Source organism: Sphingomonas soli NBRC 100801 (genome assembly GCF_001591025.1).
GTDB lineage: Bacteria > Pseudomonadota > Alphaproteobacteria > Sphingomonadales > Sphingomonadaceae > Sphingomonas > Sphingomonas soli.
On the sequence record NZ_BCTZ01000012.1, the window covers coordinates 164646 to 219947 of the forward strand.

Annotated in this window: 54 protein-coding genes and 1 tRNA gene (2 of these 55 running past the window's edge); 24 read left to right on the forward strand and 31 right to left on the reverse strand. The window is 66.1% G+C overall.

The window, feature by feature from the left end:
* From SSO01S_RS08760 to SSO01S_RS08770, 3 genes are all read right to left on the reverse strand, one after another.
* A protein-coding gene (locus tag SSO01S_RS08760; RefSeq protein WP_066798198.1) for an exodeoxyribonuclease III crosses the window boundary here: on the reverse strand, positions 1 to 140 show its beginning. The gene continues 643 nt to the left of window position 1, outside the view; the window shows 140 of its 783 coding nt (coding positions 1-140); it begins with the start codon at positions 138 to 140; the stop codon falls past the left edge of the window.
* 245 nt (positions 141 to 385) lie between these two features.
* Positions 386 to 997: a LolA family protein gene (locus tag SSO01S_RS08765; protein ID WP_439646557.1), complete on the reverse strand. Its 612-nt coding sequence runs from the start codon at positions 995 to 997 to the stop codon at positions 386 to 388.
* 84 nt (positions 998 to 1081) lie between these two features.
* Entirely contained in the window at positions 1082 to 3382 is a 2301-nt protein-coding gene (locus tag SSO01S_RS08770; RefSeq protein ID WP_066798202.1) for an FtsK/SpoIIIE family DNA translocase, read from the reverse strand.
* Between the two features lie 147 nt (positions 3383 to 3529).
* On the opposite strand from SSO01S_RS08770, the gene SSO01S_RS08775 reads away from it, so the two are divergent.
* Complete coding sequence (locus tag SSO01S_RS08775; protein ID WP_066798203.1) at positions 3530 to 4759, forward strand: UbiH/UbiF/VisC/COQ6 family ubiquinone biosynthesis hydroxylase; 1230 nt, start codon at positions 3530 to 3532, stop codon at positions 4757 to 4759.
* A 23-nt stretch (positions 4760 to 4782) separates the two neighbouring features.
* Here SSO01S_RS08775 and SSO01S_RS08780 read toward each other — a convergent pair whose 3' ends face one another.
* Both SSO01S_RS08780 and SSO01S_RS08785 read right to left on the reverse strand, forming a co-directional pair.
* Positions 4783 to 5391 carry an LON peptidase substrate-binding domain-containing protein gene (locus SSO01S_RS08780; RefSeq protein ID WP_083942924.1) on the reverse strand — a complete coding sequence of 203 codons (609 nt, stop codon included), beginning with the start codon at positions 5389 to 5391 and terminating at the stop codon, positions 4783 to 4785.
* Positions 5388 to 6293 (reverse strand): tetratricopeptide repeat protein, encoded by a 906-nt coding sequence (locus SSO01S_RS08785; protein WP_439646558.1) that lies wholly within the window; start codon positions 6291 to 6293, stop codon positions 5388 to 5390. The genes SSO01S_RS08780 and SSO01S_RS08785 overlap by 4 nt, the downstream gene beginning before the upstream one ends.
* Positions 6294 to 6449: 156 nt before the next feature.
* Here SSO01S_RS08785 and SSO01S_RS08790 point away from each other — a divergent pair.
* Positions 6450 to 6524 (forward strand) — tRNA-Gly (locus tag SSO01S_RS08790).
* Between the two features lie 179 nt (positions 6525 to 6703).
* Here the strand turns inward: SSO01S_RS08790 and SSO01S_RS08795 are convergent.
* Positions 6704 to 7882, reverse strand: a complete 1179-nt coding sequence (locus SSO01S_RS08795) for a GNAT family N-acetyltransferase (protein ID WP_066798205.1) — start codon at positions 7880 to 7882, stop codon at positions 6704 to 6706.
* A 114-nt stretch (positions 7883 to 7996) separates the two neighbouring features.
* Here SSO01S_RS08795 and SSO01S_RS08800 point away from each other — a divergent pair, with 114 nt between their 5' ends.
* The 3 genes from SSO01S_RS08800 to SSO01S_RS08810 are packed head-to-tail and all read left to right on the forward strand — an operon-like array spanning position 7997 to position 10541.
* Positions 7997 to 8797, forward strand: a complete 801-nt coding sequence (locus tag SSO01S_RS08800) for a DUF72 domain-containing protein (RefSeq protein ID WP_066798206.1) — start codon at positions 7997 to 7999, stop codon at positions 8795 to 8797.
* 5 nt (positions 8798 to 8802) lie between these two features.
* Entirely contained in the window at positions 8803 to 10068 is a 1266-nt protein-coding gene (locus SSO01S_RS08805; protein ID WP_083942925.1) for an SDR family oxidoreductase, read from the forward strand.
* Positions 10068 to 10541, forward strand: a complete 474-nt coding sequence (locus SSO01S_RS08810; RefSeq protein ID WP_066798210.1) for a DUF2269 family protein — start codon at positions 10068 to 10070, stop codon at positions 10539 to 10541. The genes SSO01S_RS08805 and SSO01S_RS08810 overlap by 1 nt, the downstream gene beginning before the upstream one ends.
* A 4-nt stretch (positions 10542 to 10545) precedes the next feature.
* Here the strand turns inward: SSO01S_RS08810 and SSO01S_RS08815 are convergent, their stop codons facing one another.
* From SSO01S_RS08815 to hemC, 6 genes are read right to left on the reverse strand one after another with little or no spacing between them, the layout of a single operon-like run.
* A complete protein-coding gene (locus SSO01S_RS08815; RefSeq protein WP_066798212.1) occupies positions 10546 to 11652 on the reverse strand; it encodes a CaiB/BaiF CoA transferase family protein in 1107 nt (368 codons plus the stop codon).
* The gene (locus tag SSO01S_RS08820) at positions 11649 to 12176 is read right to left on the reverse strand and encodes a GNAT family N-acetyltransferase (protein ID WP_066798214.1); all 528 of its coding nucleotides are present in this window, start codon (positions 12174 to 12176) and stop codon (positions 11649 to 11651) included. Before SSO01S_RS08820 ends, SSO01S_RS08815 begins: the two co-directional genes overlap by 4 nt.
* Complete coding sequence (locus SSO01S_RS08825; protein ID WP_066798215.1) at positions 12176 to 13360, reverse strand: acyl-CoA dehydrogenase; 1185 nt, start codon at positions 13358 to 13360, stop codon at positions 12176 to 12178. The genes SSO01S_RS08820 and SSO01S_RS08825 overlap by 1 nt, the downstream gene beginning before the upstream one ends.
* 39 nt (positions 13361 to 13399) lie before the next feature.
* The gene (locus SSO01S_RS08830; RefSeq protein WP_157073695.1) at positions 13400 to 14227 is read right to left on the reverse strand and encodes a hypothetical protein; all 828 of its coding nucleotides are present in this window, start codon (positions 14225 to 14227) and stop codon (positions 13400 to 13402) included.
* 31 nt (positions 14228 to 14258) lie between these two features.
* Complete coding sequence (locus tag SSO01S_RS08835; RefSeq protein ID WP_066798219.1) at positions 14259 to 14921, reverse strand: uroporphyrinogen-III synthase; 663 nt, start codon at positions 14919 to 14921, stop codon at positions 14259 to 14261.
* Positions 14918 to 15823: a hydroxymethylbilane synthase gene (gene hemC / locus SSO01S_RS08840; protein ID WP_066798221.1), complete on the reverse strand. Its 906-nt coding sequence runs from the start codon at positions 15821 to 15823 to the stop codon at positions 14918 to 14920. Before hemC ends, SSO01S_RS08835 begins: the two co-directional genes overlap by 4 nt.
* A gap of 36 nt (positions 15824 to 15859) precedes the next feature.
* Between hemC and tsaD the strand changes: the two genes are divergently transcribed.
* Genes tsaD through SSO01S_RS08855 form a run of 3 tightly spaced genes read left to right on the forward strand, consistent with a single transcriptional unit; the run spans position 15860 to position 18380 of the window.
* Positions 15860 to 16882: a tRNA (adenosine(37)-N6)-threonylcarbamoyltransferase complex transferase subunit TsaD gene (gene tsaD / locus SSO01S_RS08845; protein WP_083942937.1), complete on the forward strand. Its 1023-nt coding sequence runs from the start codon at positions 15860 to 15862 to the stop codon at positions 16880 to 16882.
* Positions 16879 to 17853, forward strand: a complete 975-nt coding sequence (locus SSO01S_RS08850; RefSeq protein WP_066798225.1) for an NAD(P)H-dependent glycerol-3-phosphate dehydrogenase — start codon at positions 16879 to 16881, stop codon at positions 17851 to 17853. The genes tsaD and SSO01S_RS08850 overlap by 4 nt, the downstream gene beginning before the upstream one ends.
* On the forward strand, positions 17850 to 18380 hold the full coding sequence (locus SSO01S_RS08855) for a DUF1697 domain-containing protein (RefSeq protein ID WP_066798227.1): 531 nt from the start codon (positions 17850 to 17852) through the stop codon (positions 18378 to 18380). Before SSO01S_RS08850 ends, SSO01S_RS08855 begins: the two co-directional genes overlap by 4 nt.
* Positions 18381 to 18390: 10 nt before the next feature.
* Here SSO01S_RS08855 and SSO01S_RS17215 read toward each other — a convergent pair whose 3' ends face one another.
* Positions 18391 to 18543 carry a DUF1674 domain-containing protein gene (locus SSO01S_RS17215; protein ID WP_083942926.1) on the reverse strand — a complete coding sequence of 51 codons (153 nt, stop codon included), beginning with the start codon at positions 18541 to 18543 and terminating at the stop codon, positions 18391 to 18393.
* Positions 18544 to 18585: 42 nt separating this feature from the next.
* Here SSO01S_RS17215 and SSO01S_RS08860 point away from each other — a divergent pair, with 42 nt between their 5' ends.
* From SSO01S_RS08860 to purH, 4 genes are read left to right on the forward strand one after another with little or no spacing between them, the layout of a single operon-like run.
* Positions 18586 to 19854 (forward strand): RsmB/NOP family class I SAM-dependent RNA methyltransferase, encoded by a 1269-nt coding sequence (locus SSO01S_RS08860; protein WP_066798229.1) that lies wholly within the window; start codon positions 18586 to 18588, stop codon positions 19852 to 19854.
* Positions 19855 to 19890: 36 nt separating this feature from the next.
* A complete protein-coding gene (gene rpe / locus SSO01S_RS08865) occupies positions 19891 to 20547 on the forward strand; it encodes a ribulose-phosphate 3-epimerase (protein ID WP_066798416.1) in 657 nt (218 codons plus the stop codon).
* The gene (locus SSO01S_RS08870) at positions 20544 to 22277 is read left to right on the forward strand and encodes a heparinase II/III family protein (protein ID WP_066798231.1); all 1734 of its coding nucleotides are present in this window, start codon (positions 20544 to 20546) and stop codon (positions 22275 to 22277) included. The genes rpe and SSO01S_RS08870 overlap by 4 nt, the downstream gene beginning before the upstream one ends.
* Positions 22278 to 22314: 37 nt before the next feature.
* Positions 22315 to 23877: a bifunctional phosphoribosylaminoimidazolecarboxamide formyltransferase/IMP cyclohydrolase gene (gene purH / locus SSO01S_RS08875; RefSeq protein WP_066798233.1), complete on the forward strand. Its 1563-nt coding sequence runs from the start codon at positions 22315 to 22317 to the stop codon at positions 23875 to 23877.
* A gap of 11 nt (positions 23878 to 23888) precedes the next feature.
* Here purH and SSO01S_RS08880 read toward each other — a convergent pair whose 3' ends face one another.
* The 5 genes from SSO01S_RS08880 to nadB form a co-directional block, all read right to left on the reverse strand.
* Positions 23889 to 24644, reverse strand: coding sequence for a hypothetical protein (locus SSO01S_RS08880; protein ID WP_066798235.1), 756 nt, complete (start codon positions 24642 to 24644; stop codon positions 23889 to 23891).
* 33 nt (positions 24645 to 24677) lie between these two features.
* Positions 24678 to 26195 carry a lipopolysaccharide biosynthesis protein gene (locus tag SSO01S_RS08885; RefSeq protein WP_066798237.1) on the reverse strand — a complete coding sequence of 506 codons (1518 nt, stop codon included), beginning with the start codon at positions 26193 to 26195 and terminating at the stop codon, positions 24678 to 24680.
* Positions 26192 to 28975, reverse strand: coding sequence for a DNA polymerase I (gene polA / locus SSO01S_RS08890; RefSeq protein WP_066798241.1), 2784 nt, complete (start codon positions 28973 to 28975; stop codon positions 26192 to 26194). Before polA ends, SSO01S_RS08885 begins: the two co-directional genes overlap by 4 nt.
* Before the next feature lie 51 nt (positions 28976 to 29026).
* A complete protein-coding gene (locus SSO01S_RS08895) occupies positions 29027 to 30190 on the reverse strand; it encodes a serine hydrolase (protein ID WP_245646678.1) in 1164 nt (387 codons plus the stop codon).
* 114 nt (positions 30191 to 30304) lie between these two features.
* Positions 30305 to 31885, reverse strand: coding sequence for an L-aspartate oxidase (gene nadB / locus SSO01S_RS08900; protein WP_066798242.1), 1581 nt, complete (start codon positions 31883 to 31885; stop codon positions 30305 to 30307).
* A 66-nt stretch (positions 31886 to 31951) separates the two neighbouring features.
* On the opposite strand from nadB, the gene SSO01S_RS08905 reads away from it, so the two are divergent.
* Both SSO01S_RS08905 and SSO01S_RS08910 read left to right on the forward strand, forming a co-directional pair.
* Complete coding sequence (locus SSO01S_RS08905) at positions 31952 to 32857, forward strand: CE1 family esterase (protein WP_066798244.1); 906 nt, start codon at positions 31952 to 31954, stop codon at positions 32855 to 32857.
* A 2-nt stretch (positions 32858 to 32859) separates the two neighbouring features.
* Complete coding sequence (locus SSO01S_RS08910; RefSeq protein ID WP_218000355.1) at positions 32860 to 33381, forward strand: hypothetical protein; 522 nt, start codon at positions 32860 to 32862, stop codon at positions 33379 to 33381.
* Here SSO01S_RS08910 and SSO01S_RS08915 read toward each other — a convergent pair.
* The gene (locus SSO01S_RS08915; protein ID WP_066798246.1) at positions 33378 to 34295 is read right to left on the reverse strand and encodes an ABC transporter ATP-binding protein; all 918 of its coding nucleotides are present in this window, start codon (positions 34293 to 34295) and stop codon (positions 33378 to 33380) included. The genes SSO01S_RS08910 and SSO01S_RS08915 overlap by 4 nt on opposite strands.
* A gap of 64 nt (positions 34296 to 34359) precedes the next feature.
* On the opposite strand from SSO01S_RS08915, the gene SSO01S_RS08920 reads away from it, so the two are divergent.
* From SSO01S_RS08920 to SSO01S_RS08945, 6 genes are all read left to right on the forward strand, one after another.
* Complete coding sequence (locus SSO01S_RS08920) at positions 34360 to 34590, forward strand: zinc-finger domain-containing protein (protein ID WP_066798247.1); 231 nt, start codon at positions 34360 to 34362, stop codon at positions 34588 to 34590.
* Between the two features lie 18 nt (positions 34591 to 34608).
* Complete coding sequence (gene tldD / locus SSO01S_RS08925) at positions 34609 to 36036, forward strand: metalloprotease TldD (protein WP_066798248.1); 1428 nt, start codon at positions 34609 to 34611, stop codon at positions 36034 to 36036.
* On the forward strand, positions 36033 to 36965 hold the full coding sequence (locus SSO01S_RS08930; protein ID WP_066798250.1) for a DUF5996 family protein: 933 nt from the start codon (positions 36033 to 36035) through the stop codon (positions 36963 to 36965). The genes tldD and SSO01S_RS08930 overlap by 4 nt, the downstream gene beginning before the upstream one ends.
* Positions 36965 to 37174, forward strand: coding sequence for a putative signal transducing protein (locus SSO01S_RS08935; RefSeq protein ID WP_066798252.1), 210 nt, complete (start codon positions 36965 to 36967; stop codon positions 37172 to 37174). Before SSO01S_RS08930 ends, SSO01S_RS08935 begins: the two co-directional genes overlap by 1 nt.
* A gap of 154 nt (positions 37175 to 37328) precedes the next feature.
* Positions 37329 to 37667 (forward strand): P-II family nitrogen regulator, encoded by a 339-nt coding sequence (locus SSO01S_RS08940; RefSeq protein WP_066798253.1) that lies wholly within the window; start codon positions 37329 to 37331, stop codon positions 37665 to 37667.
* Positions 37668 to 37678: 11 nt separating this feature from the next.
* The gene (locus SSO01S_RS08945) at positions 37679 to 39022 is read left to right on the forward strand and encodes an ammonium transporter (RefSeq protein WP_066798255.1); all 1344 of its coding nucleotides are present in this window, start codon (positions 37679 to 37681) and stop codon (positions 39020 to 39022) included.
* Between the two features lie 261 nt (positions 39023 to 39283).
* Here the strand turns inward: SSO01S_RS08945 and SSO01S_RS08950 are convergent, their stop codons facing one another.
* The 6 genes from SSO01S_RS08950 to recQ all read right to left on the reverse strand — a co-directional run bounded on the left by SSO01S_RS08950 (position 39284) and on the right by recQ (position 44886).
* Entirely contained in the window at positions 39284 to 40864 is a 1581-nt protein-coding gene (locus SSO01S_RS08950; protein ID WP_066798257.1) for a GMC family oxidoreductase, read from the reverse strand.
* On the reverse strand, positions 40798 to 41760 hold the full coding sequence (locus SSO01S_RS08955) for a sterol desaturase family protein (protein WP_066798259.1): 963 nt from the start codon (positions 41758 to 41760) through the stop codon (positions 40798 to 40800). Before SSO01S_RS08955 ends, SSO01S_RS08950 begins: the two co-directional genes overlap by 67 nt.
* A gap of 63 nt (positions 41761 to 41823) precedes the next feature.
* Complete coding sequence (locus SSO01S_RS08960; RefSeq protein WP_066798260.1) at positions 41824 to 42165, reverse strand: FXYD domain-containing ion transport regulator; 342 nt, start codon at positions 42163 to 42165, stop codon at positions 41824 to 41826.
* Positions 42162 to 42596 carry a protein tyrosine phosphatase family protein gene (locus SSO01S_RS08965; RefSeq protein WP_066798261.1) on the reverse strand — a complete coding sequence of 145 codons (435 nt, stop codon included), beginning with the start codon at positions 42594 to 42596 and terminating at the stop codon, positions 42162 to 42164. The genes SSO01S_RS08960 and SSO01S_RS08965 overlap by 4 nt, the downstream gene beginning before the upstream one ends.
* Positions 42593 to 43117, reverse strand: coding sequence for a hypothetical protein (locus tag SSO01S_RS08970; protein ID WP_066798262.1), 525 nt, complete (start codon positions 43115 to 43117; stop codon positions 42593 to 42595). Before SSO01S_RS08970 ends, SSO01S_RS08965 begins: the two co-directional genes overlap by 4 nt.
* Positions 43114 to 44886 carry a DNA helicase RecQ gene (gene recQ / locus SSO01S_RS08975; protein WP_066798263.1) on the reverse strand — a complete coding sequence of 591 codons (1773 nt, stop codon included), beginning with the start codon at positions 44884 to 44886 and terminating at the stop codon, positions 43114 to 43116. The genes SSO01S_RS08970 and recQ overlap by 4 nt, the downstream gene beginning before the upstream one ends.
* A 46-nt stretch (positions 44887 to 44932) precedes the next feature.
* On the opposite strand from recQ, the gene SSO01S_RS08980 reads away from it, so the two are divergent.
* The 3 genes from SSO01S_RS08980 to SSO01S_RS08990 all read left to right on the forward strand — a co-directional run bounded on the left by SSO01S_RS08980 (position 44933) and on the right by SSO01S_RS08990 (position 48117).
* The gene (locus SSO01S_RS08980; RefSeq protein ID WP_066798264.1) at positions 44933 to 45205 is read left to right on the forward strand and encodes a GNAT family N-acetyltransferase; all 273 of its coding nucleotides are present in this window, start codon (positions 44933 to 44935) and stop codon (positions 45203 to 45205) included.
* Positions 45202 to 46572, forward strand: a complete 1371-nt coding sequence (locus SSO01S_RS08985) for a glycoside hydrolase family 47 protein (protein WP_066798265.1) — start codon at positions 45202 to 45204, stop codon at positions 46570 to 46572. Before SSO01S_RS08980 ends, SSO01S_RS08985 begins: the two co-directional genes overlap by 4 nt.
* A gap of 96 nt (positions 46573 to 46668) precedes the next feature.
* On the forward strand, positions 46669 to 48117 hold the full coding sequence (locus SSO01S_RS08990) for a helicase HerA domain-containing protein (protein WP_066798418.1): 1449 nt from the start codon (positions 46669 to 46671) through the stop codon (positions 48115 to 48117).
* On the opposite strand, the gene SSO01S_RS08995 is transcribed toward SSO01S_RS08990, so the two are convergent.
* The gene (locus tag SSO01S_RS08995; RefSeq protein WP_066798266.1) at positions 48103 to 49017 is read right to left on the reverse strand and encodes an alpha/beta fold hydrolase; all 915 of its coding nucleotides are present in this window, start codon (positions 49015 to 49017) and stop codon (positions 48103 to 48105) included. The genes SSO01S_RS08990 and SSO01S_RS08995 overlap by 15 nt on opposite strands.
* Positions 49018 to 49034: 17 nt before the next feature.
* Positions 49035 to 50852, reverse strand: coding sequence for an ABCB family ABC transporter ATP-binding protein/permease (locus tag SSO01S_RS09000; protein ID WP_066798267.1), 1818 nt, complete (start codon positions 50850 to 50852; stop codon positions 49035 to 49037).
* A gap of 117 nt (positions 50853 to 50969) precedes the next feature.
* Between SSO01S_RS09000 and SSO01S_RS09005 the strand changes: the two genes are divergently transcribed.
* Positions 50970 to 51377, forward strand: coding sequence for a hypothetical protein (locus tag SSO01S_RS09005; RefSeq protein WP_157073696.1), 408 nt, complete (start codon positions 50970 to 50972; stop codon positions 51375 to 51377).
* Here SSO01S_RS09005 and SSO01S_RS09010 read toward each other — a convergent pair.
* The 4 genes in view from SSO01S_RS09010 to crtY are tightly spaced (at most 13 nt apart) and all read right to left on the reverse strand, a layout consistent with a single transcriptional unit that may run on beyond the window.
* The gene (locus SSO01S_RS09010; protein ID WP_066798271.1) at positions 51331 to 52299 is read right to left on the reverse strand and encodes a phytoene/squalene synthase family protein; all 969 of its coding nucleotides are present in this window, start codon (positions 52297 to 52299) and stop codon (positions 51331 to 51333) included. The genes SSO01S_RS09005 and SSO01S_RS09010 overlap by 47 nt on opposite strands.
* Positions 52296 to 52877 carry an LOG family protein gene (locus tag SSO01S_RS09015; protein ID WP_066798419.1) on the reverse strand — a complete coding sequence of 194 codons (582 nt, stop codon included), beginning with the start codon at positions 52875 to 52877 and terminating at the stop codon, positions 52296 to 52298. The genes SSO01S_RS09010 and SSO01S_RS09015 overlap by 4 nt, the downstream gene beginning before the upstream one ends.
* 13 nt (positions 52878 to 52890) lie before the next feature.
* Entirely contained in the window at positions 52891 to 54369 is a 1479-nt protein-coding gene (locus SSO01S_RS09020; RefSeq protein ID WP_174520773.1) for a phytoene desaturase, read from the reverse strand.
* Positions 54366 to 55302, reverse strand: partial view of a lycopene beta-cyclase CrtY gene (crtY, locus tag SSO01S_RS09025; protein ID WP_066798274.1) — the 3' portion only. Its footprint extends 227 nt past the window's final position; only the last 937 of its 1164 coding nucleotides appear in the window; its start codon lies beyond the right edge, outside the window — the gene reads right to left on this strand; its stop codon occupies positions 54366 to 54368. Before crtY ends, SSO01S_RS09020 begins: the two co-directional genes overlap by 4 nt.

The following is a 55302-nucleotide window of genomic DNA, read 5'->3' on the forward strand; positions in this document are numbered from 1 at the left end:
AGCGGCTTTTCGGGGAAGTCGCCGTCGATCACCTTGGTTTCCTGAAGGCACAGAATGTCCGGCGATTCCTCGCGGAGGAACTTTTCGACGATCTCGATGCGGAAACGGACCGAATTGATATTCCAGGAAGCGATCTTCATCGCGTGCGATGTAGAGTTTGTTTCGCCCGGGTGCCAGCGCGGCGCCAAAAAAGGAAAGGCCCCCGCTCCGGGGGCAATGGAGCGAGGGCCGACCTAGCGTTCGTCACGCAGGCAGGAAGTGGCTTCCGTCCGGGCAACAGGGGGAAAATCCCGGCTCGAGCCCCACATCCGCAGGCAAATAACTAGCCCTGCAAACCTGTCGGCAGGATGAACGGCGTTAAGAATCACTCGCAGTTCGTCGCAGATCAGCGTGAAACGGGGCCCTTGCGCCGCGGGTCGTTCCAGCGGAACTCGCCATCCGCCACCGCCGCGTTGAAGCGCTGGTTCGAAAGGCGGATCGTGGTGCGGTTGTTCTGCGAATCGAGCGCCACCCACCCCTGAAGCATCAGTCCCGAAGGTGCCGAGGCGTTCTTCTGGAAGATCATCGTGATCCGGCCATATTCGGGATGCTTCGGATCATGCACCTCGATCGAGACGACGCGCGGGTCCCCGGTCGGCAGCAGCTTCGCGAACTTGGTGATGTCGCGCTTGGGATTGAGCAAAACCGCGAGTGGCGAATTGCCGATCGGCCAGCGATCGACCTGGCGCACCTGATAATCGATGAAATAGAGGCTCTTGCCGTCCGCGACGATCAGCTGGGGCACGCCCTTTTGATACTGGAAGCGGATCTTGCCCGGACGCTTGAGCGTCATCGTGCCCGTCAGCGTGCGGCCGTTACGATCGGTCTGCGCAAAATTCGCGACCATGCTCGACACGCCCTCCAGATGCTTCTGCACCTGCGCCATTTCGGGCTGGGCGGCGGAGACCAAAGCCGGTGCGGCGATTGCGAGGCTGAAGGCGAGGGGTCGTGCAAACACGCATATTCTCCGAAAAACCTGGCGCCGGCGATTAGAAGCGGCGGCTTGAATGTCCCCTGAACCCGCAAAAGCGCGGTTTCGATCCTATATCGCCCGGCCTTCGGTATCCATCAGCACTTCGCGGCGGCCGACATGGTCGGGGCGGGAGACCAGGCCTTCGCGCTCCATGCGCTCGATCAGCCGCGCCGCCGAATTATAGCCGACGCGAAGCTGGCGCTGGAGCCAGGAGGTCGACGCCTTCTGGCTTTCCGCCACCAATTGCACCGCGCGGCGATAGAGCTGCTCTTCGGGCGAATCGTCACCCTCGGGCGCGCCATCGAGGCTGAAACCGCCATCCTCCGGCTCTTCGGTGACGGCAGTGATGTAATCCGGCTCGCCTTGCGCGCGCCAGAAATCTGCGACCGCCATCACTTCATCGTCGCTGACAAAGGGGCCATGGACGCGCGCCAATTGCTTGCCGCCGGGCATGTAGAGCATGTCGCCCTTGCCCAGCAGTTGCTCGGCGCCCTGCTCGCCCAGGATCGTGCGCGAATCGATCTTCGAGGTGACGTGGAAGCTGATGCGCGTCGGCAGGTTCGCCTTGATCACGCCGGTGATGACGTCGACCGAGGGGCGCTGCGTCGCCATGATGAGGTGGATACCCGCCGCGCGCGCCTTTTGCGCGAGGCGCTGGATCAGGAATTCAACTTCCTTGCCCGCGGTCATCATCAGATCGGCAAGCTCGTCGACGATCACGACGATCTGGGGCAGTGGCTGGAGGTCGAGTGTCTCTTCCTCATAGATCGGCTTGCCGGTATCGGCGTCCCAGCCGGTCTGGACCTTGCGGCCGAGCTTCTGGCCCTTGGCCCTGGCCTGGCGGACCTTGTCGTTGAAGCTGGCGAGGCTCCGAACGTTGGCCGATGCCATCATCCGGTAGCGATCCTCCATCTGCTCGACCGCCCATTTGAGCGCGCGCACGGCCTTTTGTGGCTCGGTCACCACGTCCGCCAGCAGATGCGGGATGCCCTTGTACATGCTCAGTTCGAGCATCTTGGGATCGATCATGATCATCCGGCACTGCTCGGGTGTCATCCGGTAGAGAAGCGACAGGATCATGCAATTGAGCCCGACCGACTTGCCCGAGCCGGTGGTGCCGGCGACGAGCAGGTGCGGCATCGGTGCCAGATCGGCGATGACCGGATCGCCCGCGATATTCTTGCCGAGCACCAGGGGCAGGTTCGCGCCCTGATCCTCGAAGCTCTGGCTGCCGATCAGCTCGTGGAGATTGACCGATTCGCGGATCGCATTGGGAAGCTCGATGCCGATCACGCTGCGGCCGGGGATCGTGGCGACACGCGCGCTGATCGCGCTCATGTTGCGCGCGATGTCGTCCGCGAGCTGGATCACGCGGCTGGCCTTGATCCCGCTGGCGGGCTCCAGCTCGTACATGGTGACGACCGGTCCCGGGCGGACCTCGACGATCTGACCCTTAACGTTGAAATCGTCGAGCACGCTTTCGAGCAGCCGCGCGTTGCGCTCCAGCGCCGCCTTGTCGATCGAATTGCTGCCGGCCGCGCCCGCCTTGAGCAGATCGAGCCCGGGAAGCTTCCAGCTATCCTTGAAATCCATGCTGGTCTGCGTCGGCGGCTTGGCCCGCGCGGGCGCGGGGGTGACGCCGCGATCGGCGATCACCGGGCCGGGGCGCGTATCGGGCACCACCACCTTGCGGGGTTCGGCGATCGTCTGGGGCCGTTCGCGCTCGGGATCGGGCGGGGCCAAAGCGATCTTCTTCTCGCCGCCGATCCGCAACTGGGGAAGGCTGAAGCCGCGTTCGGGCAGGCTGAAATCGAGCCGTTGCCACCAGATCCACAGCCCGAGCAGCCCGAAAATGACGCCAAGGCCGCGCCCCGCCCACCATGTGAGCACCGGCTCTCCGGCGAAGCCGATCAGGAAATTGAGCAATCCCGCAATGCTGAGTCCCACGATCCCGCCCCAGCCGGCCGGCAGCGCCAGAACCGAATCGCTGGAGAAAAAGGCAGCGGCGCTGGCCGCGAGCACCGTGCCGAGCAGCGCGCCGCGCAGCATCCGCGCCCAATCGCCAACCGACCGCCCGCGCCAAAGCCGGTGGGTGACGATCAGCCCGACGGGGGTGAGCAGGATCACCGGCAGGCCCAGCAAAGCGAGCAGCGCATCGGCGATCCACGCGCCGAAATTGCCGAGCAGATTGAGTGCCGGGCCTGCGGACGCGGTGTTCAGTGATGGATCCTGCGCGTGATAGGTGATGAGCGACAGCAACGCGCACATCACGGCGAGGAACAGCAGGGTTCCGCCGATCAGCTCCACGCTCCTGCGCGCGCCAGCCTTCATCGTGTCGCGCAACAGCGACTTTTGTGCCCGGGACGCCATCCGCCCAGCCTCCAGTTTTCAGGGGTGCGGCGGAATCATCGCGCCTGCGGACTCCGCCGTCAAGGTTGATCCCGCTTCGTTCCTTCGGTCCGCTCATTGGGATTGCGGGTGCTTTCGTTCGCTCCCTGCACGCGCTACGGCATTGCCATGGCCCAGATACAGTCGAGTGCGGACGTCCTTATCCTTGGCGGCGGGCTGGTGGGCAGCGCGCTTGCCGTTGCGCTCGACGCGCATGGGCTCACTTCGATCGTGATCGATACCGCCGACGCGGCGACGATTACAGCCGCAAGCTTTGACGGGCGCGCTTCGGCGATCGCTTCGGCGCCGATGCGGATGTTCGAGGCGATCGGCGTGGCGGACCGGCTGGCGGGGAAGGGTTGCCCGATCCAGGGCATCCGCGTGAGCGACGGGCTGGCTCCCGGCAAGCTCGATTTCGCGCCCGACGCCGATGATGGCCCGCTGGGGCATATGTTCGAGAATCGCCAGCTCCGCATCGCGCTGCTGGAGGCGGCGATGGCGGCGCCGGGCGTGGATCTGCGGATGCGGACCCGCGCGGTTTCGGTGGAGCGCGGCGCGATGGGCGTGACCGCGACGCTCGATTCGGGCGCGACTGTCCGCGCGCCGCTGCTGGTCGCCGCCGAAGGTCGCAATTCGCCGACGCGCGAGGCGGCAGGGCTCAAGACCGCGCGCTGGAGCTACGACCATGCCGCGATGGTCGCGACGCTGGGGCATGAGCGCAGCCATGAGAATATCGCGTTCGAGATCTTCTATCCCGAGGGACCGTTCGCGATCCTGCCCTTGCTTGATGACGAACAGGGCCGTCGCTCGGCAGTGGTGTGGACGGTCAAGGCCAGCGACGCGGCGGGGATGATGAAGATTTCCGACCGCGCCTATCTGGCCGAGGCGGAAAAGCGGATGGGCGGCTTCCTGGGCAGGTTGGGGCCGCTGACGCAGCGTTTCAGCCATCCTTTGGGCTTTCACCACGCGGCATGGATCACCAGCGACCGGCTGGTGCTCGCGGGTGACGCGGCGCACGGCATCCATCCGATCGCGGGGCAGGGCGTGAATGTCGGCTTTCGCGACGTGGCGACTCTGGTGGAAGTGCTGGTCGATGGCAAAAGGCTGGGGATGGATCTGGGCGATCCGCAATTGCTGGCGCGCTATCAGCGCTGGCGCGGACTCGACACATTCATGGTCGCGGCCGCGACTGACGGGCTGACGCGCCTGTTCGGCATTCCGGGCAAGGCACCGGCGGCGATCCGGCGATTCGGGCTGTCGGCGGTGGACAAGATGCCGCCGCTCAAGCGCTGGTTCATGGGCGAGGCGCGCGGCGAATCGGGCGATGTGCCGAAGCTGCTGCAGGGCGAGCGCGTCTAAGCCGAGCCGTTCTGCGCCCGCCGCTATTGCAGCGTGCCGCCGTCGTCGCCGTGACGGCCGTAGAATTGCATGAGCTGGACAATCAGCTCGGAGCGTTCGGCGAGGGTTTCGGCCTCCAGCAGCGCCTGTTTCGAGGCGGGATCGAAGGGGGCGATCTGGGCGATGCCGTTGACCAGCGATTCGTCGTCGAGGCGGGTCACCGCTTCCCAATCCACGGCATAGCCCTGCGCATCGGCGAACCGGCGCGACTCCATTTCCAGGCTGGCGCGCGCGATCGCGGAGAGGATTTCGCTTTCGCGCACCGGCTCCAGCTCTGCCTCGACCTGGCGGAAGGGGGTGATTACGTCGAGCTCGCGCAGGATCGTGAAACGCGCCAGCCCCTCCAGCACGATATCGAACCGGCCGTCGTCGAGCGCCTCCACCTCGGCGATCCGACCGACACAGCCTATTTCGAACAATTCGGGGGGATCATTGCGGTCACGCGGCTGGACCATGCCGATGCGGCGGTCGCGCACCAGCGAATCGGAGATCATCGCGCGGTATCGCGGCTCGAAGATGTGCAGCGGCAGATGCATCCGCGGAAACAGCAACGCGCCGCTCAACGGGAAGATCGAGAGCCGCGTGACCGTCACCCGAACAGGATCGCCGAAAGCTTGCGCCGCTGCGCCGAGACCCAGGGATCCTCAAGCCCGACCGCTTCGAACAATTTGAGCAGGCGCGCGCGGGCGGCGCCGTCGTTCCATTCCTTGTCCTCGCGAATCATCGCCAGCAGCGTTTCGGCGGCGGCGTCGCGGTCGCCAGACGCCATCTGGGCCCCGGCGAGCTCGTAGCGCGCTTCCATGTCGCCCGTCGCGGCCTGGGCGGCGAGGCCCGATAGATCCTCCACCGGCGCGGCTTCCTGCGCGAGACTCACCGCGGCGCGGGCGCGCTCCACCTCGGGGGATTTGGCGGCATCATCGGGCAGATCGGCGAGCGCAAGATCGGCCTCGCCGGTGCGGCCCAGCGCGAGCAGGGCGCGGGCGCGGCCCGCGGTGACCGCGGGGTGGCCGGGCGCCATCTCGGCGATCTGATCGAATACCGAAAGCGCGCGCTCGGCATCGCCTTCGGCCAGCACCTGCTCACCCATCGCGATCAGCGGCTCGAGTTCGGCCTCCTGCGCGGCCTCCTCGCTCTGCACGGGTAGTTGGCGGAGAATCTGGTCGAGCATGGTGCGCAGCTGCGCCTCGGTGCGTGCGCTGGACAGATCGGCGACGAGCTGGCCCTGGAACATCGCATAGACGGTGGGGATCGAGCGCACCTGAAACTGCGCGGCGATGAACTTGTTGGCGTCGACATCGATCTTGGCGAGCTTCACGCCCTTGGCCGCATAATCTTCGGCGACCTTTTCGAGCACCGGGGCCAGCTGCTTGCAGGGGCCGCACCATTCGGCCCAGAAATCGAGGATGATCAGCGCGCTCATCGAGGGTTCGACAACGTCGCGGCGGAAGGCGTCCACGGCCTCCTTGTCTTGCGGGGTCATTCCAAGCGTGGCCATCACGTGCTCCAACGGGATCGAGGTTTGCGCCTATGTGGGGGCTCGGCGCGCACCCCTCAAGCATTTTCGGGCGCGTCGCCAAGGGGCTTGCACTGCCCCGAACACGCTGCTAGTGGCCGCGCCTCACCCAGCCGGTTCGCCCGGCCAGACGCCAGAGCGGGCGTAGCTCAGGGGTAGAGCACGACCTTGCCAAGGTCGGGGTCGAGGGTTCGAATCCCTTCGCCCGCTCCAGCTTCTCGCTGCAGATTTGCAGCGCCGATTTGCAAAAATAGCGAGAAGCATCAGCGCAGCGCGGCCCTTGCCTGTGCTCGCTTGGCGTTCAGCGTTTGCGCCCGCCCATCACGAATCTGGCAATCAACCGGTCTTCCCGAGCGCCGGACGACCGCGTCGGGCCATCGGCTTGCCGGTGCTCACTCCACGAAGGTGAGCGCGGCGGCCGCAATTGCTCCGATCGCAAGCATCGCCTCGAGCCGCGGAAACGTCTCGCGGCCCACGTTGCGCAGCCGCGCAGCAGCCAGATAGGAATCGCGGGCGATGGCCGATTCGCTGCCCCATTTGAGCCGCAGCAGCGACGCAGCCGAGCGCCGCCGCACGATCAGCAGGTCGAGAATTTCCGGACCCCGGACCGCACCCATCTCGCGCTTATAGCCGGAGTCTCCCGCGCCGAAATCGACCTGCTCCACACCCAGATCTCGCGCAATCTGAAGCTGATGCGCCGTAACCAGCTTTCCTGGCCGGAAGCTTGAGAAGCGCGCGTCATAGCTGCAGGCGATGCTATATTGCAGCGGCGCGGCCATCAGATCGAACGAGAATGCAACGGGATGATCGCCGACATAGAGGATTGTTGCCGTCAATGCCTCCGCCAGCGCGGGATCGGCCAGCACCCGCAGCCATTCGGCGCGGCGATCTTCGGAGAGAAACTTCGCGCCGGTGCCGTCGGTGGCTCGCCCGACCCAGCTGGCCATTTCGATTTTGCAGAGCGTTTCGAGCACCCCGGCATTCCAGTCGGCACCGCGAATCATTTCGAATCGCACGTCGCCCTGCTGCTCGAGTTGGCGCATATATTTGTTCAGGCGCCGCTTTGTCGTGCTGCGCGGCCAGCCATCGGCGAGATCAAACAGGAAGGTACGGCCCAGCCGACGCACCAGCACCGTCCAGCCCGCCATCGCCGCCGCGCGCTTGATTCGCGTGGTGGCCGGATCATCCGAATAGATGGGGCCGATGCGCCAGACCTGGCCCAGCATTTCCATCGTCAGCGGATTGCCTAGCATCTCCGCAAGTTCGGAATCCTCGGCCGAGGGGTCGATCGGGATGGAGCGGAACGGCCAATAGCTACCCGGAATATTCCGGCCCCCGATCAGGGTGTTGCCGAAGCCGATCGTAGGAATTGCGGCAATCGTGGTGCCATCGGCACGGGTTCCGATCAGCGTCGTCCCCCGATCCGCAGCGGCGGCGCGGTACCAGGCCGCGCGCAGAAACTGATAGGGGGGCGGCAGGCTCTCGACGAGCTGGTCCATTTCGTCGGGCACGCCGGGGTGGCACGCTACCGCGATCGCATCTGGTTCGAGTTGGACCTCGCTTACGTACATTCCTGCTCCCTGCGCGGAGATTAGGCGCAAGTTCCTGACAATGTGTAAGCGCGCAAAGAAATTCCCGGACGTCCCGTTTTGCCGTGCCCGCAGGATAGGGATAGGCTGGCTCGCATGACCCAGGCACCCATACGAATCGGCATTGGCGGCTGGACGTTCGAGCCGTGGCGCGGGGGCGCATTCTATCCCGCGGGACTGAGCCAGAAGAAGGAACTGGAATATGCGAGCCGCGCGCTGACGGCGATCGAGGTGAACGGCACCTATTATTCGAGCTTCAAGCCACAGACTTTCGAGAATTGGGCCGCCGCTGCGCCCGAAGGCTTTGTCTTCACGGTGAAGGGATCGCGATTTTGCACCAATCGCAAGGTGCTTGCCGAAGCCGGCGAATCGGTTTCGCGCTTCGTGGGGCAGGGGATCACTGCGCTAGGCGAGAAGCTGGGCCCGATCTTCTGGCAGTTCATGGCGACCAAGAAATTCGAGCAGGATGATTTCCAGGCGTTCCTGGATCTGCTGCCGGCCAAGCAGGACGGCATCGCGCTGCGCCACGCGATCCAGGTACGCCATGAGAGCTTTGCGGTGCCCGAATTCGTCGCGATGTGCCGAAAGGCGGGCGTCGCGATCGTCTATGCAGATTCGCCGACCTATCCCGCGATCGCCGATCTCACGGGTGACTTTGTCTATGCGCGGCTGGAGGCTGGCGAGGACGACAACCCGCGTTGCTATCCGGAAAGCGAGTTTCCACGCTGGATCGAGGCGGCGAAGGTCTGGGCGCGGGGTGGACGGCCCGAGGGCCTGCCTTACGTGCTGGACGAAGAGCCGCCCGCGAAACCGCGTGAGACGTTCATCTTCTTCATCCACGGCGGCAAGGTTCGCGCCCCTGCGGCGGCGCAGGCGCTGATCGCGGCGCTGGCCTGATCGCGATGCGGATATTGCTGCTGGGGGCGGGCGGCTTTATCGGGCGCCAAATCCTTGCCGAGCTGGCGGCGCACCGCCATGCCGTGACGGCGGTCATGCGCAGTCCTGCGACGCTCGGCGAGGCTAAAGTCGTGCCGCGCGACCTGGCAAAGATGACCGATCCTTCCGACTGGCAAGGCCTGGTCGAGGGTCAGGATATGATCGTCAACGCGGCCGGCATCCTGCGCGGGCCGACCATGGATGCGATCCATCACGAAATGCCGCGTGCGCTCCATGCGGCGGCGAGGCAGGCGGGGGTGCGCCGCATCGTCCTGCTCTCCGCGATCAGCGCGCGGGCGGATGTCGCCACCGATTATGCGCGCTCCAAGCTGGCGGGCGAGCAGGCGCTGCGCGAAAGCGGGGTCGCCTGGACGATTCTGCGCCCCTCTCTGGTTTATGGCGAAGGAAGCTATGGCGGCACTTCGTTGCTGCGCGGCCTGGCGGGGCTGCCCTGGTTCGTGCCCCTGCCGGGAAAGGGCGACTTTGCATTCACGCCGCTCCATGTCGCAGATCTGGCGCGTGCGGTGCGCGAGGTTTGCGAACGGGGCAGCTTCGCGGGGCAGGTGATCGAACCCGTTGGGCCTGAGACGCTCAGCCTGCGCGATCTGCTTGGACGCTATCGGGCCTGGCTGGGGCTTGGCCGTGCGCGTTTCCTGAGTGTGCCGATGCCTGTCATGCGTTTGCTGGGACGTTTCGGCGATCTTACCGGTAGCGGCCCGATCGCAAGCAACAGCCTGACGCAAATGGTGGCGGGCAACAGCGGGGACAGCAGCGCCTTTGCTGATGCAATGGGCTGGACTCCGCGCAGCCTGGATTCGGCGCTGCATCTGCGGCCGGCGGGCGTGCAGGACCGCTGGCATGCGCGGCTCTTCTTTCTCGTTCCAGCGATCAAGGCGGTGCTGGTGCTGCTCTGGGTTTCCTCTGCGCTGCTGGGGCTGTTCGGTGGCACGGCGGCAACGGCGGAACTGGTTCGCGCGCTCGGTATCACGTCTGGTGCTGGCGAAGCGCTGCGTATCGGCGGAGGCCTTCTCGATCTCGGCATCGCTGCCTTGCTGCTGACGGATCGCGTCCGGCTGGCGACGCCGGCGCAGTGCGGTGCGATAATCGGGTACACATTGGTCCTGAGCGCAGCGCAGCCCGGGTTGTGGCTCGATCCCCTGGGGCCCCTGCTCAAGAACCTGCCGATCCTGGCGCTGGTGCTGGTATATGGCGTGATCGGGGAGCGGCGCTGATGGATCTCTATCTGCTGGTCAAATGGGTGCATATTCTCAGCAGCACCATATTGTTCGGCTTCGGTGCTGGCACGGCCTGGTATCTGTGGAACGCGCACCTCACCCGTGACCCGGCGATCGTCGCGCCTGTAGGGCGCATGGTGGTGCGCGCTGACTGGATCTTCACGGGTTCGAGCGGGGTGGTGCAGCCATTGAGCGGTCTGTGGCTGGCGCATCACGCTGGCTGGCCGCTGAGCACGCCCTGGCTGTTGGTCTCGATCGGGCTGTATCTGCTTGCCTTCGCCTGCTGGGTGCCCGTGGTCCGCCTCCAGATCGTCGCGCAGCGGCTGGCCGCCCAGGCACAGATCAGCGGTCAGCCGCTTGGGCCGGACTATCACCGGGCGATGCGCTGGTGGTTCGCGCTCGGCTGGCCGGCCTTTCTGGGGCTTCTCGGCGTCTTCTGGCTGATGGTCGCCAAGCCGGAGCTTTGGTGAGCGTTTAGCGCCGCGGGCTCGGTTTGTCCGAAACCATGCGCTCGCCATCGATCACGATCGGGCTGGCGAGCCCGGGCACGCCGTCGCGCAGTATCTGCATGCCGCGCGCGATCACCTGCGGATCGGCGAACACTTCGGCGATGTTGTTGATCGGGCCGGCGGGGACGCCTGCGGCCTCCAGCGCCTCGTAGAGATCGGCCTTTCGCCATTCGAGGATCGCGCGGGTCAGCGCCGGGATCAGCGTATCGCGATTCGCCACGCGGCCTGGGTTGGTAGCGAAGCGCGGATCATCGGCCAGATCGAGCTTGAGGATCGAGCACAATTTGCGGAACTGCGAATCATTGCCGACCGCGACGATCAGCTCGCCATCGGCACAGGCGAAGGCCTGGTACGGCACGAGATTGGCGTGTCCATTGCCCATCCGGCTGGGGATCTTGGCAGGGTCCGCCATCCAGTTGAGCGCCTGATTGGCGAGCACACCCACCTGCGTGTCGAGCAGCGCCATGTCGATATGTGCGCCCTTGCCCGTGACGTCACGACGCCGCAGCGCCGATAGGATCGCCACCGCCGAATAGACACCGGTGAAGATGTCGGCATAGGCGACGCCGGCCTTTTGCGGTGGGCCATCCGGCTCGCCGGTGAGCGACATCGCGCCGCCCATGCCCTGGATGATGAAGTCGTATCCGGCGCGCGCCGCATAGGGGCCGCCCTGCCCGAAGCCGGTGATCGAGCAGACCACCAGCCGCGGATGCGCGGCGATCAGGCTGGCGGCGTCGAGGCCATATTTGGCGAGCCCCCCCACCTTGTAATTCTCGATCACCACATCGGCCCCGGCGATCAGCGCGCGGACCTCCGCCTGTCCATCGGGCGTGGCGATGTCGATCGCGCGGCTCCTCTTCCCCCGATTACAAGCGTGGAAATAGGCCGCGTCGAGATTGGTGCCGTCGGGCGCGTGGAGGAAGGGCGGGCCCCAGTGGCGCGTGTCGTCGCCCGCGCCGGGGCGCTCGATCTTGATGACCTCCGCGCCCAGATCGGCGAGCAATTGTCCGCACCACGGTCCGGCCAGGATCCGGGCGAGCTCGACGACCTTGATTCCGGCCAGGGGCTTCATGCCTGCGGGCCCTCGCCTCGCGCGATCACGTAATAGACATGGTCGGGCAGCAAGCTGCCGTCGCCACGTTCGATCCGGCCCTCGACAAGCACCCCGCCGATTTTCTCCATCGCCTTGCGCGAGCGGAGATTGTCCCGCCCCACGACGAACACCGCGCCCCGCACGGAGCGATGGATGTGATCGAGCATCAGCCGCTTGATCTCGCGATTATATGTTCCGCCCCAATAGTTGCGGGCGATGAAGGTCCAGCCGATCTCCACCTCATCGCGCGCGGCATCGGGAAAGGCATAGCGGCTGGCACCGATCACCTTGCCGCTCGCTTTGTCGCGGATGGTGAGGCCGCCGCCGCTTGCAAGCGCATCCTCGAAATAGCGGCGAAACACATCTTCCTGCCAGCGATCGTGCGCGGGATGCACTTCCCAGATCAGCGGATCGGACGCGACCGCGAACAGTTCGTCCCAATCCTCGGCCACGGTCGGCCGGATCGTGACAAGATCGCCCTCGAGCCTCGGCTGGTGATCCATCAGAACGCAGCGATCCCGGTGATCGCCCGGCCGAGGATCAGGCCGTGCACGTCATGGGTTCCCTCATAGGTGTTCACCGTCTCGAGGTTGATCGCGTGGCGCATCACATGGAATTCGGCGGAGATGCCGTTGCCGCCATGCATGTCGCGCGCGATGCGGGCGATTTCCAGCGCCTTGCCGCAATTGTTGCGCTTGATGATGCTGATCGCCTCGGGCGCGAGCGTGCCATCGTCGAACATCCGGCCGCATCGCAGCGCGGCCTGTAGCCCAAGCGCGATCTCGGTCTCCATGTTGGCGAGCTTCAGCTGGACGAGCTGCGTGGCCGCCAGCGGACGGCCGAACTGGGCGCGATCAAGCGTATATTGGCGAGCGGCGTGCATACAGGCTTCCGCCGCGCCCATGCTGCCCCATGCGATGCCATAACGCGCGCGATTCAGGCAGCCAAACGGGCCTTTCAGTCCCTGCACGTCTGGGAGCAGCGCATCCTCGCTCACCTCGACGCCGTCCATCACGATCTCTCCGGTGATCGACGCGCGCAGGCTCAATTTGCCTTCGATCTTGGGGGTCGAAAGCCCGGCCATGCCGCGTTCGAGCACGAAGCCCTTGATCCCGCCGCCGTGATGATCGGACTTTGCCCAGACGACCATGACATCGGCGATCGGTGAATTTGTGATCCACATCTTGGATCCGGTCAGGCGGTATCCGTTCGCGGTCTTCTCGGCGCGGGTGCGCATCCCACCGGGATCCGATCCAGCATCGGGCTCGGTGAGGCCGAAACAGCCGACCCATTCGCCGCTGGCCAGCTTGGGCAGATATTTCCGCTTCTGCTCCTCGGTCCCGTAGGCGTTGATCGGGTGCATGACGAGCGAGCTCTGTACCGACATGGCGCTGCGATAGCCCGAATCGACCCGCTCCACTTCGCGCGCCACGAGGCCATAGGCGACATAGCCAAGCCCTGCTCCGCCATAGGTTTCGGGAATCGTCGCGCCGAGCAGCCCGAGCGCGCCCATCTCGCGCATGATTTCGCGGTCGAAATCCTCATCGAGAAACGCACGCGTGACGCGCGGCAGCAATTCCCCCTGCGCGTAATCGCGCGCGGCATCGCGTACCATCCGCTCTTCGTCGGTCAGTTGCGCATCGAGTCCGAACGGATCCTGCCAGTCGAACCGGCCCATCTCAGCCATGAAAGTCTTTCCTCAATTATCCGGCTCGCGCCGCGTATCTCAATCTACGGGCGTCTGCCCGGCCGCGACGGGCACTGCCACCGCCGCACGCTCGATTTCGGAAAGCGCGCGTCGCGCCGCGACATACCGCCTTGCCGCGGCGGTCCAGCTTTCGGCGCTGGCCGCGCCCGGCATGTGCGCCACTTCGGCGAGCGCGGTTTCGACATCACCCGCATCGATCGCGCGGCGCGCACGGCGCAGTCGGTCGCTGGGGCGTGGGCTCGGCGAATCGGAGGCTCTGATCACCACCATATCGCCCAGCATCCGCCGCGCGCTGGTCCACAGGCTGTCATCGGGACCGGTTCCGAGCCGGGGGGCGATCGTCTCCAGCGCAAGGCGTAGATCCTCGAGTGTCACGGGCTGGGCCGCGACCTGGACGATCGCGGCGACCGACTCGCTGTTCGCCTCGCCGAAACGGGCGCGCAACGCATGCTCCAGCACACCCAGCGGCTGGCCGCGCTCCACCGCGCGCCGCACCGCGAAGGCGATCATCAGTCGCTCGGCCTGCGTCGCGTAGCTGGCGGCGTGGCGCGCGCTGCCGTCCAGCTCGCGAATACGCATATCGAGTATGTCCAGCTTGCCGGCGAGCATCGCCTCGCGCGCATTGAGCGTCGCCAGATCGGTGCCGGGCGGTAGCGCCGCGACGGGCTGCGCCGGGGGCTGCACCACCGGCTGGGCCACCGGCACCACCGGAACGGCAGGCGCCCGGTGAAAGCCGCCGCCAAGCTGCACGGCGCCCAGCGCCACGGCCAGACCGCCCAGAAAGGCGAGGCCGCCGATCAGGCTGGAATTGCGAAACAGCGGGGTGCGCTGGGGCTCGTCGCTCATGCCCGCCTTATTCGCGCCCAAGCCTGCCGGGTCAATCGGCGAGCGCCAAAGCGGCGGCGATCATCTGCTCGCTCGAAGGCTCTCGCGCCACGACGATGCGTTCCCAGCCTTCGCCTGCCGCCCGGGCGACGGCCTCGCTGATCGCGACCAGGGTGATGTTGTCCCGGCGGCGCACGATCTCGCCCAGTCGCGCCGCGGCGCGCGCCGACTGGACCATAGCAACCGATCCGTCGAGTTCGGCCGCCGCTTCGGGTGAGACCGGCAGCGGCTCGCTCGCGTAAACGGGGATGACCTGCGCGACGATCCCGCTTGAATGCGCGGTGCGCTCGCGCCCGGCGAGGTGCAGCGCGCGCCGCACCCCGGCTGCCTCGACGCGCGCCAGCAAATTCTCCGCGCCCGAATCGCCATTGGTCACCACCCGGAAGCCGAAGCGCCGCGCCGCTTCTCCAGTCACCTTGCCGACCGCATGCACCGGCAAGCCGATCAGCCGGCCAAGCCCCGCGCCGCCATGGCGCACGGCATTTGCGCTGGTGAGAATCAGCGCGTCGAACCGGCCCGGATCGGGCACGTCCCATGCCAGCGCTTCCGTCTTGAACAATGGCAGGCGGATTATGCGCCTGCCCGCAGCTTCGATCGCCGAAGCCGTCACCCGATTGCCCGGTTCGGGTCGCAGTACCGCGATTCGCCTGCTCATCCCTCGAACAATCTTCGCACGGCGTCCGGTGCGCGCTCCAGCAGCTCGCGAGCCAGTGCAGCGGGTATCGCCGAATCGAGCGGCGCGCCTTCGATCGCGCCATGGACATGCTCCGCGCCATCTTCGGAAAACAGCTCCGCGGTGAGCGTAAGGATCGCGCCTTCGATCACTGCCAGTGCCGCCACCGGCGAATGGCAATCGGCCTTGAGTGCGGCGAGCAAGGCGCGTTCGGCGAGGACGCAGGCATGCGTTTCGGGGTGATCGATCGCAGCGAGCAGATTCCGGACGCGAGCATCATCGGCGCGGCATTCCACACCCACCGCGCCCTGCGCGGGCGCGGGCAGCATCACATTGAGTGGAATACCATGGCCGATATCGTGGCGGTCGAGCCGCTCCAGCCCCGCTGCCGCGAGCAAGGTGGCATCCACCTCACCGGACGCCAGCTTGGCGAGGCGCGTATCGATATTGCCGCGAAAGAAAATCGTCTGGATATCGGGCCTGATCCGCCGCACCTGCGCCGCCCGCCGGGGCGAACTGGTTCCGACAAGTGCCCCCTCGCGCAACGCCGCGATCGATTCGGCACCGATGATCCGGTCCTGCACATTGGCGCGTTTCAGCATCGCGGCGATCGTTATCGCATCGGGCCGGAAGGTCTCGACATCCTTCATCGAATGCACCGCGCAGTCGATCTCGTGGGCGAGCAGCGCGCGATCGAGCTCCTTGGTCCAGAGCGCCTTGCCGCCAATCTCGGAAAGCGGACGGTCCTGCACCTTGTCGCCGGTCGTGCGCACCGTCACGATCTCGCAATCGAGCCCGTGCGCAGCGGCGAGCGCATCGCGCACCATATGTGCCTGAGTGAGAGCGAGCGGGGAGCCACGGGTGCCGAGACGAAAACTAGCCATGCTTGCGCTAATGCGCTCGGGGACTAGATGGATGCAATGCTGATCCTCGGCCTTGAATCGAGTTGCGACGAGACGGCGGCCGCGCTCGTGACGGGCGACCGCCGCATCCTGGCGCACAAGCTGGCACGGCAGGAGGAGGCACACCGCCCCTATGGAGGCGTCGTTCCCGAAATCGCCGCACGCGCGCATGTCGAGATGATCGGGCCGCTGGTGGAGCAGGCGCTGGCCGAAGCCGACGTGACGCTAAGCGAGGTGGACGCCGTGGCGGCGACGGCGGGCCCGGGGCTGATCGGCGGCGTCATGGTGGGTCTGGTCACCGGCAAGGCGCTGGCGCTGGCGGCGAACAAGCCGCTGATCGCGGTCAACCATCTGGAGGGGCACGCACTGTCGCCGCGCCTGACCGATCCCGATCTGCAATTCCCCTATCTGCTGCTGCTCGTCTCGGGCGGGCATTGCCAATTGCTGCTTGTCGAGGGGCCGGGCGCTTATCGCCGCCTCGCGACGACGATCGACGATGCGGCGGGGGAAGCATTCGACAAGACGGCAAAGCTGCTGGGCCTGGGCTTTCCCGGCGGCCCTGCGGTCGAGGAAGCGGCGCGCCGCGGCGATCCCAGGGCCGTGCCACTGCCGCGCCCGCTGGTCGGATCGGCCGAGCCGCATTTCTCGTTCGCGGGGCTCAAGAGCGACGTTGCGCGCAAGGCGGGGCAATATGCGGTCGAGGATATGGCCGCTTCGTTCCAGCAGGCCGTGGTCGATTGCCTGGTCGATCGTACCCGGATCGCGTTGGACAAGGTCACAGCCAGCGCGCTGGTGGTTGCGGGCGGGGTGGCGGCGAACAAGGCGGTTCGCGGCGCGCTCGAAGCGCTTGCTGCCGAGCATGGCCTGCGATTCGTCGCGCCGCCGCTTTGGCTGTGCACCGATAATGCGGCGATGATCGCATGGGCGGGCGCAGAGCGTTTCGCCGCCGGGTTCACCGACCCGCTCGATTTTCCCGCGCGCCCCCGCTGGCCGCTCGATCCAGAGGCGGAAAAGGTGCGCGGCGCAGGAGTGAAGGCATGAAGATCGGTGTCATCGGCGGCGGCGCATGGGGCACCGCGCTGGCACAGGTGGCGGCGCAGGGCGGCCCCGTGACGCTCTGGGCACGCGAGCCCGAAGTGGTCGACAGCATCAATAATGCCCACGAGAACACGATGTTCCTCGCGGGCGTGCGGCTGTCGAACGCGATCCGCGCAACCGGCGATGCCGCCGATCTGGCGGGGATGGATGCCTTGCTAATCGTGTCCCCCGCCCAGCATGTGCGCGCGGTGCTTTCGGGCATGCAGATTGGCAGCACGCCTTTGGTGCTTTGCGCGAAGGGGATCGAAGCCGGCACGCGGCTGCTTGTCGGTGAAGTCGCGCAACAGGTCGCGCCCGATGCGCCGATTGCGGTGCTTTCGGGGCCGACCTTTGCACATGAAGTGGCACGCGGCCTTCCCACCGCCGTGACGCTGGCCTGTGAGGACGACGCGCTGCGCACGGCGCTGGCCGATCGCCTCGCGGGGCCGGCTTTCCGCACCTATGCCTCATCAGACGTGACCGGCGCGGAGATTGGCGGGGCGGTGAAGAACGTCCTCGCCATCGCCTGTGGCGTGGTCGAGGGTGCCGGGCTCGGCCAGAACGCACGCGCCGCCGTTATCGCGCGAGGCTTTGCCGAGATGACGCGCTTCGGCCTCGCGCGCGGCGCGCAGGCCGAGACGCTGACGGGGCTTTCGGGGCTCGGCGATCTCGTGCTCACCTGTTCCTCCACCGCGTCGCGCAATTTCTCGCTCGGTGTCGGGTTGGGGCAGGGGCGCAGCGCCGCCGAGTTGATGGCCGATCGCCGCACCGTCGCCGAAGGTGCGTTCACCGCACCGGTGCTTCAGGAGGCGGCGGCGGAGGCGGGCGTGGACATGCCAGTGTGCGAAGCGGTCTGCGCTCTGCTTTCGGGCAGGCCGGTCGGCGCGGTGATCGAGGCGCTGCTGAGCCGGCCGCTGCGCCCGGAAACGCTGTGAAGCGCTGGGCTGCGCTGCTGCGCGGCGTCAATCTTGGCGGGCGCAAATTGCTGTCCGCGGATCTCAAGGCGCTGACCGAAGGTGTGGGCTATGCCCGCGTCGAGACGCTGCTCGCGTCCGGCAATGTCGTGTTCGACAGCGCGGACCCCGCCGGCGAGATCGCGCTCAGGCTTGAGGCGGCCCTGCTCGATCACGGTCTCAAAACCGACGTGATGGTTCGCGATCTCGCGGAAATGCGGGCAGTGATCGCCGCCAATCCCTTTCCGGAGGCCGTGCTCGATCATCCCAGCCATGTGCTGGTGAGCTTCCACCGCGATCCCTTTCCGGCGGAGGCGCTGGAGCGGCTGGAACCCGGCCCCGAGCGGCTTCGCGCGATCGGCCGCGAGCTGTATGTGGACTATATCAGCCAGCAGGGCATGCGCGATTCGAAGCTGCTGCAGGCGATGAACAAGGCGAAGTTTCCCAAGCTCGTGACCGGCCGCAACTGGAATACGGTGAACAAGCTTGCGGAGATGCTCGCCGGTTAGGCCCCGCACCTCAGAAATCGACCGCGATCCCCTTGCGCTCCCAATCCCCGTAGCGCGTCGGATCAAGCGGGTCCGCGGGCGGCGGTGCGGGCTCGGGCTTGGGCACCGGCGGGCTGGGTGTCAGATAGGCCGGGGGCCGGCTATTTTCGGGACGATCGCCCATTTGCATTGCCTCAGCAGGAGTTGACGCCCAAATCGGCCCGCAATGAAGCGAAATCAACCCAGATCCGTCCCCGATGCGCCCGGCGTCCCCGCGCGCCGCGCCGCGCTCCAGTTGCTCGACGCGGTGCTCCGTCGCGGACTCGCGCTTGAGCAGGCGCTCGACAAGGCGGCGCAGGGCCTTCCGTCCAGCGACCGGGGCCTGGCGCACGCCATCGCCGCGGAGACGCTCCGGCGGCTTCCCGATCTCGACGCGCTGATCGACGGCGCGACCCAGCGGCCGTTGCCCGACGACGCCAAAGCGCGCTTTGCGCTGCGCATCGCGCTCGTCCAGGCGCTGGTGCTCGGCACGCCCGGCCATGCCGCGATCTCGACCGTGCTCCCTTTGGTCGACGGCGGCCCGCGCAAGCTGGTGCATGGCGTTTTCGGCACGGTGACGCGATCGGGCGCGCTGCTTCCCGAGCCGCCGACGCTTCCCGATGCGGTGGCGCTGCGCTGGCACGCAGCCTGGGGCGACCAGATGATCGAAGATGCCGAACTCGCCATCGCCGTGCCGCCGCCGCTCGATCTGACGACCACTGCACCGCTCGATCTGGAAGATGCGGTCAGCCTGCTTCCCGGCCATGCGCGACTTCCCGCCGGCACCTCCGTGATGGAGCTGCCGGGCTTTGCGGAGGGCCGGTTCTGGGTGCAGGATCTCGCTGCCTCGCTTCCCGCCCGGTTGATCGGCAAGGGCAATGGCGCGGCGCTCGATCTCTGCGCGGCGCCCGGCGGCAAGACGCTCCAGCTCGCTTCTGCCGGCTGGGATGTGACCGCGGTCGACGTCTCCGAAAGTCGTCTCGCGCGACTTCGCGAGAATCTGGAACGGACCGGGCTGAACGCAAAGGTGGTCGCGGCGGACCTGCTGCTCTGGAAGCCCGGTGAACTGGCGGACGCCGTGCTGCTCGACGCCCCTTGCAGCGCCACGGGCATCTTCCGCCGCCATCCGGACGTGCTCCACCGCGTGCGCCCCTCGCTGATCGCGGAGATGGCCGAGCTGCAGGGCAAGTTGCTCCACCGGGCTTCCGGCTGGGTGAAGCCGGGCGGCATCCTGGTCTATGCCACCTGCTCGCTCGAGCCGCAGGAAGGCGAATTGCAGCTCGAACGCTTCCTGGCGCACCATCCCGGGTTCGCGATCGATCCGGAGCGTGCGGACGAGCTTCCCGAGGGGGTGGAAGCGCTCGAAAACGGCACGTTGCGGCTGCATCCCGGCATGCTCGCCGCAAAAGGCCGGCTCGACGGCTTCTTTATCGCGCGGTTAAGGCGCAACGCTTAGTTGCGCGCGACTCGGCCCATGCTTAAGGATTCGCGCATGGCCGTTCGTATCGCTCCCTCCATACTCTCCGCCGATTTCGCCATTTTGGGCGAGGAGGTGCGCGCGATCGATGCTGCCGGTGCCGACTGGATTCATATCGACGTGATGGACGGGCATTTCGTGCCTAACATCACGATCGGGCCCGGCGTGATCAAGGCGCTGCGCCCGCACACCGCCAAGCCCTTCGACGTCCATCTGATGATTGCCCCGGTCGATCCGATGCTCCAGGCCTTTGCCGAGGCGGGCGCGGATTGCATCTCGGTCCATCCCGAAAGCGGACCCCATCTTCACCGGACGCTTCAGACGATCAAGGCGCTGGGCAAGCGCGCGGGCGTCGTGCTCAATCCCGCCACGCCGATCGAGGCGATCGACCATGTCATGGACCTGATCGATCTGGTGCTGGTGATGAGCGTGAACCCGGGTTTCGGCGGACAGAAATTCATCGAATCGCAGCTCGCCAAGATCGCCACGCTACGCCAGCGCATCGACGCATCGGGCCGCGCGATCGATCTGGAAGTGGATGGCGGGATCGACCGCGACACCGCGCCGCGCGCCATCGTGGCGGGTGCGGACGCGCTGGTCGCCGGAACTGCCACCTTCACCGGAGGCCCCAGCCATTATGCCGCTAATATCGCGGCGCTACGAGGTCGATGAGCGATGAGGCCGCCGACTCCGCCGCCGACGGAGTCGAGCCCGGCAAGCGGCTTGTGCGGACCGGTGGCAGTGGCGGGCTTAGCCTTGCCGATCGCATCGCCGAACGCCTCCAGCGCCTGGCCTGGCGCTCCCCCCTGCACAAGATGCGGCTGAGGGGCCGCCATCCACTCAAGCTCATCGCCGTCGCCGACGATCCCTTCTTCGGCGATGTCGAGCGGGGCAATGCGCTGCTGGACGGCGTCGTGCTGTTTCGCGGCGAGGAGCGCTCGATCGCGGGACTCGATTTCGCCCGGGCTGACTGGTCGAAGCCGTTCGGCGAGTATCTCCAGAGCTTCGCATGGCTGCGCGACCTGTCGAGCGTCACCGTGCGCGTTACCGCCGCGCCGATCGCGGAGGCCATCACGGCGCGCTGGCTGGCGGTGCATGCCGACAAGGTTTCCGAGCCGGCATGGCGCGCCGATCTGTGGGGGCGGCGCATCCTGTTCTGGACCGCGCATGCGCCGCTGATCCTCTCGGCGAACGATCTCGTCTATCGTTCGAGCGTGTTGCACGCGCTTGCCCGCGGCGCGCGCCACCTCGACCGCGCCGCCGATCGCGTTCCGCTCGGCGTGCCGCGCATCGCGGCCTGGTGCGGCGTGCTGGCCGCGGGGCTGATGATCCCGGGCGGCGATCCGCGCCGCGCCTTCGGCGAAACCGGGCTCAAGCGCGCGCTCGATGGCTCGGTGTTCGACGATGGCGGCACCGTGGGCCGCTCGCCGGCGGGGCAGCTCGACGCGATCCAGCTGCTGACGATGCTGTGCGAATGCTATGAGGCGCGGCGGCTGGATCCGCCCGCGTTCGTGCAGGCGATGCTTGCCAAGATGGTGACTGCGCTGCTCGGCGTCTGCCACGGCGACAAGGGGCTAGCCAGCTATCAGGGCACGGGACCGCTAAGCGGCGAGACCATCGCGCAATATGTAGAGGCGACCGGCGTGCGCACCCGCCCGCTCAAGCAGGCGCGCGAATGGGGCTATCAGCGGCTCGCACATGGCGGGACCGTGCTGATCGTCGATGCCGCCCCGCCGCCCTTGTCGCGGCTGGTCGAGGGCGGCTGCGCCTCGACGCTCGCGTTCGAGCTGTCGGATGGCAAGCACCGGATCGTCGTCAATTGCGGCGGCTCCGCCATGGCCGATGCCGGCGTGCCCGGCGCGCTCACCGAAGGGCTTCGTACCACTGCGGCGCATTCCACGCTGGTGCTCGCCGACAGCAATTCCACCGCGATCCACCCGGACGGCACGCTGGGCCGCGGCGTGATCGAGGTCGAGCTGGCGCGTACCGAGAGCGAGAATGGCAGCCGCGTCGAGGCGAGCCATGACGGCTATGCCCGCCGCTTCGGCTTCCTCCACCGCCGCGTCATCGCGCTGGCCGGCGACGGTTGCGACATTCGCGGCGAGGACATGCTGATCCCGGCGGACAAACGCCGCAAAAAGGGCACGACGCCGTTCGCGGTGCGCTTCCATCTGCACCCCAGCGTCGAGATTTCGCCGACGGCAGACGGACTCGCCGCGATCCTGCGCACGCCGGAGGGGCATCTCTGGCAATTCCGCGCCAAGGGCGGTGCGCTGGCGCTCGAGGATTCGATCTGGATCGATGGCAAGGGGCAGCCGGTGACGAGCCAGCAACTGGTCATCACCGCAGAATCGCCTCCGGGCGGCGCCAATGTGAGCTGGTTGTTCCACCGCGCCAAATAGCGGGTTGCGCTGCGGCGCGGCATCCGTAGATGGGCGCATGGACCAGGTAATCATCAAGCGCGCGCTCCTCTCCGTCTCGGACAAGAGGGGTATCATCGAGCTGGGTCAGTCCCTTGCCGCCAATGGCGTCGAGCTGGTCTCGACCGGCGGCACCGCCAAGGCGCTGCGCGAAGCGGGACTCGCCGTCCGCGACATTTCCGACCTGACCGGCTTCCCCGAGATGATGGACGGTCGCGTCAAGACGCTCCACCCCAAGGTCCATGGCGGGCTACTCGCGGTGCGCGACAATCCCGAGCATGTCGCTTCGATGGAAGAGCATGCGATCGGCGCGATCGATCTGGTCGTCGTCAATCTCTATCCCTTCGCGCAGACCGTGGCGAAGGGTGCCGAGCGCGACGAGATCATCGAGAATATCGATATCGGCGGCCCATCGATGGTCCGCTCCGCTGCCAAAAACCATGAGAGCGTCGCGATCCTCACCGATCCCGCCGATTATGCGCTGGTCGCAAATGGCACCACGACGCTGGCGGACCGCCGCAAGCTTGCGGCCAAGGCCTATGCCGCAACCGGCGCATATGATTCGGCGATCGCCAGCTGGTTCGCATTCGCTGATCAGGGTGAGGCATTGCCGACGACGCTACCGGTCGCGCTGACCAAGGGCCCTGAGCTGCGGTATGGCGAGAACCCGCACCAGATCGCCGCGCTCTATCTGCCGCAGACCGGCGCGCGCGGCATCGCCCAGGCCGAACAGCTTCAGGGCAAGGAGCTGAGCTACAACAATTACAACGATGCCGATGCGGCGCTCGAACTGGTCAGCGAATTCCGCGACGGCCCGCCGACCGTGGTGATCGTAAAGCATGCCAATCCGTGCGGCGTCGCCACCGGTGAGACGCTGGTTGAGGCCTATGAAGCGGCGCTCGCTTGCGACAGCGTCTCGGCGTTCGGTGGCATCATCGCGGTCAATCGTCCGCTCGATGGCCCGACGGCGGAAGCGATTTCGGGCATCTTCACCGAAGTTGTCGCCGCGCCAGCCGCCGATGAAGCGGCGCGCGAGGTTTTCGCAAAGAAGAAGAATCTTCGCCTGCTCATCACCGGCGAGCTTCCCGATCCGGCGCGGCCTGGCCTGATGCTCAAGTCGATCGCGGGCGGCATGCTCGTCCAGTCGCGCGACAATGGCCGGCTCGGAGACCTCAAGGTGGTCACCAAGCGCCAGCCGACCGAGCAGGAGCTGGCGGATTGCCGCTTCGCCTGGACGGTCGCCAAGCACGTCAAGTCGAACGCGATCGTCTATGCCAAGGGCGGCAGCACCGCCGGCGTGGGCGCGGGCCAGATGAATCGCCTCGAATCCGCCCGGATCGCGGCATGGAAGGCCAGGGACGCTGCCGAAAAGGCGGGCTGGGCTGAACCCCGCACGATCGGATCGGCGGTTGCCTCCGACGCGTTCTTCCCGTTCGCGGACGGTCTGCTTGCAGCCGTCGATGCCGGTGCCACGGCGGTGATCCAGCCCGGCGGCTCGATCCGCGACGAGGAAGTCATCGCCGCCGCCGACGAAGCGGGTCTGGCGATGGTCTTCACCGGGATGCGGCACTTCCGCCACTAGAGTTGGACGCGTCAGTTCGATCCTGCGGTCTCGCACAGGATATTGCAGGCATTCGATGTCAGCGCCCGCGTGATGGCATCGATCTGCTTGCGTTCGTCCGCGGTGAACCTGGTAGAATAAGCCAGCACTTTCTGTCTGAGCGCAGCGCGTTCGGCAGCCGGAAACGATGCGGCGATCGTCGGCAGGTCCTCAAGGATCGATGCCAGCATCGCACTACGGTTCGCAGGTGACATGCCGACTGTGGCTGCGGTATCCACGGTGCCTTCGATCGTCTGGACCCCGCCCTCGCGCATCTGCGCGAGGGCGCTCACCGTCCCAGCGCGTTGGGCGGGGGTTAGCCCTGTCAGGGTCTCCGTGACCGCGCGATACCCGCGCTGAACACAGACATTGGCGGCAATCGTGCCTAGCGAAATCTCGTTCTGCATGGCCAGAATCAGCGCATCTGGAGTTCGCGACCCGCTTTCGCCGTTGGCGACACGACCGGCAAATTCGGCATATGCGAGGAGTGCGCCACCGATCGATACGCAGATATTGCCGATTTCGAGCGAAAGCGGCATCGCGCGTAACGCGTTCGCGTCGAATGCCCGCCGCACCAGCGCCGCATCTTCATTGTCCAGCCGGGGCTGCGCGCCGCGCGCGGCAGTTTCCAATTTTGCCTTAAGCTGCTCTCCCGCGGCGATCATCTCAGCGCCGGTGGGGGTCTGTGCGCTTGCGGGTGCCGCCGCCAAGCAGGCCGCTGCCGCTAATGTGAGCATCAGGATCTTCATGGTGTTTCCGCCCCCTCCCCAAAAAAGTGCTTTCTAGAGCTTTTCTTCCACGGGAAGCGTGGCGCCTGTCGCTGGCATTTTGCGAAATAGCGCGCGATCTCCTTCGCCGAAGCCGAATTTGATGATCACGTAGAGGAAGGTGATCAGGATAGCGGGCATGCCGATGCTGAGCTCCGCCCATTCATATTCATGGGGGAGTGCGGTGAACGCCGCGCCGACCAGGCTCGCAATGGCAATGGCTGCAAAGAAGCTGGGGCGCACGCCGATCACTGGCGCACCGGTCAGCCGGCGCAGCATGAACGCCTTTATGCCGGATCCGATGGTAAGCGAGATTGCGAGTGCGAGTGCCGGAGCGGCGGCCTGATAGCCGACATGGAGATCCTCGGCCTGCGCGATCAGGATGAAGACGAAGCTGAGCACGATCTGCAGCGCGAGAACCGCGATCGAGACCACCAGATTGCGCATACGGGCGATATAAACGAGCGCCGTTTCGCAAACCGCGCCGGTCGAAGCCAGCACTTCGGCGACCAGCAGGATGCAAAGCGCGCCCGCGCCGACGACGAACTGTGGCCCAATCAGCCCCATCACTCCGCTTGCCGGAATGGAGAACATCACCGCCAGCGCCGCCTGTGCACCGATGATCCAGAAGCCGACCTGGCGCACCTGCTTGGCGATGGCGGCCATGTCGCCATTGGCCAGGCTCTTGGTGATGACCGGGCCCAGGATCGGATCGAAGCTGGTCTTCAATTTCTGCGGCACCGAGGCGACCTGTTGCGCCATATAATAGATGCCGACCACGCCGGGCGAGAACATCAGGCCGAGGATGAAGCGATCGACGTTGCGCGTGGTCCATTCGATCGTGTCCGCGCCTGCCAGCGGAGCGTTGCGGCGCGCAAGCTGCCAGATCTTGGCGGGATTGGGTCGCCAGCCATGCGGCACGCCATATTCGCGCAGGAACGGGACGAGCGACGCGACCAGCGCCGCGAGCATCGCCAGCGCGTAGGCATAGAGCAGCCCGTCGCGCGTCGAGACATAGGAAAAGCCGAACGCAGCGATGCTGATCGTCCAGGGCTCGATCACCGCGCGCGCCGTGACCGACGCTTTTACATTGTGGCGATAGGCCAGTGCCGCCAGCACCACATCCGACGCCGCCGTTGCGAACACCGCGAGTGCTACGAAGCGCTCCAAGCCGGTGACCGGGCTATTGGGGAACATCGCCTGGGGAAACAGGATCAGCGCCCCCGCCGCGATCCCGGAGCCGATCAACGCAACCACCAGTGCGTCGAACACCACGTGATTATGCGGGCGCCCGGTCGTCGCCAGCGCCTGTGCCAGACCGCGCTTCAGGCCCAGCGTCGCGACCAAAGCCGCGAACTCGATCACCAGCACCGCGATCGCATAGCGCCCAACAATATCGGGGCCGTAAAAGCGCCCGGCGATGAACAGGAATGGCAGGCGCGCGACCAGCCGCATCATGAAGCCGAGCATGTTCGTCCGCCCGCCCTTGGCGAGTGCGTTGATGTCCTGCGAGGGGGCCGAAGCCTCGCTCAATGCGCGTCGCCCCAGCTTTTCCCAACGCCGATCTCGACGCCCAGCGGCACGCTGAGCTTCACCACCGGCTCGGCGGCGTTGGCCATCACGCGTTCGATCACCGGCTTCGCGGCCTCTACATCCGTTTCAGGCAGTTCGAACACAAGCTCGTCATGCACCTGAAGCAGCATCTTTACGTTGGGCAGGCCGGCTTCGGCCAGCGCCGGGTTCATCCGCGCCATGGCGCGCTTGATGATGTCGGCGCTGGTGCCCTGGATCGGCGCGTTGATCGCCGCGCGCTCGGCACCCTGGCGGACGTGCTGGATCGGTGCCTTGATCTGCGGAAACCAGGTCTTGCGGCCAAATAGCGTGCTCGTGTGGCCGCGCTGGCGCGCGCCTTCCAGCGTCTCGTTGATATAGGTCGAGATGCCGGGGAAGCGCTCAAAATAGCGTGAGATCATCGCCTGCGCTTCTTCCGCGTCGATCTCCAGCCGTGCCGCAAGGCCCCAGCGCGAGATGCCGTAGAGGATCGCGAAGTTGATCGTCTTTGCGCGCGCGCGCGTATCGCGGTTGACCTCACCGAACAGTTCCTGCGCCGTGGCGGCGTGAATGTCCTCGCCGCGCAGGAACGCCTCGCGCAGCTGGGGGACGTCCGCCATGTGCGCGGCCAGCCGCAATTCGATCTGGCTGTAATCAGCGGCAAGGATGACATTGCCCGGCTCGGCGACAAAGGCGTCGCGGATCTGCCGGCCGATCTCGGTGCGGATCGGGATGTTCTGGAGGTTGGGATCGGTCGATGAAAGCCGTCCGGTCTGCGCGCCGGTCAGGCTGTAGCTGGTGTGGACGCGGCCGGTATCGCGATCGATCTGCGCCTGCAGCGCGTCGGTATAGGTGGATTTGAGCTTGGCGAGCTGGCGCCATTCGAGCACCAGCCCGGCTATCGCCACGCCCTCGGCCTTCATCTTCTCCAGCACCGTCACGTCGGTGGAATAGGCGCCTGATTTGCCCTTCTTGCCGCCCTTCAGCCCCATCTTGTCGAACAGGATAGCACCCAATTGCTGGGTCGATCCGATCTGGAAGGGCTGGCCCGCCTCGGCCTGGATCGCTTCTTCCAGCCGTGCCATTTCCTGCGCGAAGCGGCTGGAAAGCTGCGAAAGCTGGTCGCGATCGACCTTGATGCCCGCGCGCTCCATGCCCGCGACGACCGGGATCAGCGGACGATCGACCATCTCATAGATCCGCGTCGCGCCTTCATAGGCCAGACGCGGCTTGAACCGCGTCCACAGCCGCCAGGTCACGTCGGCATCCTCGCCGCCATATTGGGTGGCCTGATCGAGCGGCACCTGTGCGAAGCTGATCGCCTTCTTGCCCGTGCCGGTCACGTCCTTGAAGGTAATGCAGCTATGTTCGAGCACAGCATGCGCGATCTCGTCCATGCCGTGCCCGGCGAGCGACTGCCCGGCGTCGAGATCGAAGCTCATCACCATCGTGTCGTCGATCGGCGACACATCCATGCCGTGGCGGATCAGCACGTTCAGGTCATATTTGATGTTGTGCCCGATCTTGAGCACGCTCGGATCCATCAGCAGCGGACGCATCAGCCGTGTCACTTCGTTCAGCGAAAGCTGGGGTGGGGCCTCGGCGAACATGTCGTCGCCGCTGCGATGGCCGATCGGGATGTAGCAGGCCTTGCCCGGCGCGGTCGCCAGGCAGATGCCGACCAGATTGGCGGCCATGCTGTCGAGCGAGTCGGTCTCGGTGTCGATCGCGATGGTGCCGCTGGCATGGCTGGCGGCGATCCACGCCTCCAGCCGCTCGATTGTCGTTACGGTGTCATAGGCGCCGCAGTCGATCGGCGGCAGATCGACGAAATTCGGCGTGTCGTTCGTCGCCAGCGCGGCGGCGGCCGCGACCGGATCGGCGGTGTCGCGCCCCGGCGCATGCGCGGCCATGCGCGAGAGCAGGGTCTTGAAGCCCTGATCCTCAAGAAAATTGCGCAGCGGCTCGGGCGGGATGCCATCGAGCTTCAGCTCGTCGAGCGTCAGCGGCACATCGGTCTCGCAGTGCAGCTCCACCAGCTGGCGTGACAGGCGCGCCATTTCGGTATGCTCGATCAGATTTTCGCGCATCTTGCTCGGCTTCATCGTCGGCGCGGCGGCGAGCACGGCGTCGAGATTGCCATATTCGAGGATCAGCTTCGCGGCGGTCTTGGGGCCGATCCCGGGGACGCCGGGGACATTGTCGACGCTGTCGCCCATCAGGGCGAGCACATCGCCCAACTGGTCCGGCCGCACGCCGAACTTGGCTTCGACATATTCCGGGCCGCGCCGCTCATTCTTCATCGTGTCGAGCATGTCGACGCCGGGCTGGATCAGCTGCGCCAGATCCTTGTCCGAGCTGACGATCGTCACGTCCCAGCCTGCCGCGACCGCGCGGCAGGTATAGGTGGCGATGATGTCGTCGGCCTCATAGCCTTCCTGCTCGATGCAGGGCAGCGAGAAGGCGCGGGTCGCCTCGCGGATCAGCGGGAATTGCGGGATCAGATCTTCTGGCGGCGGCGGTCGCTGCGCCTTGTACTTGTCATAGAGATCGTTGCGGAAGGTGTGCGATCCTTTGTCGAGCACCACGGCCAGATGCGTCGGCCCCTCCGCCTTGTCGAGCGCGTCGGCGAGCTTCCACAGCATCGCCGTATAGCCATAGACCGCGCCCACCGGCGTGCCGTGCCGGTTCGTCAGCGGGGGAAGCTGATGATAGGCGCGAAAGATATAGCCGGAGCCGTCGACGAGATAGAGATGGGGCATCGGCGAAGGGCTTAGCAGTGGAGCGGCGCAAGCCCAAGCCCGCGCGCGGGCTTAGCGCCCGTGATTGGCGACGATAGCAGAGGCGACCTGCTGCATCAGCAATTGCCGTTCGCGCACGGGGCGGTTCGTGTCGCCCACCATCACCGCCAGCGCATAGCCCCGGCCATCTGGAGCGGTCAGGATGCCCACATCGTTGAAGCCCGCCGTCCGCCCGCCCAGATCCTGTCCGGTGCCGGTCTTATGGGCGTAGGTCCAGCCAGGCGGAACCGCAGCCCGCACCCGGGCCTTGCCGGTGCGCGCCGCTTCCATCGTCTTGATCAACCAGTCGGTCGAGGTTGGCGACAGAAGTTCGCCGCGCTTCAGCCGCGCCAATGCGCCTGCGATCGCCAGCGGTGCCGCGCCATCCGGGGGATCGGCGACATAGGCTTCGAACGCCGCCTTGCGCACTGAGGGTGCCAGACGAGACCGTGCCACGGCAAAGGCATTGCCCAGCGAATATTCGGGACGCCATTCGAGCCCGGCAGTGCCGGCCTGCAACAGCCGCTCGCCCGGGCCAAAGCGGATCGGCCCCAGGCTGCGGCGCGCGATGAATTCGCGTACCGCGTCGGGGCCGCCGACGAGGCGCAGCAGCTTGTCGTTGCAGGTGTTGTCGCTCATCTGCATCGCGCGGCGGATCAGCTCGGCCACCGTCGTCTGATAGGGCTGCCCGTCCTTCACCAGCGCGGCAACCGGCTGGTGGAACACGGTGAAATCCTCGCGGCTGATGCTCACCGGCGTATCGAGCGACAGCTTGCCCTGGTCGATCTGGTCGAGCACCGTCATCGTCACCCACAGCTTGCTGACGCTCTGCTGCGGCAATTTGCGTTCGCCGTTCGAAGAGATCAGCCAGCCCTGATCGACGCTCGCCACCGAAACGCCGGCGATGCCGCCGAAATTCCGGGTGAGTGCGTCGAGCGACGAAACAAGCTCCTGTGGTGCCGGTGCGGTCGGGTGGAACAGCGCCTTCAGCGCGGCCGGAATGGGCAGCGAAACCTTATAGGTCGGCGCGGGGAGATAGGCCGCGAACTGCGCGTCCTGATGCACGGCGCAGCCCATCAGCATGGCAGGACCAAGCCCGGCGACCGTCACGGCGCGCTGAAAATCCGAGAACGAGAAAGATTCTCGCAAAGTTACAACCCCTTGCCCATGCTGGAACATGCGTCGGATGCGGATCATGCGAAAGAGATGGCTCGTGTTGATGCGACGAATCAAGCCTGTGTAGCGGTGAACCGTGAACAGAGGGAAAATGTCGGCCGGCATCGCCGGTCAACCCGCGCGGATGTGCCGGGATCAGGGAACCAGAACCGTATCGATCGCCGCTGAACTCGTCTCCGGATAATCGATCGTGTAATGCAGCCCGCGGCTCTCCTTGCGGTGGAGCGCCGAGCGCACGATCAGGTCGGCGCTCTCCAGCAAGTTGCGCAGCTCGATCAGGTCGGGCGTCACGCGAAAATGCCCGTAATAATCATTCACTTCCTCGCGCAGCAGCTTGATGCGATGCTGCGCGCGCTCCAGCCGTTTGGTTGAGCGAACGATGCCCACATAATTCCACATGAAGCGCCGGATCTCGGTCCAGTTCTGCTTGATGACGACTTCCTCGTCCGAATCGGTGACGCGGCTTTCGTCCCACGCGCGGATCGCTGGCGGTGTCGGCAGCGAATCCCAGTTCGCGGCGATGTGATTGGCTGCGCTCTCGCCGAACACGAAGCATTCGAGCAGGCTGTTCGAGGCGAGGCGATTGGCGCCGTGCAGCCCCGATTGGGTGCATTCGCCCGCCGCATAAAGGCCGGGCAGATCGGTGCGTCCGTCGCGGTCCACCACGATGCCGCCACAGGTATAATGCTGCGCGGGCACCACCGGGATCGGCTGGGTCGTCATGTCGATGCCCAGCCCGAGCAGCTTCTCGTGGATGTTGGGGAAATGCTCGCGAACGAATTCCGCGGGCATGTGGCTGATGTCGAGATGGACATAATCGAGGCCGTCGCGCTTGATCTCGGCATCGATCGCACGCGCCACCACGTCGCGCGGGGCCAGTTCCATCCGCTTGGCGTCATAGTCGCTCATGAAGCGCTTGCCGGTCACCGGATTGATCAGATGCCCGCCTTCGCCGCGCACCGCCTCGGTGATCAGGAAGTTCTTGACCTCCAGATTGTAGAGGCAGGTCGGGTGGAATTGCATGAATTCCATGTTCGAGATGCGGCATCCCGCGCGCCACGCCATCGCGATGCCGTCGCCGGTCGCCCCGCGCGGCGCGGTGGAGAAGAGATAGGTGCGGCCCGCCCCGCCGGTGGCGAGGATGGTGGTCCGCGCGGTATAGAGCTCCACCCGGCTGGTCGCCCGGTTGAAGGCATAGACACCCCAGACATGCCCTGCGCCCGAATAGCGCTCCTCATGACGGCTGGTCGCCAGATCGATCACCACCATGTCGGGCACCAGTGTGATGTTCCGGTGCGCGCGCGCGGCCTTGAGCAGAGCTTCCTGCACCGCCCAGCCGGTCGCGTCGTTGACATGGACGATGCGGCGATGGCTGTGCCCGCCTTCGCGCGTCAGATGCAGCGCGTCGCCTTCGGTGTTGAACGGGACGCCAAGCTTCTCCAGCCGCGCGATCGCGGCCGGGGCGCTCTCGACGACGAATTCGACGATCGCACGGTCGTTCAGCCCGGCCCCGGCGATCATCGTATCTTCAATGTGGCTTTCAAATGTGTCGCCTGGTTCCAGCACCGCGGCCACGCCGCCCTGTGCCCAGGCCGTCGCCCCTTCGTTCATCGCGCCCTTGGCGAGCACCGTCACCTTGAAACGTTCCGCGAGGTTGAGTGCCGCGGTGAGCCCCGCAGCACCCGAGCCGATGATCAGGATGTCGCTCTCGTGCATTTGCGCAGCCTTACGAGCCTATGCCACCCGCTGTACAGGCTCGGGGCGGCGACATAGGCTGCGGCTATGAACGTTTTTCGTTGGTTCCTGCCGCTGCTCGTGCTGCTCGCCCTGTCGCCGGCTGCGCAGGCACAGACCTGCACCACTGGCGATGCGGGCACCACGCGCCGCGTCGAGATCGGCGGCACGGGGCGCTCGATGCTGATCCATCTTCCCACGGGCTACCGTACCGGCCGGCGCGCGGCGCTCGTCTGGCTGTTTCACGGCAGCGGCGGATCGGGCGAAGCCATCCTCAGGCAATCCAGGCTCGCCGAAGCTGCGGATCGCCACGGCTTTATCGTTGCCGCGCCCGATGGCGGCCTCTCGGTGCAGTCCGGTTTTGTCTGGAACATCCCCGGCGTGCCGACGATCACTGGAAAAATCCCCGGGCGAGGCGATGCGGACGACGTCGCCTTCGTCCTTGCCGCGAGCGATTGGCTGGCCGCAGAGCGCTGCGCCGATCCCGCGCGCGTCTATGCGACGGGTCTGTCGGGCGGCGGGCGCATGACTTCGTGGCTGGCATGCGTGGCGGCGGATCGCTTCGCTGCTATTGCGCCGGTCGTGGGGCTGCGCGCCGGCAATCCGCTGGCGAGCGATCCGCGTCTGCCCGATCCAGCCACCTGCGCGCCGTCGGCTCCCATGCCGGTCATCGCTTTTGCCGGAGACGCCGACACCGTCAATCCGATCCAGGGCGGCGGTACGGGCTATTGGCAATATACGATGCACATGGCGCAGGCGCGCTGGGCCGATCTCAATGGCTGCCGCAGCGGTCCGGGAACCCGCGACCTCGCCGCTTCGCTCTACGAGATGCGCTACACGGGTTGCCGGGGCGGCGCCGATGTCGTGGGGAGGATCGAACGCGGCGGCAAGCATGTCTGGCTCGCGGATAATGACGCGATGTGGGCCTTCCTCTCGCGTTTCCGGCGGCGCTGATCATGGACGGGGAAAAGCGCGCCCAGCTCTATGCCCGCCGCGCGGCGATGCTCGAAGAGAAGCGTGAGCAGGATTTCGCCCGCCGTCGCGCGGAATATGTCACGATCGTCCCGATCCTCGCCGCGCTGGAGGCATCGGGCGACGCGTATGACAGCCATGGCTATCGCGCGCTGGCCGGGCCGCTTAACCACTGGGCGTGCGAGCCGGATCGCTATCCCTTCGTGCAGGAAAGCGTCGCGGACCTACCAGCGGACCCCGCTGCCCGGGCGGAGAGCATCCAAGTCCGCCTGCGCCAGCGCTTCAGCGAGGACGATCTGATCACGGTCGTTCTGCGCCGCGAGGATCTGGTGCTGGCGCTGCGCTGGCCGGTGCTACGCCGCCATTTCGAGACGTTGCTCGATAATGCCGAGGGCGATTGGCTAGCCTTTGTCGCGCCCCCTGCCGATTGGGTGATCGCGGTTCGTCGCAGCCTGTTGCGCGACGTCGCTCAGATATTCACCGGGCGCTTCGTCGCGCGGGATTAGGCCGCCCGCGTCAGATTGAGGAACACATCCTCCAGATCGGCCTCGCGGGTCGAAACATCGACGATGCCCAGCCCCGCGCCCTGCACCGCGCCCAGCACCTCGCCGGCATTCGCCTGATCCTTGCGATAGGTGATCACCAGCGTGCGATCGCCCTTCAGCTCGATCTTCTGGAAACAGGCGTTTTGTGGGGTCTCGCCAATGTCACGGTCGACCGTGACCTCGACGACCTTTTCCTGTGCCATGCCGACCAGCTCGCGCGTCGGCTTGTTCGCGATCAGCTGGCCGTGGTTGATGATCGCGATTCTGTCGCAAAGCTCTTCGGCTTCCTCCAGATAATGCGTGGTCAGCACCACGGTCACGCCCCGCGCGTTCAGTTCCTTCACATAGGCCCAGAGCTGCTGGCGCAGTTCCACGTCCACGCCTGCGGTCGGCTCGTCGAGCACCAGCACGGGCGGCGAATGCACCATCGCCTTTGCCACCATCAGCCGCCGCTTCATGCCGCCCGAAAGCGTGCGCGAATAGGCGTTGGCCTTGTCCTCCAGGTGCACCGCGCGCAGCAGCGCCAGCGCGTCGAACCTGTCCTTGCCCACGCCATAGAGCCCGGCCTGGATTTCCAGCGTCTCCTTCGGCGTGAAGAAGGGGTCGAACAAAATCTCCTGATTGACGATCCCGATCGAAGCCTTCGCGTTGCGCGGATGCTGGTCGATATCGAAGCCCCAGATATCCACGCTGCCGCCGGTCTTGTTGACCAGCCCGGCCAGGATATTGATCAGCGTCGATTTGCCCGCGCCGTTTGGCCCCAGCAGCCCGAAGATCTGCCCGCGCGGCACGTCGAACGTCACCCCGTCCAGCGCGCGCTTGCCGCCCGAATAGGTTTTGCTGAGATTCTCGATCGCGATCGCGGCCTGGGTCATTGCTTAGCAATAAGACCGCGCGGCGGCGATTGCGAGCCTTCTCCGCGCTTGCTATCGGCACCTCATGATCGCACCGCCCGAAACCATCCGTACCAGCCACGCCCGCGTCGCCTGTGATGGCTCGGGGCCCGGCGTCCCCGCAGCGCTTGGCCATCCGCGCGTGTTCCTCCAGATCGACGAGCATGGCTATGTCGATTGCGGCTATTGCGATCGGCGCTTCGTGCTGATCGGCGGACCCGCCGATGGCGCGGACCAGAGCCAGCTTCCCGATCATGCGGCTGGCGCGTCGGTTTAACCGCCCTATATCTGCGGGATGAGCATCCCCTCAGATCCCCGCGCCTTCCTCTACCGCGAGTCCCTCGATCCCGACACCGCCCTCCGGCTCACCGCCGATGCGCTGTCGCGCGCCGAGGATGGCGAGCTCTATCTGCAATATCGCAAGACCGAGGCGTTCGGCTTTGAGGATGGCCGGCTGAAGACCGCGAGCTTCGATACCCAATCGGGCTTCGGGCTGCGCGCGGTATCGGGCGAGACCACTGCCTTCGCCCACGCCAACGAGATCACCCCCGCCGCGATTCGCCGCGCCGCCGAGACCATGGCGCTGATCGATCCCGCCAAAGGCCCGCGCGCCACCCCGCCCCAGGGAAACAACCGTCATCTCTACACCGATCAGGATCCGCTCGATCTGGTGCCCTTCGCTGACAAGGTGAACCTCTGCCAGACAATCGACGCCGCCGCGCGCGCCCGCGATCCGCGCGTCGCGCAGGTCTCGGTCAGCCTTACCGGCCAGTGGAGCGTCGTCGAGATCGTACGCCCGGACGGCTTCATCGCGACCGATATCCGCCCGCTCGTCCGCCTGAACGTCTCGATCGTCGTCGAGCAGGGCGGCAAGCGCGAGACCGGCACTTTCGGTACGGGCGGTCGTGCGCTTTATGATCGCCTGCTCGAGCCCGCCACCTGGAACCGCGCGATAGACGAGGCTTTGGCCCAGGCGCTGGTCAATCTCGATGCCGAGGAAGCCCCTGCGGGCGACATGACCGTGCTGTGCGGCCCCGGCTGGCCTGGCGTGCTCCTCCATGAAGCGGTCGGCCATGGGCTGGAGGGCGATTTCAACCGCAAGGGCACCAGCGCTTTTTCAGGCCGTATCGGTGAGCGCGTCGCTGCCCCGGGCGTCACCGTGGTCGACGACGGATCGATGGAGGCGCGCCGCGGTTCGCTTTCGATCGACGATGAAGGTACACCGACGCAGGAGACCATCCTGATCAAGGACGGCATTCTGAAGGGCTATATCCAGGATCGCCTCAACGCCCGGCTGATGGGCGTTGCCCCCACCGGAAACGGCCGCCGGGAGAGTTTCCAGCACGCGCCGATGCCGCGCATGACCAACACCTTCATGAAGGGCGGGAACGACGATCCGGCCGAACTGCTCAGCCGGGTGAAGAAGGGTATCTACGCGCGCAGCTTCGGCGGCGGGCAGGTCGATATCGTCTCGGGCAAGTTCGTGTTCAGCTGCACCGAGGCGTACCGGATCGAAAACGGCAAGCTCGGGGCGCCGATCAAGGGCGCCACCCTGATCGGCGACGGCCCGACCGTGCTCCACAAGGTCACCGGCATCGGCAATGATTTCGCGCTCGACGAAGGCGTCGGCATGTGCGGCAAGGGTGGGCAGAGCGTGCCCGCCGGCGTCGGCCAGCCGACGTTGCTGGTCGAAGGGCTGACGGTGGGTGGTACTGCGGCATGAGCAACTGGCCGGCTCTCGATTGGCCGGCCTGGCGCGAGACGGCGCTGCACCTGCAATTGATGACCCAGATCGCCGGAAAGGTGCGGCTCGCGCTCACCCCGTGGCTCAATCATGGCTGGCACGTCGCGCTCTATGTCATGCCGCGCGGGCTTGGCACCTCGCCAATTCCTTCGAATGCAGGCCCGTTCGAGCTCGAGTTCGATCTGGTGGATCACCGCCTCGCGGTCCGCATGGCCGATGGCAGCGACGCTTCCATCGCGCTGGGGGCGGGTACGATCGCTGGTTTCTACGCCGAGCTGATGGCGGTGCTCGGCGCGTTCGGAATTCACGTTGCGATCAATACGCTGCCCAATGAAATGCCGGATCCGGTGCGCTTCCCGGAAGATACGCAGCACCGGCCCTATGAGCGTGCGGCAGTCGAAGCCTTTCACGGTGCGCTTTGCCGCGTGGATTCGGTGTTCAAGCATTTCCGCACCGGCTTTCTCGGTAAAGCGAGCCCGGTGCATTTCTTCTGGGGCAGCTTCGATCTCGCGGTCACGCGCTTTTCGGGCCGTGCCGCGCCGCCGCATCCCGGTGGCGTGCCGGGGCTGCCCGATGCCGTGACGCGCGAGGCGTATAGCCATGAGGTGTCGAGCGCGGGGTTCTGGCCGGGTAGCGACGCCTATCCGCATGCGGCCTTCTATTCCTATGCCTATCCCGCGCCCCCGGGTTTCGCCGATGCGCCGGTTCGCCCCGATGCCGCGCGGTTTGACGCGGGGCTGGGCGAGTTCCTGCTCGATTATGAGGAAGTGCGCAGCGCGCCCGATCCGGAAGCTGCGCTCATGGCGTTTCTTCGATCGACCTATGAGGCCGCCGCCACCCTGGCGGATTGGGATCGTGCCGCGCTCGAATGCGATACCGGCGTTCCGCGCATCCCGAGGAGACTCTGATGGCATTGGTTGAGCTTGGCCGCTTCGATCGGCAGGAAGCCTTTATCGTCCAGGGCTATCTGGGGGATTCCGATATCATGTCATTCGTGTTCGATGCGGGCACCAGCATCGCCGATGGCAGCTATCTGCTCATTCCGGTCCGCGTGATGGTGGATGACGAGGATCATGCGCGGGCGCGCGAGATCCTCGAATCGGTGCCTGATTTTTAAGCATCGTTTCGCAACTGCACAAAAAGTTACCGCGCATTAATCTTTGATTGCGCGTCAGAGCTGCGGAATCGCGCGATTCATGCGTCTGGCACGGCGCTTGCTCTTGTGGTCCCGGGACTTCGGTCCCCGGGGACAACTGCCAAGAGGGGGCGACATGAAGCTCATCATCGCCATCATAAAACCGTTCAAGCTCGACGAAGTCCGCGAGGCGCTGATGGGCGTCGGAATCGCGGGCATGACCGTTACCGAGGTCAAGGGCTTCGGTCGCCAAAAGGGTCAGACCGAGATTTACCGCGGTGCGGAATACAGCACCAATATGGTGCCCAAGATCAAGATCGAGATCGCCTGCGGAGCCGATGTCGCGGATCGCGCAGTCGAAGCGATCCAGGCGGCTGCGAACACCGGCGCGATCGGCGACGGCAAGATTTTCGTCCTCGATGTCGGCCAGGCCGTGCGGATCCGCACCGGCGAGACCGACGAGACGGCGCTGTGAAGGGGGTACAGATGAAACACACACTCAAACTCGCCGGCCTGGCCGGCATGGCGCTCTTCGCGGCGCTGCCCGCCTGGGCGCAGGAAGCCGCTGCCGCGGCGCCCGCCGCAACCGTAGACAAGGGCGACGCCGCCTGGATGATGATGGCGACCGTCCTCGTACTAGCGATGATCCTTCCCGGCCTCGCGCTCTTCTATGGCGGCCTCGCGCGCACCAAGAACATGCTTTCGGTGATGACGCAGGTCGGCGCCGTTGCCTGCCTCGCCATGCTCGTCTGGGTGATGTGGGGCTATACCATGGCGTTTGGCCCCGACGCGTCGGACGGGCTCAAGCCGTACATCTCGAGCTTCGGCAAGCTCTTCCTTGCGGGCGTCACGGCCGATTCCAAGGTCGCGACCTTCAGCGAAGGCGTCGAGATCCCCGAATATGTCTTCATCAGCTTCCAGATGACCTTCGCGGCGATCACTGTCGCGCTGGTGCTGGGCTCGGTGGTCGAGCGCATCAAGTTTTCGGCGGTGATGGTCTTCGCGCTGATCTGGCTCACCATCGTCTATTTCCCGATCGCGCACATGGTCTGGGCGGCCGGTGGCTGGTTCTTCGAAGCGGGCGCGCTCGATTTCGCGGGCGGCACGGTTGTCCACATCAATGCGGGCGTCTCGGCGCTGGTTGCGGCGCTGCTGATCGGCAAGCGCATCGGCTACCCGACCGAGCGTATGGCCCCGCACAGCCTGACGCTCACCATGGTGGGCACCGGCCTGCTCTGGGTCGGCTGGTTCGGCTTCAACGCCGGCTCGGCGCTCGAAGCGAACGGCTCGGCCGCGCTGGCGATGATCAACACCTTCGTTGCCACCGCTTCGGCTGCCTTGTTCTGGATGCTCGCCGAGCGTGCGGCAGGTCACAAGGCATCGGCGCTGGGCTTCTGCTCGGGCGTGATCGCCGGCCTCGTCGCCGTCACTCCGGCGGCGGGCAATGTCGGTCCGTTCGGCGCAGTCGTCCTTGGCGCGATCGCCTCGGTAATCTGCTTCTTCTTCGTGACGGTGGTGAAGCCCAAGCTCGGCTATGACGACTCGCTCGATGCGTTCGGCATCCACGGCGTGGGCGGCATTGTCGGCGCGATCGGCACCGGCATCCTCTATTACCCGCAGTTCGGCGGTCCCGGCGACGGCTCCAAGCCAATGATGGAGCAGGTCATCACCCAGGCTTCGGCCGTCGGCGTGACGATCGTCTGGGCAGCGGTCGGCACCGCAGTGGCGATTATCGTCGCCAAGGCACTCACCGGTGGCCGCGTCACTCCCGAAGTCGAGCAGGAAGGTCTCGATCTCGGCGAGCATGGCGAGCGCGCCTACAACTCGTAACAAGCTCGGGCGCCGCGTCTCCACTCCTCTCCGGAGGCGCGGCACCCCACCCAGGTTCCTCCTGCGGACATACTTGGCCGGTGGTTTCGACCATCGGCCATTTTTTGTGCTTCGAGGAAGGCCGAGCCAAGCCGTCAGGCCGAGCCAGGCCGTCATGCCAGCGAAAGCTGGCATATCGCGCGGTTCTGCGCGCGGCCCGAGATCCCAGCTTCCGCTGGGCTGATGGCAGGGCGCTGGCGCCGCCGCCGTCCTGCCGCGACCCTACCCCAGATCCTCGCGAACGAAGTCCGCGCAGCGTTCGCCGATCATGATGCTCGGCGCATTGGTGTTGCCGCCCACCAGGCGCGGCATGATCGATGCGTCGGCGACATAGAGTCCCTGCACCCCGCGCACCCGCAGCCGCGGATCGACCACCGCGCCCTCGTCCGATCCCATCCGCGCAGTGCCCACCGGATGATAGACCGTGTCCGCCCGCGCGCGGATAAGCCGTTCGAGCGCGGCATCGTCGTCAAGATCGATCGGATAGCGATCCTTGCCCTCGAACTGCGTCATTGGCGGGGTCTCGAGGATCCGGTACATCGCGCGCACGCCATGTTTCAGCACTTCCACATCGCGCTGGTCGCCCAGGAAATTGGGGTCGATCAGCGGGGGCACGCCGGGGTCGAGCGATTGAAGCTTCACCGTGCCCCGGCTCTCAGGCCGCAGCACACAGGCATGGCACGAATAGCCATGCGTCTTGACGCGGGTGCGGCCATGATCCTCGACGATCGCGATCAGGAAGTGAAACTGGATGTCGGGCCGCTCGCCCGCCAGCGGAGTCTTCACAAAGCCGCCCGCCTCGGCAAAGGGTGAGGTCATCGGCCCCTTGCGGGTGAAGAGCCACCGCGCCATCGCGCCGAGCGATTTGAAGCTGCCGCCCAGCGACCGGCCCAGAAAATAGCTCCCCTTGGTCTCGAACGCCGCAACATAATCGATATGATCCTGCAGCCCCGCGCCCACTTCCGGGCGATCGACGCGCACCGCGAGCCCCATTTCCTTCAGATGCTCGGCCGGTCCGATCCCCGATAGCATCAGCAATTGCGGCGTCTGGAACGCGCCGCCGGCCAGCACGACCGCGCGCCTGGCGCGGATCTCGCGCGCCTGCCCGTCGCGCTGATAGGCGACACCCCATACGCGATCGTCCTCGAACAGGATCCGCTCGACCATCGCGTCGGTCAGGATCGTCAGGTTCTCGCGCTTCTCGCTCAGATAGGCGCGCCCGGCGGACCAGCGCTCGCCGTCCTTCTGGGTGACCTGATAGATGCCGACGCCGTCCTGCCGCGCGCCGTTGAAATCATCGTTCCGCGGAATCTGTAGCGCCGCCGCCGCTTCGACAAAGGCGTGGCTGCCGCCATGTGCATATTCTTGGTCGCTGACCCAGAGCGGCCCGCTATCGTTATGGAACGCATCGGCCCCGCGCACATTATGCTCGGCGCGCTTGAAATAGGGCAGCACCTCGTCCCAGCCCCAGCCGGGGCAGCCCAGATCGCGCCACTCGTCATAATCGCCCGGGTGCCCGCGAATATAGAGCATGGCGTTGATCGCGCTTGATCCGCCCAGCCCGCGCCCGCGCGGCTGGTATCCGCGCCGGCCGTTGAGCCCCGGCTGTGGCACGGTTTCGAAGCGCCAGTTGGTCGCGGGCCCCTGGAACGGCATCATCCCGGGCATGGTCGTCTTGATGCTGGTGTTGCGCCCGCCGGCTTCCAGCACGCAGACGCTGTACTTCCGGCCCTCGCTCAGCCGGCCTGCCGCGGCGCTCCCGCCCGATCCTCCGCCGATGACGACGATGTCGACTTCTTCCACGCAGCAGCCCCCTCTTTTTGCCGCGCCTCCCAGCGCGCCTTTATGATTTCGGATGTATCGCGGCTGCCATCATGGCTCCAGCCCGGCGGCTTCGCGATGTAATTCCATTTGGCGGCCAGCGTCGGCGCGGCCCACACGTCCTTCGCGATCCCCACCCATTCGTGGAATGCTGCCCAGAGCAGGTTGAAGCTGCCGAGATTCTTGACGATGCCATAGCGGGGGCGGTCGTCGTCGCGCTCGGGGGTGAAGGTGCCGAACATCTTGTCCCAGATGATGAACACCCCGGCATAATTCTTGTCGAGATAGCGCGGATTGGTCGCATGGTGGACGCGGTGGTGCGAAGGCGTGTTCATCACCGCTTCGAACCAGCGCGGGCATTTTTGGATCACCTCGGTGTGGATCCAGAACTGGTAGATCAGGTTGAGCCCCGCCACGAACACCAGCATCGGCGGCGGAAAGCCGATCAGCGCCAGCGGCAGGCGGAAGAGGAAGCCCAGCGAGATGAACCCCGTCCATGTCTGCCGGAGCGCGGTCGACAGATTATAATGCTGCGAGCTGTGATGGATGACGTGGCTCGCCCAGAACCAGCGCACCCGGTGCGCCAGCCGGTGAAACACATAATAAGCCAGGTCGTCGACCACGAAGGCGAGGACGAACCAATACCAGGCATAGCTGATCTCGAAGATCCGGTACTGCCACACCCACATCGCCATCGCGAAAGCGAGGCCCGCGGTCAGCGCCCCCGCCACCGTGCTCCCGGTGCCGAGCGCCAGCGAGGTCAGCGTGTCTTTCGGCTCATAGCGATGCCGGTAACGCAGCCGCACGACGATCATCTCGATCAACACGAGCAGGACAAAGCCTGGAACCGCATAAGAGACGACATCGGGAAGCGTCATGGTTTCAAGCTTACACAAATGTCAGCAGCGGGGAAGTGCCCCGCCACGCCTCATTCCCAGGCCTCAACGCCGCACGATCACCCGCCCGAACCGCCGCTCGCCGCTGTCGAGCGTCCAGCCTTCCGGCGTTTCGATCACTTGGCTCGCGTCGATGCCTCGTACCGCAATTTGCGCCCCATGCAGCTTGAGCGCGGCGACACTGCCGTCCTTGCCCTCCACCATCGCGCTGCTCTTGTCGGCGCTCACGATCGCGCGTACCGGCTCGAAGCCAGACAGCGCATCCTCGGCCGCCTGCATCGCCTCCGCTTCGTCGCCAATCTCGGTGCGACCGAGCCCCAGCGCCCAGGCAATCCCCGCGAGGAACAGGATCGCGACAATTGATCCGCCGAGCTGAAGCCAGTTCATGCCCGGGCTGAAAGCTGGTCGAGCACCGGCCTGATGCCCGACAGATCATATCCCGCCGCCGCGCCCTTGGCGATCAGCGTCTCGGGATCGCCGCCCTTGCTCGCTTCGGCCAGCGCCCAGAGATTGCACGATCGCGTGCCAGATCGGCAGAACGCCAGCACGGGTTTGCCGGCCGATGCCAGCGCCGCCGCCATCTCGTTCACCTGCGCCTGGGTCATCCCACCCATCACGGTCGGGATCTCGGCATAGCCCATCCCTGCGGCCTCCGCTGCGGCGCGGATCGCAACGTTGCTTGGCTGGCCGCTTTCCTCGCCCTCGGGACGATTGTTGATGATGAAGCCAAAGCCCGCTGCGGCGAGCGCCGGAATATCCTCGGGCGAAATCTGGGGAGCGACCGAAATCGTCTCGTCGATCCTGCGCACATTGGTCATTGCCCGTCTGCCTTTCTGGTTTCGACGATCTCGCCCGCGTCGCGCCACGCAATGGCCAGATCGTCGGCTTGCTGAAGCTGGCCGATGATGCGGCGTGCGTCCGCTTCTTCGCAAGCGGTGTAGAATCTCAGCGTCCTGCGCTGCCCGTCGCCACCGGTCCAGCGCAGCTCGCCATAAGGCGCATCGGTGATCGCGCGCGTGCAGGGCAGCTCGGCCCCGGCCACGGCGGCGATCATCGCGGCTTCGCTCGTGAGCGTGCGGATGCGCGCATAGCCCGTCTCGCCCGCCTGATAGCGCCGCGTGACCATGCGTTCGGCCTTGAACGGATCGGGTTCTGGTGTGGTGAAGGTCAGCGCGCCCGCCGGAGTGATCGACCAGCGCGTCATCGGCCGGCCCCAGGTCCACATCTCCAGCTCAATCGCTTCGGCCTGGGCCGCCGGACGCGTCTCTGTAGCTCGCTGCGCAGCAGACGGCGCGCCAATGGCGAGCGTCACCGCCGTGAGCGCGATCAAACCTTTCATGCCGCCTCTCGGATCACTTGCAGGAAGGCGTCACCATAAGCTTCCAGCTTGCGGCTGCCTATGCCCGAGATGCGGCTCATCGCCGCCATGCTGTCGGGCCGCGCCGCTGCCATGTCACGCAGCACGGCGTCGGCGAAGACGATATAGGGCGGCACCTGTGCCTCGGCCGCCAGCTCGCGCCGCTTCGCGCGCAGCGCCTCGAACAGCGGATCGCCGACCGGATTGAGCTGGCCGCCGGCTCTCGCGCCGCGCCGCCGCCGCTCGCGTCTCGGGGGCAGAACCAGCGGCAACTTCTCCTCGCCCTTCAGGATCGCCTTGGCGCCCGGCCCGAACTCCAGCCCGCCATGCGCATTGGCGCGCAGGGCGTCGCGCAGCAGCAGCGCCCGTGCCACCGGCTTGATCAGCGCCGCTTCGTCGCCTTCCACGATCCCGAACACGCTCAAGCTCTCATGCCCGTTCATCAGGCTGCGCTCGCTCGAATGGCCGAGCAAGATGCTTTCGATATAGCCGATGCCGAACATCATGCCGGTGCGGAATACTGCCGACAGGAACTTTTGCGCCACTATGCTCGCATCCACGGCGGCGGGCGGGCTCAGGCAATTGTCGCAATTGCCGCAGTGCTCCGGCGTATCGGTCTCGCCGAAATGCCTGAGCAGGATGCGGCGCCGGCAGCCTGCGGTCTCCACCAGCGCGCCCAGCGCAGTCAGCCGTGCGCGCTCGCCCGGCTGGCGCGCGGGCTCGACTTCGCCGATCCGCTGGCGGGCACGCGCGAAATCGTCCGCACCCCAGAACAGGTGGGCCTCCGCCGGATCGCCGTCGCGCCCCGCGCGTCCGGTTTCCTGATAATAGGCCTCGATCGATTTGGGCAGGCCGGCATGCGCGACGAAGCGTACATCGGGCTTGTCGATCCCCATGCCGAACGCGATCGTCGCCACGATCACCATGTCTTCGGATGTTACGAACGCGGCCTGGTTGCGGCGGCGCACTTCCGCGTCGAGCCCGGCATGATAGGGCAGCACGCTCCGCCCGGTGCCCGCCAGCTTCTCGGCCAGTTTCTCCACGCCCGCGCGGCTCTGGACATAGACGATGCCCGGCCCCGGCTGTTCGGCCAGCAGGTCCATGATCTGCCGCGTCGCATTCTCGCGCGGCGAGATGGCGTAGCGGATATTGGGCCGGTCGAAGCCCGCAACGATCATCCCTTCATGCGGAATGCCCAGCTGTTCGCAGATATCGTCGCGGGTATGCGCATCGGCGGTCGCGGTCAGCGCGAGGCGCGGCACCTCGGGAAAGCGATCGAGCAGTGGCCTGAGCAGGCGATAGTCCGGGCGGAAATCATGCCCCCATTCGGAAACGCAATGCGCCTCGTCGATCGCGAACAGGCTCAGTTTCGCCTGGCCAAGCAGATTGCGGAATCCCTCGCTCGATGCGCGCTCGGGCGCCACGTACAAAAGGTCCAGCGCCCCGGCGCGAAAGCGCGCGATCGTCTCGTCGCGATTGTCGTCGGCGGATGTCAGCGTCGCTGCGCGGATGCCCACGGCTTCGGCGGCGCGCAGCTGATCGTGCATCAACGCGATCAGCGGGCTTACCACCACGCACGTCCCATCCAGCATCACTGAGGGGAGCTGATAGGTCAGCGACTTTCCCGCCCCTGTCGGCATCACCGCCAGCGTGCGCTGCCCGGCGAGCACGCGCGCCACCACCTCGGCCTGTACGCCGCGGAACCCGGGAAAGCCGAAAACCGATTGCAGAGTAGCGCGGGGATCGTTCACACCGGTCCGGTTAGGGGCCAAGCCCGCCAAAGCCAAGCGAGGGAATGTGTCTGGAGTCACCGACAACAAGGACCGCTCGCGCTACGAGCTGGCAGTGGACGGGCACACCGCCTTCGCCGCTTATACGATCGATGGCGCTCGCATCACCTTCACCCACACGATCGTGCCCGCGGCGCTGCAGGGCCAGGGCATAGCCGGCCGCCTGATCGGCGCGGCGCTCGCCGATGTCCGCGCGCGGGGCATGAAGCTGGTGCCGCAATGCGAATTCGTAGCCGCGTATCTGGCGAAGCATCCGGAAGAAAGGGATCTGATCGCATGAGCCATTTCCGCATCGGCCGCCGTGGGCTCGTCCTCGGCGGTGCCGCCGCCTTCCTGCCGCTGCCCGCCGAGGCAAAGGAGAATTGGCAGCGGCTGGGCGAGGATGTCCGCAGCGAGATGCGCTGGGCCTGGGGGCAGTATCGCGCGCGCGCCTGGGGCAAGGATCAGATCATGCCGATCTCGGGCGGCAGCGAGAGCTTCTCGATCAAGGGCAAGCATCTCGGGCTCAGCCTGATCGAAGCGCTCGATACCTTGTGGCTGATGGAGCTCGACACCGAGTTCCAGGACGGTGTCGACTGGATCAAGGGGAACTTGGATTTCGACGTGGATGGCGAGCTCTCGGTATTCGAGACGATCATCCGCATCGTCGGCGGTCTGCTTTCGGCGTGGCACGCATGCGGCGATCCGGTGCTGCTCGCCCGGGCGAAGGACTTGAGCGACCGGCTGATGCCCAGCTTCGAGGCATCGCCGCTCGGCCTGCCGCACCGCTATATCAACCTCAGGACCGGCGCGCTGCGCGGCCCCGAAACCAATCCAGCCGAGATCGGCAGCTGCATCACCGAATTCGGCACGCTCAGCCGGGCGACCGGCGATCCGCGCTACGTGAACGCCGCGAAGAAGGCGATGGTATCGATGTATGAGCGCCGCTCGAAGATCGGGCTGCTCGCCGACAAGATCCACTGCATGACCGGCGAGTGGAAAAGCCGCCGCGCCACGATCGGCCCGCCGTCCGACAGCTATTACGAGTATCTCTGGGACGCCTGGCAGCTTCTTGGCGACCGCGACTGCCTCGACATGTACCGGGTCTGCACGGCGGCGATCCTCAAGCATCAGTCGGCCACGCTCGATGGGCGGCTCTGGTTCGTCGATGTGGATTTCGAGACGGGCGCGCGGATCAACTGGGAGCAGGACGAACTCTCCTCCTTTTACGGCGGCCTTCTCGCCCAGGGCGGCGATATTGTGCCGGGAGAGGCCTATACGCGCAGCTGGGACCGGGTAGCCCGCGAGTTCGGCATCCTGCCCGAAGGCTATAATCCCGAAACCGGCGGTACCGCCTACAAGACCAATGATCTGCGCCCCGAGCTGGCCGACGCCGCGTTCAACCACTGGCTGCTCGATCGCAGGTTCGTCTGGCGCGAGGTGATCGCGCGCCACTATCGCGCGATGAAGCAGTGGAACAAGGCACCCTATGGCTATGCCGTGATGGCCGATGTCACCACCAAGCAGCAGGGCGATCATTGCCCCGGTTATTGGTGGTCCGAGCAGATGAAATATTACTGGCTCGCCTTCGCCGATGCCAAACGCTTCGATTACAAGCGCAACTATCTATCGACCGAAGGAAACGTCTTTCTCGGCCTGAAGAAATAACCGTTACCCCGGCTTTCGCCGGGATGGCGGGTGTTTGCACAGCTTTTCGGCGAACCGAGCTTGCCCATCCGGGGCTCGATACGCCAAGGCGTGGACATGACGGTTAGCGTGGATATGGGCCTGGACGAACGCGGCGGCAGCGCCACGCTCGACCTGGAAGAGCTGCTCGCCACGCGTCTGCTGGTTCAGGGCAATTCGGGTTCGGGCAAGTCGCATCTGCTGCGCCGCCTCCTCGAGCGCTCGGCGGGGCATGTCCAGCAGGTCGTGATCGATCCCGAGGGCGATTTCGTCACGCTTTCCGATAGATATGGCCATGTCGCGATCGAGGCGGCGGATCATAGCGAGCGCGACGTCGCCCGCTTCGCCGCGCGCATTCGCGAGCATCGCGCCTCGGTGGTGCTCAGCCTTGAGGGGCTGGAGGCAGAGGGGCAGATGAAATGCGCCGCCGCCTTCCTCAACGGCCTGTTCGATGCCCCGCGCGATCATTGGTATCCGGCTTTGGTCGTGGTCGACGAAGCCCAGCTCTTCGCCCCTGCGGGCGGCGGCGAGGTGGCGGAGGATGTCCGCCGTGCCTCGCTCAGCGCGATGACCAATCTCATGTGTCGCGGCCGCAAGCGCGGGCTTGCCGGGGTGATCGCGACGCAGCGCCTTGCCAAGCTCGCCAAGAACGTCGCCGCCGAAGCGTCGAATTTCCTGATGGGGCGCACCTTCCTCGATATCGATATGGCCCGCGCCGCCGATCTGCTCGGCATGGAGCGCCGCCAGGCCGAGCAAATCCGCGATCTCCAGCGCGGCCATTTCCTTGCGCTCGGCCCCGCCATCTCGCGCCGCCCGGTCTCGATCCGGATCGGCGCGGTTGAAACCTCGGCGCGCAGCGGCAGTCCCAAGCTAACCCCGCTGCCCGAAGCGCCCACCGCCGATATTCGCGATCTCCTGCTCGCCCCGGCCGAGCCGACATGGACCCCGCCCGCCCCCGAAGCGCCGCGCGCCGTTCCGTCCGAAAGCCTGATCGAAGCGCTCGCCCGCTCTGTCCCGTCGCCCGAGCCCGAGACGCAGGTCGATCCCGAAGAGGCCGCGCAGCGCGTGGCCGATGTTCTCCGCGCGATCGTCGAGGATGGGGATTCCGCGCTGCGCTCGCCCTCGGTGCTCTATCAGGATTTCCTCGTCCGCTGCCGCATGGTCGGTCTCGCGCGACCGCCGCTCGATCTCTCTGCCTTCACCCGCCGGCTGTCCGCCGCGCGCGCAGGCATCCATGGCGATCCGGATGCGGAATGGTCGCAGGCGCTCGAAGCCGCCAGGGTGCTGCCCGACGATATGCTCGGGCCGTTCCTGCTCGTCGCCCGCGCCGCGCGTGAGGGGCTGCCATGCCCCAGCGACGAAGAGCTCGCCGCCACCTACGGCACCAGCTCGCTTGGCCGCGTCCGCCGGCTGATCCAGTATATCGAGAGCAAGGAGCTCTTCGTCACCCGCGTCGATCTGGCGGGCAAGCGCTCGATCACCATCCCCCGGCTCGGCTGGACGACCCAGGCCTCAGAGGCGGCGTAGCCACGCCTCCACCAGCCCCGGCTGGGTCACCGGCAGCATATGCCCGCCCTCGACGATCTCCACCGTCGCCCCCGGAATCGCAGCAGCCGTATCGGTCCCGTGCAGCTCGGGATCGAGCAGCGTATCGCCATGCGCATAGAGGATCGCGACCGGCAGCTTCAGCGTGCCGTATCGCGGCGCCTGCGCGTCCATCGCGCCTTTCGCCATGCCCAGCTCGAACGCCCCCGATTGGAAGCCGGCCGGGCGCATCGCCAGCATGCCGCCGCCCTTCACCGCGAAATCCTCCGGTACCGGCTCGGGGTGGAACACCTCCATCGTGCGCGCCTTGCCCGTGCGCATCGCGATCGGGATCGCCAGCGTCCAGGCTATCGGCGCGCGCAGGAATGCGGGTACCACATAGCCCTTGAACGGCTCGGGCGGGCGCTCGATCGGCTGGGTCAGCGGCGCGATCAGTGCCAGCCCGCGCACCTTGTCTGGATGCGCCAGCCCGAGCGCCAGGCTCACCGCGCCTCCCATCGAATGCCCCACCAGCAGCGGCTTGCTCAATTCCAGCCGGTCGATCAGCGCCGCGATCGCATCGGCCTGCCCGGCGATATCGAGCCGCGCTCCGCTCTTCGAATAGCCCCATCCCGGCCGGTCGATCACGATCACCCTATGGTCGCGTGCCATTGCGGGGGCGAGCGCATAGGTGAAGATCCGCCAGTTGCTGAGCACGCCGTGGATCATCAACACCGGCGGCGCATCGCGCGGGCCCAGGTCACGATAATGAAAGCGCACCCCCCCTGCTTCGATCGTCGCGCCCTCGGCGGGGATCGCGGCCTCGATCTTGCCGTTCACATAGAAGGACCAGCCGGCCAGCGCGGCAATCAACGCGACAATCCCAAGCACCACCCAGATCATCGCGTCATCCCCTCCGTTTAGCCCTCGGCCAGTTCGCCCTCTTCGCGTTCCTGCGCCTGCCGTGCCCACATCTCGGCATAAAGTCCGCGCTTGCGCAACAATTGCGCGTGCGTGCCCTGCTCGGCGACGCGCCCGGCCTCGAGCACGATGATGCGATCGGCATGCACCACGGTGGAGAGCCGGTGCGCGATCACGATCGTCGTGCGGCCCTGCTCGATCGCCTCCAGCGTCGCCTGGATGTCCGCCTCGGTGCGGCTGTCCAGCGCACTGGTCGCCTCATCCAGGATCAGGATCGGCGGGTTCTTGACCAGTGTCCGCGCGATCGCCACGCGCTGCTTCTCGCCGCCCGAAAGCTTCAGCCCGCGTTCGCCCACGCGCGTGTCGAACCCCTCGGGAAGCGACTGGATGAACCCCGCAATCGCCGCGCCCCGCGCCGCATCGGCCACCTCTTCGGGCGTCGCGCCCTCGCGGCCATAGGCGATGTTGTAGCCCACCGTATCGTTGAACAGCACCGTATCCTGCGGAACGATGCCGATCGCCGCGCGCAGGCTCGACTGGGTCACCTGGCTGATATCCTGCCCGTCGATCGTCACGCGCCCGCCGGTCAGGTCGTAGAAACGGTAGAGGATGCGCGCGAGCGTCGATTTGCCCGCGCCCGAAGGCCCAACCACGGCCACGGTCGCCCCCGCCGGAATATCCAGGTCGATGCCCTTCAATATCTCGCGCTCCGGGTCGTAAGCGAAATGCACGCCTTCGAAGCGCACATGCCCCTTGGCCACCGCCAGCGGCTTGGCATGGGCCACATCCTTCACCTCGGCATCGGTGTCGATCAGGTCGAACATCTGGCCCATGTCGATCACGCCCTGGCGGATCGTGCGATAGACCATGCCGAGCAGGTCGAGCGGGCGGAAAAGCTGCGCGAGCAATGTCGATACCAATACGACATCGCCCGGCGTGAATTCGCCCCGCGCCCATCCGAACACGACCAGCGCCATGCCCGCGGCCAGCATCGCATTGGTGATCAGGCTCTGCCCGATATTGAGCCAAGCGAGCGAATTCTCGCTCACCGTCGCCGCCTTGGCATAAGCGGTCACGGCGTCTTCATATCGCTTCGCCTCGCGCTTCTCGGCGTTGAAATATTTGACCGTCTCGAAATTGAGCAGCGAATCCACCGCATGCGCGACGGCCCCGGTGTCGAGATCGTTCATCTGCTGGCGCAATTTGGCGCGCCAATCGGTCACCCAGCGGGTGAAGGCGATATAGATGACCACCATCGCGAGCGTCGCCACCACCAGCCAGCCCGAAAAGCGCGCGTAGAAGATGCCCAGCACCAGGCTGAGCTCCAGGATCGTCGGTGCGATGTTGAAGAGCAGGAAATAGAGCATGGTATCGATGCTCTTGGTCCCGCGCTCGACCACCTTGGTCACTGCGCCCGTGCGCCGCTCCAGATGGAAACGCAGCGAGAGACTGTGGAGATGGCGGAATACGTCCGCCGCCAGCCGCCGCGTCGCATCCTGACCTACCCGTTCGAACACGGCGTTGCGCAGATTGTCGAACACGGTCGTGCCCAGCCGGGCGGCGGCATAGCCCACCACCAGCAGGGTCACGAGCATCACGGCGTCGCGCGGCCCGCTCGCCATCCGGTCGATCGCCCCCTGCAGCGCGAAGGGCGCGCCATAGACCTGTACCAGCTTCGACGCGACGACGAGCAGCATCGCGATGACGATGCGCACGCGCAGCCCCGGCGCATCCTTGGGCCACAGATAGGGCAGGAAGCGCCGCATCGTTCCGAACAAGGGGCGTTCGGGGTCGGAAGTCGGATTGTCGGGTGGCATCGCGCCTGATTTGGTGGGTCCGGCGCGCGGATGCAACGCTTCGATGCCGTTGGCGCGGTTTCCTCTTTTCTCCGGAATGCGCTAGCTGCGGTTCCGGATACGAAGCGGGGGCATTTCATGCGCATGGTTGGCGGCACGTTGATCGGGTTGATTGGTGCCCTTGTGCTGGTCACGGGCATTCGTCTGCTGGCGCTGACCCAGCATCCGCTCGCGGACATGGCGGTCAATGATCCACAGGCGATGAACGCCTGGATCGCGGGCGCGCCGATTGCACTGGTCGCATTGTACGCAGCGGCATGGCCGCTCGGCGCTTTGGCTGGCGGCGTGCTGGCGAGCTATATTTCCCGATCGCATGTGCCCGCGTGGATCGTCGCGGCGATTGCGGTGCTGCTCTCGGCCAGCGCGATGCTGACGCTCACCTTTCCTGTATGGGCACAGGTCGTGCTGGTCGCCGGGCCGCTGGTCGCGGGCTGGCTGGCTACGCGTCTGGTGCCGGCCGGCGCGGCCGATCCCACAGATGGCTAGGCCGCGGCTCGGGCGGGAATAGTTTCCGCCGCGCGGCTGCCTGCCACGCGGATTTGCCGATCCAGCCGATCTTCTCGAACGCGCTCGTCTTCACCCGATGATCCCAGGCATGGTCGCCGCGCGCCACCACCTTGCGTGCGATATCGCCATAGATGCCCGCCGCCGCCAGCACCGCCCATGCCGATCGGAAGCCCAGCTTGCGCGTGCCGATGCGCGCGCTTTGCTCATGCTCCTCCGCGCGCTCGGCCATCCGCCGCACCAGCATGGACAAGCGGTTGCGGAACGGCGGCTTCATATGCTGCCCCGGCGGCACGTCGATCTCGGTCAGCCATTCGTCGGGCAAATAACAGCGCCCGGCGCGGTCATCCTCCTCCACGTCGCGCGCGATATTGGCGAGCTGGAAGGCGAGGCCCAGATCGCATGCGCGGTCGAGCGTGTCTTCGTCCTGCGGGTCCACTCCCATCACGATCGCCATCATGCAGCCGACCGCCCCCGCGACATGGTAGCAATAGCGATACAGGTCGCTTTCGTGGCGCGGTCCCCAGCCATCGGCGTCGAGCGCAAAGCCCTCGATCACGTCCCACACATAGCGATGCGGCATGTTGGTTTCGGCCACCACGATGCGCAGCGCGTCGAAAGCCGGATCGCCCACCCATTCGCCGCGAAGCGCCTGCGCTGTCAGCGCGCGCATCTGCGCCAGCCGCGCCGGAGCGTCGGCCACTGCCGTCATGCCATGGCCATGGTCCTGCCCATCGGCCAGATCGTCGCAGGCGCGGCACCATGCATAAAGCAGCCATGCCCGTTCGCGCGTGGTGCGGTCGAACAGTCGGCTCGCCGCGCCAAAGCTCTTCGATCCCTTCGCGATCGACTCCCCCGCCGTCGCGACGATGGCCGCGCGGCCCGGAACCGAGTGGGGCTTCACAAATCGTCGCGCTTCATATGGATGATCGGCACGGTCGGCGCGGCGTTCGCCATCTTGTCGAGCAGGCCGTCCAGTTCGGTATCGACGTGCAGCAGCCCCTGATGCTGCGGCCGCAGGAAGCCGACCTTGCCCATATGCTCCCAGAATTCGATCAGTTTGTCGTAATAGCCCGCGACGTTGAGCAGGCCGATCGGATCGGTGTGATAGCCAAGCTGCGCCCAGCTCAGCGCCTCCCACAATTCGTCCATCGTGCCCGTGCCGCCGGGCAGGTTGACGAAGCCGTCGCCCAGTTCGACGAAGCGCGCCTTGCGCTCGTGCATTGTGTCGACAACGTGGAGCTCGGTCAGCCCGCGATGCGCGACTTCGGCGTTCACCAATGCGGTCGGGATGATTCCGATCACTTCGCCGCCCGCCTCCAGGCACGAATCCGCCACCGCGCCCATCAGGCCCAATTTGCCGCCGCCATAGACCAGCCCGATCCCGCGCTCGGCCAGGCTGCGGCCAACGCTGCGCGCGCATTCGATATAGACCGGGTCTGCCGGGGTCGCCGATCCGCAATAGACTGCGATACGCTTCACTTCACTGCTCCAGTTACCGGCCATCGCCGAGCATCAACGCCGCCGTGGCCTTGGCGCTGCCGACCACGCCGGGAATGCCTGCCCCCGGATGCGTGCCCGCGCCGACAAAGTACAGGTTCGATATCGCATCGTCGCGATTATGCGTGCGGAACCATGCGCTCTGGGTCAGCAGCGGCTCCAGGCTGAATGCCGATCCCAGATGCGCCGCCAGATCGGCCTTGAAGTCGCTCGGCGCGTAGCTGAACTTGGTGACGATCCGCTCCTTCAGGTCGGGGATCAGCCGCCGTTGCACTTCGGCCAGGATGCGCTCCTCCAGGATCGGGCCAAGCTCGTCCCAGTCGGCGGGGAACTTGCCCAGATGCGGCACCGGTGCCAGCGCGTAGAAGGTCGAATGGCCCTCGGGCGCCATGGCGGGATCGCTTGCGCTCGGATGATGCAGATAGAGCGAGAAATCCTCGCTCAGCACGCCATGATCGTAAATGTCGCCCAGCAGCCCCTGATAGCGCGGGCCGAACAGGATCGAATGGTGCGGGATGTTGGGAAACTCTCCCTTCACCCCGAAATGCACGACGAACAGCGAAGGCGAGAAGCGCTTGTTGACCAGCGCCTTGGCGGTCCGCTGGCTGCTGCGCGACGTCTTGAGCAGGTCGCGATAGCTGTGGACCACATCGGCATTGCTCGCCACCGCATCGACTTCCATCGCAAAGCCGCTCGCGGTCTGGATGCCGGTCACCCGGTCGCCCAGCGTGTCGATCGCGGTCACCGGATCGCCCAGCCGCAGCACGCCGCCCAGCCGCTCGAAATGCCGGACCATGCCCGATACGAGCTTGTTGGTACCGCCCTCGGCCCACCAGACGCCGCCATCGCGCTCCAGCTTGTGGATCAGCGCATAGATCGAGCTGGTCTTCATCGGATTGCCGCCCACCAGCAGCGTGTGGAACGACAGCGCCTGGCGCAGTTTCTCGTTCTTCACGAAGCTGGAGACCATCGAATAGACCGAGCGCCACGCCTGATACTTCATCAGCGAGGGGGCGGCTGCGATCATCGTCTTGAAATCGAGGAACGCCACCGTTCCCAGCTTCACATAGCCTTCCTCGTACACCCCGGCCGAATATTCGAGGAACTTGGCATATCCGGCCACGTCCTCGGGATTGAGCTGGGCGATCGCCGCGCCCAGTTGCGCGTCGTCGTTGGAATAATCGAATGCCACGCCATCGGGCCAGGACAGCCGGTAAAAGGGCGTCACCGGCTTCAGCTTCACATCCTCGGCCATGTCGTGGCCGGATATCCGCCAGAGTTCTGCCAGCGCTTCGGGGGCGGTGATCACGGTCGGCCCCGCATCGAAGGTAAAACCGTCGCGCTCCCAGAAATAGGCGCGCCCGCCCGGCTTTTCGCGCGCTTCGATCAGGGTGGTGTCCACCCCCGCCGATTGTAGCCGGATCGCGAGCGCCAGCCCGCCAATCCCTGCACCGATTACCGCTGCGCGCTTCACTTGCTGTTCCCCCATAGCGCCTTCGCCGCGCGCCCGATCGGCACGGGCGGCTTGCCCGTCAGCGTCCTTAGCCGGTCATAGGCTGTCGAATTGCCTGCATAAAACCGCCCGATCAACTCGGGACTAAGCCGGTAGAAGCGCTCGAGCACGCGGTAGCGTTCCGCCGGTTCGGCCGCCTTGAACAGCATCGTCGCCAGCATCCGGTAAAAGCGCCGCTTGCGCCAGGTGACGCGCGCGAAATCGTGGAGCAGATCGTGCAGCGCCTCGCCCGAAAGGTCGCTTGCGCTGGCGACCAGGGTGGCGGCGCGCACCGCGTCGGGCAGCGAATAGCTGGTCAGCGGGTGGAACAAACCGGCGCGAACACCTGCCTTTGCCACCTTTTCCCCACCCGATCGCCAATAGGCTTCGAAGTCGCCGCCCATCGCTACCGCCAGCGATCCCGCTTCCTCGCGCACCAGTTTCTCGACCTGCCAGCCCTTCGCCGCCGCATGGGCGTCGAGCCGCCCGCGCAGCGCGTCGACGTCGATCTCGGGCGTGTCGCTATAATAAGTATCTTCGACAAACAGCCGCGTCGCGCCGAACGGCAGCGAATAGACGAAGCGATAGCCGTCGAGCTGCTCGACGGTCGCGTCCATGATCATCGGCCGCTCGATATCGTGTATGTCGGCGAGCGCGAGTTCGCGGCCATAGAATTTCTGCCAGCCGCATTCGAGCAGCGAGAGATCTCCCGGGCCGCGACAGTCGATCACGCCGCCGGCTTCTATCCTGTCACCATCTTCGAACATCACGGTCTTGTTGGTCGTCGCGGCCACCTTTCGGCGGGTCATCACGGCGCCTTCGGGCATCTGCGCGCGCACCACTTCGTCGAGCCGTCGCGATTCGATCGAGTAATAATGCGATCGCAGCGTCCGCGAATGCGCCGGGAACGCCACG

Excerpts from the sequence above, each read along its gene's own strand:
- SSO01S_RS08770 (WP_066798202.1), bottom strand. The coding sequence starts at position 3,382 with ATGGCGTCCCGGGCACAAAAGTCGCTGTTGCGCGACACGATGAAGGCT.
- SSO01S_RS08775 (WP_066798203.1), top strand. The coding sequence starts at position 3,530 with ATGGCCCAGATACAGTCGAGTGCGGACGTCCTTATCCTTGGCGGCGGG.
- SSO01S_RS08785 (WP_439646558.1), bottom strand. The coding sequence starts at position 6,293 with ATGGCCACGCTTGGAATGACCCCGCAAGACAAGGAGGCCGTGGACGCC.
- SSO01S_RS08795 (WP_066798205.1), bottom strand. The coding sequence starts at position 7,882 with ATGTACGTAAGCGAGGTCCAACTCGAACCAGATGCGATCGCGGTAGCG.
- SSO01S_RS08800 (WP_066798206.1), top strand. The coding sequence starts at position 7,997 with ATGACCCAGGCACCCATACGAATCGGCATTGGCGGCTGGACGTTCGAG.
- SSO01S_RS08805 (WP_083942925.1), top strand. The coding sequence starts at position 8,803 with ATGCGGATATTGCTGCTGGGGGCGGGCGGCTTTATCGGGCGCCAAATC.
- SSO01S_RS08810 (WP_066798210.1), top strand. The coding sequence starts at position 10,068 with ATGGATCTCTATCTGCTGGTCAAATGGGTGCATATTCTCAGCAGCACC.
- SSO01S_RS08815 (WP_066798212.1), bottom strand. The coding sequence starts at position 11,652 with ATGAAGCCCCTGGCCGGAATCAAGGTCGTCGAGCTCGCCCGGATCCTG.
- SSO01S_RS08820 (WP_066798214.1), bottom strand. The coding sequence starts at position 12,176 with ATGGATCACCAGCCGAGGCTCGAGGGCGATCTTGTCACGATCCGGCCG.
- SSO01S_RS08825 (WP_066798215.1), bottom strand. The coding sequence starts at position 13,360 with ATGGCTGAGATGGGCCGGTTCGACTGGCAGGATCCGTTCGGACTCGAT.
- SSO01S_RS08830 (WP_157073695.1), bottom strand. The coding sequence starts at position 14,227 with ATGAGCGACGAGCCCCAGCGCACCCCGCTGTTTCGCAATTCCAGCCTG.
- SSO01S_RS08835 (WP_066798219.1), bottom strand. The coding sequence starts at position 14,921 with ATGAGCAGGCGAATCGCGGTACTGCGACCCGAACCGGGCAATCGGGTG.
- hemC (WP_066798221.1), bottom strand. The coding sequence starts at position 15,823 with ATGGCTAGTTTTCGTCTCGGCACCCGTGGCTCCCCGCTCGCTCTCACT.
- tsaD (WP_083942937.1), top strand. The coding sequence starts at position 15,860 with ATGCTGATCCTCGGCCTTGAATCGAGTTGCGACGAGACGGCGGCCGCG.
- SSO01S_RS08850 (WP_066798225.1), top strand. The coding sequence starts at position 16,879 with ATGAAGATCGGTGTCATCGGCGGCGGCGCATGGGGCACCGCGCTGGCA.
- SSO01S_RS17215 (WP_083942926.1), bottom strand. The coding sequence starts at position 18,543 with ATGGGCGATCGTCCCGAAAATAGCCGGCCCCCGGCCTATCTGACACCC.
- SSO01S_RS08860 (WP_066798229.1), top strand. The coding sequence starts at position 18,586 with ATGAAGCGAAATCAACCCAGATCCGTCCCCGATGCGCCCGGCGTCCCC.
- rpe (WP_066798416.1), top strand. The coding sequence starts at position 19,891 with ATGGCCGTTCGTATCGCTCCCTCCATACTCTCCGCCGATTTCGCCATT.
- SSO01S_RS08870 (WP_066798231.1), top strand. The coding sequence starts at position 20,544 with ATGAGCGATGAGGCCGCCGACTCCGCCGCCGACGGAGTCGAGCCCGGC.
- purH (WP_066798233.1), top strand. The coding sequence starts at position 22,315 with ATGGACCAGGTAATCATCAAGCGCGCGCTCCTCTCCGTCTCGGACAAG.
- SSO01S_RS08880 (WP_066798235.1), bottom strand. The coding sequence starts at position 24,644 with ATGAAGATCCTGATGCTCACATTAGCGGCAGCGGCCTGCTTGGCGGCG.
- polA (WP_066798241.1), bottom strand. The coding sequence starts at position 28,975 with ATGCCCCATCTCTATCTCGTCGACGGCTCCGGCTATATCTTTCGCGCC.
- SSO01S_RS08895 (WP_245646678.1), bottom strand. The coding sequence starts at position 30,190 with ATGATCCGCATCCGACGCATGTTCCAGCATGGGCAAGGGGTTGTAACT.
- nadB (WP_066798242.1), bottom strand. The coding sequence starts at position 31,885 with ATGCACGAGAGCGACATCCTGATCATCGGCTCGGGTGCTGCGGGGCTC.
- SSO01S_RS08905 (WP_066798244.1), top strand. The coding sequence starts at position 31,952 with ATGAACGTTTTTCGTTGGTTCCTGCCGCTGCTCGTGCTGCTCGCCCTG.
- SSO01S_RS08910 (WP_218000355.1), top strand. The coding sequence starts at position 32,860 with ATGGACGGGGAAAAGCGCGCCCAGCTCTATGCCCGCCGCGCGGCGATG.
- SSO01S_RS08915 (WP_066798246.1), bottom strand. The coding sequence starts at position 34,295 with ATGACCCAGGCCGCGATCGCGATCGAGAATCTCAGCAAAACCTATTCG.
- SSO01S_RS08920 (WP_066798247.1), top strand. The coding sequence starts at position 34,360 with ATGATCGCACCGCCCGAAACCATCCGTACCAGCCACGCCCGCGTCGCC.
- tldD (WP_066798248.1), top strand. The coding sequence starts at position 34,609 with ATGAGCATCCCCTCAGATCCCCGCGCCTTCCTCTACCGCGAGTCCCTC.
- SSO01S_RS08930 (WP_066798250.1), top strand. The coding sequence starts at position 36,033 with ATGAGCAACTGGCCGGCTCTCGATTGGCCGGCCTGGCGCGAGACGGCG.
- SSO01S_RS08935 (WP_066798252.1), top strand. The coding sequence starts at position 36,965 with ATGGCATTGGTTGAGCTTGGCCGCTTCGATCGGCAGGAAGCCTTTATC.
- SSO01S_RS08940 (WP_066798253.1), top strand. The coding sequence starts at position 37,329 with ATGAAGCTCATCATCGCCATCATAAAACCGTTCAAGCTCGACGAAGTC.
- SSO01S_RS08945 (WP_066798255.1), top strand. The coding sequence starts at position 37,679 with ATGAAACACACACTCAAACTCGCCGGCCTGGCCGGCATGGCGCTCTTC.
- SSO01S_RS08955 (WP_066798259.1), bottom strand. The coding sequence starts at position 41,760 with ATGACGCTTCCCGATGTCGTCTCTTATGCGGTTCCAGGCTTTGTCCTG.
- SSO01S_RS08960 (WP_066798260.1), bottom strand. The coding sequence starts at position 42,165 with ATGAACTGGCTTCAGCTCGGCGGATCAATTGTCGCGATCCTGTTCCTC.
- SSO01S_RS08965 (WP_066798261.1), bottom strand. The coding sequence starts at position 42,596 with ATGACCAATGTGCGCAGGATCGACGAGACGATTTCGGTCGCTCCCCAG.
- SSO01S_RS08970 (WP_066798262.1), bottom strand. The coding sequence starts at position 43,117 with ATGAAAGGTTTGATCGCGCTCACGGCGGTGACGCTCGCCATTGGCGCG.
- SSO01S_RS08985 (WP_066798265.1), top strand. The coding sequence starts at position 45,202 with ATGAGCCATTTCCGCATCGGCCGCCGTGGGCTCGTCCTCGGCGGTGCC.
- SSO01S_RS08990 (WP_066798418.1), top strand. The coding sequence starts at position 46,669 with ATGACGGTTAGCGTGGATATGGGCCTGGACGAACGCGGCGGCAGCGCC.
- SSO01S_RS08995 (WP_066798266.1), bottom strand. The coding sequence starts at position 49,017 with ATGATCTGGGTGGTGCTTGGGATTGTCGCGTTGATTGCCGCGCTGGCC.
- SSO01S_RS09000 (WP_066798267.1), bottom strand. The coding sequence starts at position 50,852 with ATGCCACCCGACAATCCGACTTCCGACCCCGAACGCCCCTTGTTCGGA.
- SSO01S_RS09005 (WP_157073696.1), top strand. The coding sequence starts at position 50,970 with ATGCGCATGGTTGGCGGCACGTTGATCGGGTTGATTGGTGCCCTTGTG.